At 51.2% G+C, this 57671-nt stretch carries 51 protein-coding genes and 1 pseudogene (1 of these 52 running past the window's edge); 35 read left to right on the plus strand and 17 right to left on the minus strand.

The genetic code is table 11. The features are described 5' to 3' along the window. The 9 genes and pseudogenes from BZG23_RS16500 to BZG23_RS12005 form a co-directional block, all read left to right on the plus strand. Positions 1–173: pseudogene (locus BZG23_RS16500) on the plus strand (ISAs1 family transposase); the annotation flags it as partial. A 22-nt stretch (positions 174–195) separates the two neighbouring features. After that, positions 196–1017 (plus strand): hypothetical protein, encoded by an 822-nt coding sequence (locus BZG23_RS11970; RefSeq protein WP_077607068.1) that lies wholly within the window; start codon positions 196–198, stop codon positions 1015–1017. A 221-nt stretch (positions 1018–1238) separates the two neighbouring features. Beyond that, positions 1239–1856 (plus strand): FMN-binding negative transcriptional regulator, encoded by a 618-nt coding sequence (locus BZG23_RS11975; protein WP_077607069.1) that lies wholly within the window; start codon positions 1239–1241, stop codon positions 1854–1856. Between the two features lie 126 nt (positions 1857–1982). Further along, positions 1983–2624, plus strand: coding sequence for a LysE family translocator (locus tag BZG23_RS11980; RefSeq protein ID WP_077577718.1), 642 nt, complete (start codon positions 1983–1985; stop codon positions 2622–2624). A gap of 119 nt (positions 2625–2743) precedes the next feature. Beyond that, on the plus strand, positions 2744–3232 hold the full coding sequence (locus BZG23_RS11985; RefSeq protein WP_077607070.1) for a GNAT family N-acetyltransferase: 489 nt from the start codon (positions 2744–2746) through the stop codon (positions 3230–3232). Positions 3233–3292: 60 nt separating this feature from the next. Next, complete coding sequence (locus BZG23_RS11990) at positions 3293–4108, plus strand: arylamine N-acetyltransferase family protein (RefSeq protein WP_077607071.1); 816 nt, start codon at positions 3293–3295, stop codon at positions 4106–4108. Positions 4109–4195: 87 nt separating this feature from the next. Next, positions 4196–4438: a type II toxin-antitoxin system Phd/YefM family antitoxin gene (locus BZG23_RS11995; protein WP_077577721.1), complete on the plus strand. Its 243-nt coding sequence runs from the start codon at positions 4196–4198 to the stop codon at positions 4436–4438. Beyond that, positions 4435–4698: a Txe/YoeB family addiction module toxin gene (locus tag BZG23_RS12000; protein ID WP_077607072.1), complete on the plus strand. Its 264-nt coding sequence runs from the start codon at positions 4435–4437 to the stop codon at positions 4696–4698. Before BZG23_RS11995 ends, BZG23_RS12000 begins: the two co-directional genes overlap by 4 nt. Before the next feature lie 224 nt (positions 4699–4922). After that, positions 4923–5450 (plus strand): hypothetical protein, encoded by a 528-nt coding sequence (locus BZG23_RS12005; RefSeq protein WP_077607073.1) that lies wholly within the window; start codon positions 4923–4925, stop codon positions 5448–5450. 141 nt (positions 5451–5591) lie between these two features. Here the strand turns inward: BZG23_RS12005 and BZG23_RS12010 are convergent, their stop codons facing one another. Then, positions 5592–6404, minus strand: coding sequence for a sulfite exporter TauE/SafE family protein (locus tag BZG23_RS12010; protein WP_077607074.1), 813 nt, complete (start codon positions 6402–6404; stop codon positions 5592–5594). A gap of 253 nt (positions 6405–6657) precedes the next feature. Here BZG23_RS12010 and BZG23_RS12015 point away from each other — a divergent pair, with 253 nt between their 5' ends. Next, on the plus strand, positions 6658–7320 hold the full coding sequence (locus BZG23_RS12015) for an AraC family transcriptional regulator (RefSeq protein WP_241837216.1): 663 nt from the start codon (positions 6658–6660) through the stop codon (positions 7318–7320). Beyond that, positions 7317–8339: an alpha/beta hydrolase family protein gene (locus BZG23_RS12020; protein ID WP_077607076.1), complete on the plus strand. Its 1023-nt coding sequence runs from the start codon at positions 7317–7319 to the stop codon at positions 8337–8339. Before BZG23_RS12015 ends, BZG23_RS12020 begins: the two co-directional genes overlap by 4 nt. A gap of 96 nt (positions 8340–8435) precedes the next feature. Here BZG23_RS12020 and BZG23_RS12025 read toward each other — a convergent pair whose 3' ends face one another. Continuing rightward, complete coding sequence (locus BZG23_RS12025) at positions 8436–8702, minus strand: GrxA family glutaredoxin (protein WP_077577726.1); 267 nt, start codon at positions 8700–8702, stop codon at positions 8436–8438. A 247-nt stretch (positions 8703–8949) separates the two neighbouring features. Between BZG23_RS12025 and nfsA the strand changes: the two genes are divergently transcribed. Both nfsA and BZG23_RS12035 read left to right on the plus strand, forming a co-directional pair. Continuing rightward, a complete protein-coding gene (nfsA, locus tag BZG23_RS12030) occupies positions 8950–9672 on the plus strand; it encodes an oxygen-insensitive NADPH nitroreductase (RefSeq protein WP_046073117.1) in 723 nt (240 codons plus the stop codon). Between the two features lie 254 nt (positions 9673–9926). Continuing rightward, positions 9927–10514, plus strand: a complete 588-nt coding sequence (locus BZG23_RS12035; RefSeq protein ID WP_046073118.1) for an acetate uptake transporter — start codon at positions 9927–9929, stop codon at positions 10512–10514. A 101-nt stretch (positions 10515–10615) separates the two neighbouring features. On the opposite strand, the gene BZG23_RS12040 is transcribed toward BZG23_RS12035, so the two are convergent. From BZG23_RS12040 to pabB, 4 genes are all read right to left on the minus strand, one after another. Then, positions 10616–11977, minus strand: coding sequence for an L-serine ammonia-lyase (locus tag BZG23_RS12040; RefSeq protein WP_046073119.1), 1362 nt, complete (start codon positions 11975–11977; stop codon positions 10616–10618). 243 nt (positions 11978–12220) lie between these two features. Next, positions 12221–13489, minus strand: a complete 1269-nt coding sequence (locus BZG23_RS12045; protein ID WP_046073120.1) for a serine/threonine transporter — start codon at positions 13487–13489, stop codon at positions 12221–12223. A 237-nt stretch (positions 13490–13726) separates the two neighbouring features. Then, the gene (locus tag BZG23_RS12050) at positions 13727–14491 is read right to left on the minus strand and encodes an NUDIX hydrolase (RefSeq protein WP_077607077.1); all 765 of its coding nucleotides are present in this window, start codon (positions 14489–14491) and stop codon (positions 13727–13729) included. Then, the gene (gene pabB, locus BZG23_RS12055) at positions 14488–15885 is read right to left on the minus strand and encodes an aminodeoxychorismate synthase component 1 (protein WP_077607107.1); all 1398 of its coding nucleotides are present in this window, start codon (positions 15883–15885) and stop codon (positions 14488–14490) included. The genes BZG23_RS12050 and pabB overlap by 4 nt, the downstream gene beginning before the upstream one ends. A 256-nt stretch (positions 15886–16141) precedes the next feature. On the opposite strand from pabB, the gene BZG23_RS12060 reads away from it, so the two are divergent. Continuing rightward, entirely contained in the window at positions 16142–17659 is a 1518-nt protein-coding gene (locus BZG23_RS12060) for a fumarate hydratase (RefSeq protein WP_046073795.1), read from the plus strand. A gap of 156 nt (positions 17660–17815) precedes the next feature. On the opposite strand, the gene BZG23_RS12065 is transcribed toward BZG23_RS12060, so the two are convergent. Together BZG23_RS12065 and BZG23_RS12070 are read right to left on the minus strand one after the other, a co-directional pair. Then, positions 17816–19447, minus strand: a complete 1632-nt coding sequence (locus tag BZG23_RS12065; protein WP_046073121.1) for an ABC transporter ATP-binding protein — start codon at positions 19445–19447, stop codon at positions 17816–17818. Positions 19448–19987: 540 nt separating this feature from the next. Continuing rightward, entirely contained in the window at positions 19988–21343 is a 1356-nt protein-coding gene (locus tag BZG23_RS12070) for a dihydroorotase (RefSeq protein WP_077577731.1), read from the minus strand. A gap of 203 nt (positions 21344–21546) precedes the next feature. Between BZG23_RS12070 and hinT the strand changes: the two genes are divergently transcribed. The 9 genes from hinT (at position 21547) to BZG23_RS12115 (ending at position 29774) form a co-directional block, all read left to right on the plus strand. After that, positions 21547–21897 carry a purine nucleoside phosphoramidase gene (gene hinT / locus BZG23_RS12075; protein WP_046073123.1) on the plus strand — a complete coding sequence of 117 codons (351 nt, stop codon included), beginning with the start codon at positions 21547–21549 and terminating at the stop codon, positions 21895–21897. A 28-nt stretch (positions 21898–21925) separates the two neighbouring features. After that, positions 21926–22303, plus strand: coding sequence for a DUF1425 domain-containing protein (locus BZG23_RS12080; RefSeq protein ID WP_077577732.1), 378 nt, complete (start codon positions 21926–21928; stop codon positions 22301–22303). Between the two features lie 59 nt (positions 22304–22362). Then, positions 22363–22983: a hypothetical protein gene (locus BZG23_RS12085; protein WP_046073125.1), complete on the plus strand. Its 621-nt coding sequence runs from the start codon at positions 22363–22365 to the stop codon at positions 22981–22983. Further along, entirely contained in the window at positions 22976–23839 is an 864-nt protein-coding gene (locus tag BZG23_RS12090) for a phosphotransferase (protein ID WP_198532160.1), read from the plus strand. Before BZG23_RS12085 ends, BZG23_RS12090 begins: the two co-directional genes overlap by 8 nt. Before the next feature lie 18 nt (positions 23840–23857). Beyond that, positions 23858–24703 carry a DUF6279 family lipoprotein gene (locus BZG23_RS12095; protein WP_077577734.1) on the plus strand — a complete coding sequence of 282 codons (846 nt, stop codon included), beginning with the start codon at positions 23858–23860 and terminating at the stop codon, positions 24701–24703. Positions 24704–24884: 181 nt separating this feature from the next. After that, a complete protein-coding gene (ycfP, locus tag BZG23_RS12100) occupies positions 24885–25427 on the plus strand; it encodes an alpha/beta hydrolase YcfP (protein WP_046073128.1) in 543 nt (180 codons plus the stop codon). 263 nt (positions 25428–25690) lie between these two features. Beyond that, complete coding sequence (locus BZG23_RS12105) at positions 25691–26980, plus strand: NAD(P)/FAD-dependent oxidoreductase (RefSeq protein ID WP_046073129.1); 1290 nt, start codon at positions 25691–25693, stop codon at positions 26978–26980. 179 nt (positions 26981–27159) lie between these two features. After that, positions 27160–28149, plus strand: coding sequence for a cytochrome-c peroxidase (locus tag BZG23_RS12110; protein WP_369795683.1), 990 nt, complete (start codon positions 27160–27162; stop codon positions 28147–28149). A gap of 236 nt (positions 28150–28385) precedes the next feature. Then, positions 28386–29774 (plus strand): DEAD/DEAH box helicase, encoded by a 1389-nt coding sequence (locus tag BZG23_RS12115; protein ID WP_077577735.1) that lies wholly within the window; start codon positions 28386–28388, stop codon positions 29772–29774. Between the two features lie 58 nt (positions 29775–29832). Here BZG23_RS12115 and BZG23_RS12120 read toward each other — a convergent pair whose 3' ends face one another. The 5 genes from BZG23_RS12120 to BZG23_RS12140 form a co-directional block, all read right to left on the minus strand. Then, positions 29833–30162, minus strand: a complete 330-nt coding sequence (locus BZG23_RS12120) for a hypothetical protein (protein ID WP_077577736.1) — start codon at positions 30160–30162, stop codon at positions 29833–29835. Positions 30163–30164: 2 nt separating this feature from the next. Further along, positions 30165–31106 carry a hypothetical protein gene (locus tag BZG23_RS12125; RefSeq protein WP_131825381.1) on the minus strand — a complete coding sequence of 314 codons (942 nt, stop codon included), beginning with the start codon at positions 31104–31106 and terminating at the stop codon, positions 30165–30167. Positions 31107–31318: 212 nt separating this feature from the next. Further along, positions 31319–32185 (minus strand): peptidoglycan binding protein CsiV, encoded by an 867-nt coding sequence (locus BZG23_RS12130; protein ID WP_077577738.1) that lies wholly within the window; start codon positions 32183–32185, stop codon positions 31319–31321. 28 nt (positions 32186–32213) lie between these two features. Further along, the gene (gene mfd / locus BZG23_RS12135) at positions 32214–35678 is read right to left on the minus strand and encodes a transcription-repair coupling factor (protein ID WP_046073135.1); all 3465 of its coding nucleotides are present in this window, start codon (positions 35676–35678) and stop codon (positions 32214–32216) included. 4 nt (positions 35679–35682) lie between these two features. Next, entirely contained in the window at positions 35683–36276 is a 594-nt protein-coding gene (locus tag BZG23_RS12140) for a hypothetical protein (RefSeq protein ID WP_077607080.1), read from the minus strand. Positions 36277–36470: 194 nt separating this feature from the next. Here BZG23_RS12140 and BZG23_RS12145 point away from each other — a divergent pair, with 194 nt between their 5' ends. Genes BZG23_RS12145 through lolE form a run of 3 tightly spaced genes read left to right on the plus strand, consistent with a single transcriptional unit; the run spans position 36471 to position 39575 of the window. Next, complete coding sequence (locus BZG23_RS12145) at positions 36471–37658, plus strand: lipoprotein-releasing ABC transporter permease subunit (RefSeq protein WP_077607081.1); 1188 nt, start codon at positions 36471–36473, stop codon at positions 37656–37658. Further along, positions 37651–38340 (plus strand): lipoprotein-releasing ABC transporter ATP-binding protein LolD, encoded by a 690-nt coding sequence (gene lolD, locus BZG23_RS12150; protein ID WP_046073138.1) that lies wholly within the window; start codon positions 37651–37653, stop codon positions 38338–38340. The genes BZG23_RS12145 and lolD overlap by 8 nt, the downstream gene beginning before the upstream one ends. Continuing rightward, on the plus strand, positions 38337–39575 hold the full coding sequence (lolE, locus tag BZG23_RS12155) for a lipoprotein-releasing ABC transporter permease subunit LolE (protein ID WP_046073139.1): 1239 nt from the start codon (positions 38337–38339) through the stop codon (positions 39573–39575). The genes lolD and lolE overlap by 4 nt, the downstream gene beginning before the upstream one ends. Positions 39576–39779: 204 nt before the next feature. Here the strand turns inward: lolE and BZG23_RS12160 are convergent, their stop codons facing one another. After that, positions 39780–40337 carry a DUF2062 domain-containing protein gene (locus tag BZG23_RS12160; RefSeq protein ID WP_046073140.1) on the minus strand — a complete coding sequence of 186 codons (558 nt, stop codon included), beginning with the start codon at positions 40335–40337 and terminating at the stop codon, positions 39780–39782. Positions 40338–40366: 29 nt separating this feature from the next. Here BZG23_RS12160 and BZG23_RS12165 point away from each other — a divergent pair, with 29 nt between their 5' ends. The 5 genes from BZG23_RS12165 to kdsB are packed head-to-tail and all read left to right on the plus strand — an operon-like array spanning position 40367 to position 46416. Next, positions 40367–42664, plus strand: a complete 2298-nt coding sequence (locus tag BZG23_RS12165; protein WP_077607082.1) for a DNA internalization-related competence protein ComEC/Rec2 — start codon at positions 40367–40369, stop codon at positions 42662–42664. Positions 42665–42707: 43 nt separating this feature from the next. Further along, positions 42708–44462, plus strand: a complete 1755-nt coding sequence (msbA, locus tag BZG23_RS12170) for a lipid A ABC transporter ATP-binding protein/permease MsbA (RefSeq protein ID WP_046073142.1) — start codon at positions 42708–42710, stop codon at positions 44460–44462. 2 nt (positions 44463–44464) lie between these two features. Then, positions 44465–45460: a tetraacyldisaccharide 4'-kinase gene (lpxK, locus tag BZG23_RS12175; protein ID WP_077607083.1), complete on the plus strand. Its 996-nt coding sequence runs from the start codon at positions 44465–44467 to the stop codon at positions 45458–45460. A 9-nt stretch (positions 45461–45469) separates the two neighbouring features. Next, positions 45470–45652 (plus strand): Trm112 family protein, encoded by a 183-nt coding sequence (locus BZG23_RS12180; protein ID WP_046073143.1) that lies wholly within the window; start codon positions 45470–45472, stop codon positions 45650–45652. Beyond that, positions 45649–46416 (plus strand): 3-deoxy-manno-octulosonate cytidylyltransferase, encoded by a 768-nt coding sequence (gene kdsB, locus BZG23_RS12185; RefSeq protein ID WP_077607084.1) that lies wholly within the window; start codon positions 45649–45651, stop codon positions 46414–46416. The genes BZG23_RS12180 and kdsB overlap by 4 nt, the downstream gene beginning before the upstream one ends. Positions 46417–46502: 86 nt before the next feature. On the opposite strand, the gene elyC is transcribed toward kdsB, so the two are convergent. Continuing rightward, the gene (elyC, locus tag BZG23_RS12190) at positions 46503–47276 is read right to left on the minus strand and encodes an envelope biogenesis factor ElyC (RefSeq protein ID WP_046073145.1); all 774 of its coding nucleotides are present in this window, start codon (positions 47274–47276) and stop codon (positions 46503–46505) included. A gap of 115 nt (positions 47277–47391) precedes the next feature. On the opposite strand from elyC, the gene cmoM reads away from it, so the two are divergent. From cmoM to mukB, 4 genes are read left to right on the plus strand one after another with little or no spacing between them, the layout of a single operon-like run. Beyond that, positions 47392–48201 carry a tRNA uridine 5-oxyacetic acid(34) methyltransferase CmoM gene (gene cmoM / locus BZG23_RS12195; protein ID WP_046073796.1) on the plus strand — a complete coding sequence of 270 codons (810 nt, stop codon included), beginning with the start codon at positions 47392–47394 and terminating at the stop codon, positions 48199–48201. Continuing rightward, positions 48198–49562: a chromosome partition protein MukF gene (mukF, locus tag BZG23_RS12200; protein WP_046073146.1), complete on the plus strand. Its 1365-nt coding sequence runs from the start codon at positions 48198–48200 to the stop codon at positions 49560–49562. Before cmoM ends, mukF begins: the two co-directional genes overlap by 4 nt. Further along, positions 49543–50274 carry a chromosome partition protein MukE gene (gene mukE / locus BZG23_RS12205; RefSeq protein ID WP_046073147.1) on the plus strand — a complete coding sequence of 244 codons (732 nt, stop codon included), beginning with the start codon at positions 49543–49545 and terminating at the stop codon, positions 50272–50274. The genes mukF and mukE overlap by 20 nt, the downstream gene beginning before the upstream one ends. Further along, positions 50271–54722 (plus strand): chromosome partition protein MukB, encoded by a 4452-nt coding sequence (gene mukB / locus BZG23_RS12210; RefSeq protein ID WP_077607085.1) that lies wholly within the window; start codon positions 50271–50273, stop codon positions 54720–54722. Before mukE ends, mukB begins: the two co-directional genes overlap by 4 nt. A gap of 55 nt (positions 54723–54777) precedes the next feature. Here the strand turns inward: mukB and BZG23_RS12215 are convergent, their stop codons facing one another. Together BZG23_RS12215 and BZG23_RS12220 are read right to left on the minus strand one after the other, a co-directional pair. Next, positions 54778–57093 carry a methyl-accepting chemotaxis protein gene (locus BZG23_RS12215; RefSeq protein ID WP_077607086.1) on the minus strand — a complete coding sequence of 772 codons (2316 nt, stop codon included), beginning with the start codon at positions 57091–57093 and terminating at the stop codon, positions 54778–54780. Between the two features lie 185 nt (positions 57094–57278). Then, positions 57279–57671, minus strand: partial view of a methyl-accepting chemotaxis protein gene (locus BZG23_RS12220; RefSeq protein ID WP_046073150.1) — the 3' end only. The gene runs 1923 nt beyond the window's last position; the window shows 393 of its 2316 coding nt (coding positions 1924–2316); the start codon falls outside the window, past its right edge; the stop codon is at positions 57279–57281.

Here is a 57671-nt window from a genome sequence, read left to right on the forward strand (position 1 = left end):
ATGTTTGCCGAATAAGAGTCGATGACCGAGCGGAAGTTTTTGCACGAATAAGGCAAATGGTTTTGAATTTATTAAAGCAAGAGAAGAGTTTCAAAGCTGGCATTCAACGCAAGCGAATGATGTGCGCGATGGACCAAGAGTACTTGGCGACCGTGTTAGGAAGCCTTTCTTGACGCGGATGTTCATGCGTTTTCCGTGGACTGGCTATTCGACCACACGACCCCGTACCGGTTTGTCGATGTATTTTACAGCATAGGTTTTTTGGGGATAAAAAGAAAAGAGCGAACACAATATAAAGAGTCTGGAAAAGATTCAAACGCAAAGCCTGCATTTGATAATAACACTATCTTTGAAGTACACCCTACATATCACGAAGCATTAAACTTGCGGTCTGTTCTTATTTCAGATCTCAAAGATGAGACTATGTTGAAAAATGAGGGAATATTAGAGGAAATTCCAGAAAGCCTTCAGCTAGATGATTATAAAATGACGCTCGAAGACTCGCTAAATCAATTAAAGAGGTTGCCTGTAGGAAGAGATGGCGCCAGAGAATTTGAAGAGATAGTCGGCAGCATCATAAGGCTTTGCTTTTTTAGGTCATTGACCAATGTCCATTCTTCAGAAAGGACTATCGATAATACAACTATTAGGGATTGGGTTGCGTCAAATCGAGCTACTGGTGGGTTCTGGGAGATGGTTAGAAATAAATATGGGGCCACTCAGATTGTATGGGAGTGCAAGAACTATGTGGATTTAAAAGCTGATGATTTTCATCAGATTCAATATTATTTGAATGATACCTTTGGACGGTTCGGAATAGTTGTCTTTAGGGGGGATGAGATAAAGTCATCATATCTAAGGCATGTCTCAAAGGTCGCCACAAGGAATCATGCCGGATTAATCATGATATTGACGCAGAAAGATTTAGAGGTGTTTTTGCGTCAAGCGATAAAAGGGGCATTCAAAGAAAGCCATATACATGATCGACATGATTTTTTTATACGCAAGATATCATAATAGACTTGATCCGTTTTACTGGACATGCATCGACGATCTGAGGAGGTCAGCATGCCAGTCTACAAAACGGTTAAAAAGACAGCGCAATAGTCACTAGACTTCAAGTTGAAAGTGGTTAGGTGATTGATGAGACACATCGCACAGGGAATCCGGTACGGTGCCTGAAAGTTTAAAACATGTTCGCACTCGTGAATAAAGCTGACTGATACTAGAAGGAGCATATGCACATACCCAAGAATATGGAAATGACTGGCGAAGACGCAATTAAGGCGTTCATTTCCGATTATGGCTTTGGCCTTCTCGTTTCTAACGATTTGAATGCAACACACTTGCCGTTAATCTATGAAGCAGAGGAAGGGGCGTTAGGCTGTCTTTATGGGCACTTTGGCAAGGCGAATACACACTGGAAAGTAGCGGAAAACCAGCGTGTTATGGTTATCTTCAATGGACCGCATTCGTATATATCACCATCGTGGTATAAGACTAAACCCGCTGTGCCGACATGGAATTATGCGGCTGTGCATTGTTACGGTGTCTTAAAGCTTTTGAGTGACAAAGAAAACGAATGGGCAATGAAGCAGCTTGTGGCGAAGTATGAACCTGGTCTGCTTGATGCACCGGAAACGATGCCAAGCGATTATCAAGCGAAACTGCGTCAGTCAGTCGTGGGCTTTAAAATTGTTGTTGACGACATTCATGCAAAGGAAAAGTTAGGTCAACATCGAAAATCGGACGATCAAACAGGCGTGTTCGCCGCACTCAGTGACAGCACGCATCCAAATGATATTGCCTTGGCGGCGTATATGAAAAAACGTAACCTTGGTACAGGTAATAAGTAACACCTACCACTCGTGGTGTATTAGCAGCTAGCCGTCAAAGACTCAGGAATATGAGTACGACAGCTTCTCTAAAATCTAAAACAAGAAAAACTACTTCAAACACAACATCGATAATAAGGAGCAAGGATGACTGATGTTTTATCACTCGTTTCAATAGGGTTCGCATTTTTTGTTGTTGCGGTCTCCCCGGGGCCGGCGAACATCTCCAACGCAACCATCGCCATGAGTAAGGGCCGAAAAGTCAGCCTTGTTTACGGTGCAGGGCTTTCCATTGGGCTGCTGTTTTGGGGCATTGTCGCCGCCAGTGGCTTGGGTGTGGTGCTACAAGGGTCGGTATATTTACTCATGCTGCTAAAAATCGTGGGTGGCGTTTATCTTCTATGGCTGGCTTACCTTTCTTTTAAATCATCCTTTAACGCCGCCGCGACGGTCTCCACAAACGATAACCAAGAAGTGGGATACCGAAAGTGGTTTGTTCGTGGCGTGGTTTTAAATTCCTCCAATCCTAAAACCGTGGTGGCATGGATGGCGGCTTTGTCGGTTGGGATGGGCTCAAGCAGCGATGGACTATTTCTTGTCGCTGCGGTGCTGACTTGTATGCTGGTCGGCTTTTTGGTGAATGGGATGTACTCTCTGTTGTTTTCAATCAACGGCGTGATGAACGTCTACCAAAAGGTGGCGCATTGGGTTGAGCGCGTCGTATCTGGGATCTTTGCACTGGCAGGATTAGGGTTGCTACGTTCCGCCTTTAGCCGCAATCCTGCGTGAGTCGTGACACACAAGGCGCTAGAGTAACGTGTTATTGCTAGGTGCGCGGGACTCAGCCCTTTGATAAAGAAAATTGTCGCGCTATTACTGACGTAATCATGAGTACGGAACCTCAATAAATGACACTCAGAGCCTTCACTCAATCTGACTATGAGCGATTGATAAACTGGATCGAATCAGATGAATTAAACTACCAATGGGGTGGCCCAACCTTCGATTTTCCATTAAACGCGCACCAGATAAGCCAGCATTGCGCACAACCCGACGTGTGGCCTTTTATGTTTTCTGTCTCGGGGGAGAGCGCGGGATACGCAGAGTTGGTCAAAACCAGTGAGGATCACTTTCGTATTTGTCGTGTTTTTATCGCTAAGCCGTTTCGCGGCCAAGGCATCGCCAATCAAATGCTCTGCCAGCTTATCCAATTGGCCACGTCAGAATATCGTGCTGACGCGTTATCGCTCGCGGTGTTTGAGCACAACACCGCGGCTAAACGGTGCTATGAGTCATTGGGGTTTGTGGTCACCTCTCGAGAAAGCGGTATGCGTTCATTTCGCGGTGAGTCATGGGTAYTGCTACGTATGGAAAAGTCGCTCTTATCATCCGATTAACGCTTTACCTCAACCTAACTTGAGGGGTTAATCTGGTGCCATTCACATAAGGAGTCGACGATGACATCAGCACCCATGATTGAAGAGTATTTACATCACCTCGCGTTGAGTAAGGCGAAGGGCGTGGCACTGGTCACTGAGCTTATTGAAAAGCACTTGGCGCGGTATGCGTTTTCTAGCCTTAATGTCTTGGCAGGGCAGTCGCTTTCTTTACAGGCCGATGCTTTGTTTGAACGGTTGGTGGTGAACCAACAAGGCGGCTATTGCTTTGAGCACAATAAAATTGCCTACCTTGCCCTTAAACATTTGGGGTTTGAGGTGCGCAGTGTGTTAGCGCGGGTGATGCTTAATGGTAAACCTACGAATCCCCGTACTCACCGAATGAATGTGCTTGACCTCGATGGCGAGACCTATCTGGTGGACGTTGGTTTTGGCAATAAAACCCCGCGCGGGTTACTCAATATCAACCAGAACACCTGCAATATCGGGCACGATACCTATCAAATCACGCGCAATGGCGATGTAGTGACGGTGGTATTACACGAGCCCGAGCAACCGCCATTAACACTGTACGAGGTTGAGCTTTATGGTGTGGTAGAATCCGACTTTGAAGTGGCGCATTTATATTCTCATCAGCACCCCGATGCGGTTTTCGTCAATAACCTTGTGGTGTCGTTGATCACCGCTTCACACCGCTATTTGATCCGTAATCAGCAGTTTTTGGTCTGGGATGCGGCAGGGCACCTTATTACCGATAAAAGCATCGATAGCGTCGAGGCATTAACTCAGCTGGTTCACGAGGTGTTTTTATTGCAACCGCCCAAAGCAGTGTTGGAAACCGTGTTTGCAAAGGTCGCGGCCAACGCGGCGGCTTGAGTGAGCGGATATTAACGAGTACGTTCGTCTTGACGTACGTACTCGATGTCGTACAATTGTTTAAAATTTAATCACCGGAGAGGCGCTATGACGGGGATCACTGCCACTGAAGCGCGTAGCAAATTGTATCGGCTCATTGATGAAACCGCCGAATCACATCAGCCCATTGTTATTGCGGGCAAACGTAACAAAGCGGTGCTGATTTCAGAAGAAGATTGGTCAGCGATTCAGGAAACACTCTATTTGCTTTCTGTACCAGGGATGCGTGAGTCAATTCGCGAAGGCATCGCCACGCCGACGGATGAATGCGATGAGGCGTTGGACTGGTGACATGGAAGTTGGTTTACACCAAACAAGCCCAGAAAGACGCCAAAAAGCTGGCCGCCAGTGGCCTCAAACCAAAAGCGCAAGAACTGTTAGCACTGATTGAAGACGATCCCTACCGTAAACCTCCTCCGTTTGAAAAGCTTGTCGGTGATCTCACTGGTGCCTATTCACGCCGTATTAATATTCAACATCGCTTGGTCTATCAAGTCCTCGAGGATGAACAAGTGGTGAAAGTGCTCAGGCTCTGGAGCCATTATGAATAGTGGCACTGTTTGCGATTGCTAATGCCTTGCCCCCGAGGCTAGAAGAATAAAGCCAGCACACAGCTGGCTTTTTTGTTGGGTTAGCAATTCGCACATCCAAGTCGATAAGAAAACAATATAGCCACTAACTCACTTTCCGTGTATGGGTTTGTATACATTCATCCTCGTGATGCGTATGATCTAAGCTTTCGCTTTTTAGTCAAAAATCTTGTTGGAATTTTTAAATGGATAATAAAAGTGAGTTTTATCTGTCGTGCGCGAATTGTGGTGATGCCATCCACTTGACTCATGACCACGTATCGACATTGAAAAATGGTAGTGCTATTGCGTGTGAGTGCGGGGTCCTTTTACATGCTGATGATGAAAAATTTGATCAAGCAAAAGCAGTCATAAACGAGCGACAAAAAGCCAAATACCTCATTTGGTCTGGGGCAGCTATGGCGGCGTTATTAGCATTTGTATATCGAGCACCTGCGCTGTGGATATTGATAACAATGGGAGCAGGGTTTTTAGTTCGAAATCTTGGACATGGTGAGGTCTTTGAAATAAAAACTCAGCTCGCGCCACTGAATGCGGCACCTAGTGTAACGTTTTCGACCTTTGAGGAGTTCAAAGCAAGTAACCCAAAACTCAAAGTTGGCTTTAATAAAGCGTTTAATAAATGTTGTATTTGTGAAAGTTTTACCAAGCAAACAATCAACGAGTTTCCTGTTTGTGGCGTTTGCAGTAGTACCGTCCACGCTCGCTCGTAGCAATTAAAAGTTTCCGTTTTTCAAAACACCTCCGGCGTTTTGCCAGAGGTATGATACTAATAACTAACGTCTGTTGGATAGTCGATATTGGGGGTAGACCTCGGCCAAGACTATTATTGGTGAGGTTGTCTATATCTTAAACTAGCCGCCCTGCAAAACATGCATGAGCATTTTGATGCTGAGCAAGAGGGATAACACGCCCAATGTCTTTTTCAGTTTATCGGCGGGCAAGCGTGCGGCACAGGCTACACCCAGTGGTGCTGAGAAGTAACTGGCGAGCGAGAACAGCACCACCGCGGGAAGGTAAATATAGCCAAATGTGAGTTGCTCTGGTGTAGTGTTTTCCCAGCCGTTGAGCAAATACCCCAAGGTGCCCGTAATGGCGAGTGGAAACCCAATCGCTGCCGAGGTGCCAACCGCGTTTTTTACTGCTAAGTTTTGGCCAATTAAATACGGGACGATCATGCCGGCGCCGCTGACTGAGACGAGGGCAGAAATGGTACCAATCAGTGTACCGACCGCGACATTGCCTGCCGGTTTGTGTGGCGTTAAGTTGGCTTGTGGGCGTTTGGGTTGGAACATTTTGTAAGCCACATAAAGCATAAACAGACTAAAAAAGAGAGCGAGCGCCACACCGTTGACGGCCGCGGCTATGGTGGTGGCGATAAAGGTGCCGGCCATCACACCTATCGCCATATTAAAGGCAAGCGATGTATTGACGTGGCCTTTGGCATAATGGGCACGCATACTACTGAAGGTGGTGAACACCATCGCGGCCATTGAGCTCCCGAGCGCCATATGGACGACGTGTTGGTCGCCAATCCCTTGCGCGGCAAATAATAAGGTAAAGGCTGGCACCGTTAACCCACCTCCTCCCACACCCACTAAACCGGCAATAAAGCCAACACCGACCCCTAATAACGCGTAATAAATGGCGAATGTTACGTCGATCATCGACCGTTCCTTTCTTTTGCTAACCACAAGACTTCACTGTAGGGTGTTATTGTATTGGCATGTTAATGCGCTTTGGCCTAATAATAATGAAATATGGCCAAGTAGGGAGAGCGGTATGGGCGTTTGGGAGACAAGTGAGAGAGCGTCAGGCGCGGCGCTGATCACCTGTTCGTGGTCACGTGAGGCAGATACTGGTAAAAGAGACACAAAGCGGTATCACTGGCACAGGCACCATAGAGGGCAGCTTTTATGTGTGCAATCGGGGCTGGTGCAGATAAAAACGGCTGAGGGCACATGGGTGTTGCCACCGTCTCGCGCTGGCTGGATCCCTCCCAACGCGAAACATAGCGTGCTTTTTTGTAATGCGGTGAGCGGCTATTCGGTGTTACTTTTACCTGCCTTATGCCAGTCGTTGCCGAATCGACCCCAAGTGGTCGGGTTGAATCAAATGCTGGAGTCGATGGTGATACGAAGCACTGGATGGGATCAAGCGCAGCTCACTGCGGAGAACCGACGCATTGCTGATGTGATCATTGATGAAATCCGCACCGCAGAGGCTGAAGCGCTTTATCTACCCATGCCAATTGATCCGCGATTAGTGCGTGTTGCCGAGGCGATTTTACGTCACCCAGATAGCAAAAATACTGCGGAGCAGTGGGCTGAAGTGGGGGCATTGTCAGCCCGAACACTGCGACGTTTAATGCCGGCCGAAACCGGCCTGACTTTTGTGCAATGGCGAAACCAAGCGCAGTTGAATCACGCATTAGCACTATTGGCGCAAGGTGAACGGGTGGGCGATGTGGCCTTTGCGTTAGGCTACGCGACCCCAAGTAATTTTATCGCCATGTTTAAAAAGGCAATGGGGCATCCCCCGGCCTATTATTTTTCTGGCTCACAGCGTAAGGACGTGCGATGAACATAAAACGATGGTTGACGGTAATGGTTGGGTTGGCATTGTCCTTCACTGTGAGTGCCAAGGAATTTACAACCAGTGGTTTGGCTTCACAGACGGTGTTTAACCCCGAGCGTGAATCGACGATCGAGGTAGATATTTGGTATCCCACCACATTGGATTCAGCCAGTTTTGAGTTCGGCAAAAACAAAGTATTTGTGGGGACGAAAACCAACCGGAATGCGCCGGTTGCGTCGGGCAAACACCCTGTTGTGCTATTGGCACATGGCGGCATGCGTGCAGCGCCCTTCCACGCGGGGTGGGTGGCGTCCGGTTTGGCCAAAGCGGGATTTATGGTGGTGGTGCCGCAGCAACTTGGGTTTTCGGCCGCGAATGTTGCGTCGGCACCAAGCGAGTTGTGGTTGCGGCCGAGCGATCTATCAATCAGTTTGACGCATCTTATGAATACCTCGCCGTTTGAGCAGGCTATCGATACTGACCATGTGTATGGGGTTGGTTTTTTCTTGGGCGGCACGTCCATGCTGTCACTGGCGGGGGCGAAGTTTGATCCGGCGCTTTACAAGCAATCTTGCACACAGGAAGGAGTGAATATTGATTGTCAGTGGCTCCAGAAAAACCAGGTGGATTTGAGCAAGGTGTCTGAGTCCATGCTTAGTCGTACCAATCACGATGATCGTGTCAAAGCCATTGTGGCGATTAATCCTGAATTAACCAAAACATTGGATGCACAGAGCCTTGGTGACATCAAGGTGCCCGTGAAATTGATGGATATTCGTGGCCGTCATGCTGCGCTGCCGGAACTGGAGGTAGCTGAGTCTATTGCCGCGATTCCGAATATGATGCTAATGACAACGTCGCATACCACCATTTTTAGTGCCTTTAGTCGGTGTACGGCAAAAGGTGTGCAGATATTATCGTTGGAAGGGGAAGGTCATCTTTGCCAAACGTCAGAGCAACAATCCCGAGAAGAGGCGCACAGGCTGATTATGAACGCGATTACCCGCTTTATTGATCACCAATGACGGGCTGATTGGTGCATATGTGCAAGGTCGTCACGAACACAGAACACAAAAAAACCAGCCAATGAGCTGGTTTTTATAAATCGGTCACTCGGCAGATTAGTCTTGGAAAAGGCCGAGGTTTTCTTTGGCGTAGGCTTCAAATTCGGTAAAGCCGCCAACGTGCTCTTGGTCAACAAAGATTTGTGGCACGGTTTCAACTGGCTTGCCGACGGTTTTTTCTAGGTCGGCTTTGCTGATACCTTCTGCGTGGATATCAACATAACGGTAGTTGAAATCGTCACGGTTTGTTTTTAGCTCTTCCGCGAGGTCTTTAGCGCGAACACAGAATGGGCAGCCGGGGCGACCAAAAATCACGACGAACATATTCATCTCCTTTAGCGTTAATGTCCTTACTATGCCTGATGGGCGCGCGTTAGAAAAGATGAATTTCCCTCTCGCACCAATAGGAAAAACCGATGATAAGCGTCAAGGCATGCCAGTGCGTGGGGTCACGTGCTTGTGGGGTGAGTGGGACATAAAGCGCCAGAGCAGGATGATTGCTTCCATGTGTATAAAGGTGTAAAACCATCAAGTCCCGCTTTTACGGCTCAACGTCAAATAAGGAAGCACAATGAATCCAACGATTGAGACACTTCTTTCTCACCGCTCTATTCGCAAATTTACTCAAGATGCCATTTCTCCCGAGCAATTAACCCAGATTATTGATGCGGCGCGCGCGGTATCCAGCTCAAGCTTCTTACAGTGCACCAGCATTATTCGTGTGACGGACAAAGAAAAACGACGCTTATTGGCAGAATATGCAGGCAACCAAGCGTATGTGGCCGATTGTGCGGAGTTTTTGGTGTGGTGTGCGGACTTCCATCGTCACGAGCAAATCAACCCTAATGCCAAATTGGGCTTTACCGAGCAGACGCTTATCGGTGCGATTGATGGCGCGATTATGGCGCAAAATGCGATGGTGGCAGCAGAATCGATGGGCCTTGGTGGCGTGTATATCGGCGGTTTACGCAATCAGCCGGAAAAGGTGGCCGAGTTGTTGGCGATGCCGAATCACGTGATGCCTTTGTTTGGTATGTGCTTGGGTGTGCCGGCGCAAGACCCAGAAACCAAGCCTAAATTACCTGCACAGCTTTTGGTGCACGAAAACAGCTATCAAGCCATCGATGAGGCGGCGCTAAGCGACTATGACAACCAAGTGCGCGAGTATTATCAAACGCGCACGGGCGGCAATAAAGACATGAGTTGGAGCGAGCAGATCTCCGCCACGCTAGAAAAAGAAGCGCGTCCGTTTATGAAAGATTTTCTGCACAGTAAAGGGTTTAGCACCCGTTAAGAGAGCGCCTAAACGTGATGGATAAAAAAGCAGCGTTTTGCTGCTTTTTTATTATTTATCGCCTCAGTTTGTCCAGTTTGCTATCTGATTTGATGGATTTATTGTCTAATCCTGCCTCTAGGCGCTAAAACCTATTTACATCTGTCCTGTAAACCGTAATATTGCCGCGTTTTTGCGCGTGATAATCACTTTTATCTGACACTATCCGCGCTCATTTTCAACATTAAATTGTTTTTATACGAAGTAGGGCTCTGATGGAAAACAAACTGGCAAATCCTGCCCCTTTGGGGTTGATGGGTTTCGGAATGACCACGGTATTATTGAACATTCATAATGCGGGTTTTTTCCCTATCGATAGCATGATCTTGGCGATGGGCATTTTTTATGGTGGCTTGGCGCAAGTGATTGTCGGCATCATGGAATTCAAAAAGGGCAATACCTTTGGTACCACGGCATTTACCTCTTATGGCCTGTTTTGGCTGACGCTAGTAGGGCTAATCGTCATGCCAGAAATGGGGATTGCTCAACCGAGCCCAGCGGGCTTTATGGGTTGGTACTTGGTGATGTGGGGTGTGTTTACCGGCTTTATGTACATCGGTTCACGCCGTTACTGCCTGGCTAAGCAGTTTGTCTTTGCTAGCTTGACTGTACTTTTCTTCTTGCTGGCAGCGCGCGATTTTACCGGTAGTGCACTGATTGGCACCATTGCAGGCTTTGAGGGCATTGTGTGTGGCTTGAGTGCGATTTACTTCGCGATGGCGCAGGTGCTTAACGAAGAGTACGGCCGTACTGTGTTGCCCGTTGGTGAGCAAAAAGCAACGCTAGCGCCGCAAACGGCGTAAACGTCTGATACTAAACGCCTGGTACATTGTTGAGATCTAAAAAAGCTCGGCCATCAGAGGCCGAGCTTTTTTTATCCGCGATTAAGCCTGACAGTGAAGGATTAACACATCACTTTCACGGCCAACCCACCTTGTGAGGTTTCGCGGTATTTGGCGTTCATGTCTTTGCCGGTTTCCATCATGGTTTCAATCACTTTATCCAGTGATACACGCGGCTCGGACGAACGCTGAAGTGCCATGCGTGAGGCATTAATGGATTTCACCGCGGCAATGCCGTTGCGCTCAATGCAAGGCACCTGTACTTGCCCGGCAACCGGGTCACAAGTGAGGCCTAAGTTGTGCTCCATAGCGATTTCGGCCGCCATACAAACTTGGTGCGGGCTACCGCCCATCAGCTCAGCGAGGCCAGCGGCGGCCATAGAGCAGGCGACGCCCACTTCGCCTTGGCAACCGACTTCGGCACCTGAGATAGAGGCGTTTTGCTTGTACAAACCACCAATCGCGCCGGAGGCGGCAAAAAACCGGGTGTAGATTGACTTATCAACCGGCTCGATAAATTTGTCGTAGTAGGCCAGCACCGCGGGAATAATGCCACATGCGCCATTGGTGGGCGCGGTCACCACGCGGCCACCGGCAGCGTTTTCTTCGTTAACGGCAAAGGCAAACATGTTCACCCAATCGACCACGGCCATGGGATCAATGTTATATTTTTCGCTGGTTTTTAATTGGTGACGCAAGGCGGCAGCACGGCGCGGCACACGCAGCGGGCCAGGTAACACGCCTTCGTTTTCCATCCCGCGCGCCATACACGCCTGCATGGTTTTCCAAATGTCAGCGAAGTAGGTATCAATCTCGTCCTGGCTGTGCATGCTGCGCATGTTGGCCATCACCAAGCCGCTGATCGAAAAACCGGTTTCTTGGGTGAGTGCCAGTAGGCCGTCAGCGCTATTGAAGTCGTAAGGGACTTGCACCGCTTGCATGGCAGGCTGACCAAATTCGGCTTCTTCAACAATAAAGCCACCGCCAATCGAGTAATAGGTTTTACTCAGTACACACTCATCGCCTTGCCAGGCATGGATTTGCATGCCGTTCTCGTGCAGTGAGAGGTTAGAGGTATGAAAGTTCATCCCTCCATCACGCGGGAAGGCGACGGCGTGCTGTTGCTCACCCAGTGGCAATTGCTCTGTCTCTTCTACCCGCTTAATAAAGCTGGGAATCGAATCGATATCAACGGTTTCAGGGCTGTTGCCTGCTAAGCCCATAATCGTGGCGATGTCGGTGTGATGGCCTTTACCGGTGAGTGACAATGAGCCGTATACGTCAACCGTGACGCGATCGACGTCGGTTAAACGCTGACTGGCGGTTAGCTCATCAACAAAGCACTTGCCCGCTTTCATTGGGCCAACCGTATGAGAACTGGATGGGCCAACGCCAATCTTAAAAATGTCAAAAACACTGATCATGTGTCTACCTCAGTCAATGCCCTAAGGGCAATGGATTTAGTGTTTACGCCATCCGTCCATGGTATTGACTGTGATGGCAAGCGCATGCTCGCCATAATGAAAAGGAGCAGCCTTCACTGCTCCTTGTTATCCGCAAACATCGATGGATGCGGTGGGCATAGAGCCCAACGCAGCAGTCCTATAGCGCCTGCTGCGCGCGCTGTGTTCGATTAAGCAAAACGGCTGATTCAGAATCGTTAGTGATTAAGAGATCATGCTGTACGTAATCGCGGAAATTGCCACCAGCCCCATAATCAGAACAAAGGCGTTGCTGATTGTACCTGAATATTTCTGCATTGCTGGCACGTTTTTCACGGCATACATTGGCATAATAAACAGGATGGTGGCAATGATTGGGCCGCCAAGTGATTCAATCATCCCCAAAATGCTTGGATTTAGGGTGGCGACTAACCAAATGGTCAGGATCATGAATACCACGGTGAACACGTCGATTTTTTTGCGATCAACGGGTTTACCCATGCTGCGCAGCGCTTTGGTGGCAATTCCGTTCAGGCCTTCACGTGCGCCTAGGTAGTGACCAAAGAACGAGGACACAATCGCGACAAAGGCCACCAATGGACCCAAGAAGGAAATGAACGGGCTTTCATGCTTGTTGGCCAAATAAGAAAGGATTGCGATGTTTTCCGCTTTTGCCGCTGCCAAATCCGCTGGCGTGAGGGACAGCACGCAAGAGAAGACAAACAGCATCACGAAACCGACCAACATGGCGGCCGAGCGCATCAGGATCTGACCAGACTTGTATTCCGCTTCGTCGCCATGGTCACGACGCTGTGCCAATGAGAAAGACGAAATGGCCGGGCTGTGGTTAAACGCAAAAACCAGTACCGGAATCGAAATCCAAAGGGTAATGGCAAAGTCACCGGCAGACGGGACTTGCGATAGCGCCGCGGTGTTCCACTCTGGGATCAGGTAGATGGACATAAAGACCAAAATACCAACCAGCGGATAGACCAAAAACTGAGTGACACGCAGCATCATTTTTTCGCCCAGTAGCATCACCGACATCATGCCGAGAATAAGCGCTAGCGAGAGGATCGCACGTGGTGGCGACGCCATGCCAAGCTGGTTGACCAAGAAGGAGTCGACGGTGTTGGTGATCCCGACGCCGTAGATCAACACAATCGGATAGATTGCAAAGAAGTACAGCAAGGTAATCAGTTTGCCCGCGCCAACACCAAAGTGCTCTTCAACCACTTCGGTAATGTCGCTGCCTGCATTTTTAGAAGATAAAACAAAACGAGAGAGGCCGCGGTGGGCAAAGAAGGTCATTGGGCCAACAAGCAAGGTCATGACCACGAGAGGCCAAAAGCCGCTCATGCCTGCGTTGATCGGAAGGAAAAGAATACCCGCGCCAACCGCGGTGCCAAAAAGGGAAAGCGCCCAGGTTGTATCTTGTTTGGTCCAGCGCGGGCGCGACGTTGCACTGGTACCAGTCGTCGAGGTTGTTTGCATAACAATACTACTCACATTGTAGGGAACAGGAATCAGGGAAGGCGAATTCTGGCGATTTCCACAGAGAAAACCAAGAGCTAGATCGCTATATGAAAAGCAGTGCGCAGACTATTGCATCAAAATGTGATGACTATCAATAACGGAGAGCGGATTGCGCTTCTATATAGGCATGGATGTATAGATATTTGTTGGATAAATATGCATCAAAGTGCGTCTAAGTCCCTATTGACCACATGGTTATGAGCGGGTTGACGAGTGGTTACCCGAGGGTGAAAACAATGTTAGCTGGCTGATTAATGCGCGAAGTAATTGCGCAGTGGCACCCCAAACCAGTCTGTCTTGGTGATAAAACGCACACACAGGGTGCCACTGGCCATACAGTAGGAAAGACTGTTCGCGAATATGCCCGGGACGGCAAAGGGTATCTAACGGTACTTCAAAGCAGGCAGCGACTTCATTGTCATCAAGATAAGGTTGGTAATCCGGTGCTACCCACGCGAGGACGGGATGAATGTAGTAGCCGGTGACGGTGGGAAGCGGGCACAGGTGGCCAATAATCGCGTCAGGGGCAACGCGAATCCCGGTTTCTTCCCACATTTCCCGCGTGGCGGTGTCGGTATTATCTTTATCGGATGGCTCTCGCTTGCCGCCAGGGAAACTGACTTGGCCAGGATGATGTTTTAGGTGACTCGCGCGCTGGGTTAACACCAGTTGAATCCCGTTTTCACGTGGCACTAAGCCAATTAATACCGCGGCAGGTTGAAAATCGGCACCTCCCAATATCCTGGGTGAGAGGCGAACGCGGTTTAAAATGCGACTGTCGTGGCGCGCCAGCGGGGTTAACGAAAAAGCCCGGGTGACATCCGCGGGCGATAAGGGGTGGCCTGGCGCGTCACTGATGGGTTGAGGATGAGTCGAGGACGCAGACCAAGAGGCGGCTTTCGCGCGTAACGTACAGCGGATAGGCGTGAAATAAGCATGCTCTTCGGCGATTAGCGTCATCGTGACTCCGTTAAATCAGTTAAAGGGGCTGCCAAGCTGTCATCGTCTGCCAGCACGGGGAGAATGTGGCTGACTTTGTCGAGCGTCTCTTGGTACTCGGCATCTGCCTTGCTATCAGCAACCAAGCCACCGCCCGCCCACACGTGCAGTTGACCTTGATGACCGACCAGGGTGCGAATGGTAATACTTGAATCCATGCGACCACAGCGGCTTAGGTAGGCAAAACTGCCGCAATAAATATGGCGACGGTGTGGCTCAAGTTCTTCAATAATTTCCATTGCGCGTACTTTGGGTGCCCCGGTAATCGAGCCACCGGGAAACGCCGCGCGAAGCAGATCGAGGCCAGTTTTGTCTTCGGGGAGCCTACCTGTGACCGTACTCACCATATGGTGCACGGCAGGAAAGCTCTCTATATCAAAGAGTTTAGGCACAGAAACCGAACCTGGCGAGGCAACTCGGCCAATATCGTTCCTGAGCAAATCGACAATCATCAAGTTTTCAGCACGATCTTTTTCTGCCGATTTCAGTGCCTGAGCGCTGTCTGCATCTTGTTGCGGATCGGTATAGCGAGGGCGCGTGCCCTTGATAGGTTTGGTTTCAATCTGTTGGTTGTGTAGCGAGAGAAAGCGCTCGGGCGAGACCGATAAGATGGCGCTGTCTGCTAAGCGGATAAAGCCAGAGAAGGGGGCACCATTGCGGGTGGCCAGTTTACGATAGGCGTGCCATTCATCCCCTTGATAGTGGGCGGAAAAGCGTTGAGCTAAGTTGATTTGGTAGCAATCACCGGCATGTAAATAGGCTTGCACTTGGGTAAATTTTTGCTGGTATTGCGCCTCGGTCATGTTCGCGCGCCAGCGTTCGGTGAGTGCAAACGATGGACGGGACGGTGCAACCTGGTGAGTGAGCCATTGCCAACGCTGATCGCTGTCAGGGGCAATCACCACTGCTTGATGCTGGTGATGATCAATCACCACTGCCCAGTCGTAGAGGCCAACCGCCATGTCAGGGACATTGAGCTCGTCTTTAGCCCGCGTGGGTAGGGTTTCGACACAGCGCCCTAAGTCATAACCAAAATATCCAAGGGCACCGCCGGCAAACGGCCAGGGGGCGATTTCAGAAACCGCCGGTAACAGCTGTGCTTGTAATTGTGCGACCCAGTGAAAGGGATCGTGATCATCAGTGGTGGTGTGCCCATCGGGATAACGTGTGGTCACTTGGTTGTGGCGCGCGGTCACCGTGGCGATGGGATCGGCGACCAGGATATCGAAGCGACTATCGGGATGCGTCCGTGTGGCCGAGTGGAGCAACATTGCCCAGGGCTGATGAGCTATCTTATCAAACAGGGTCAACGCAAGATCCGGGGCGTAGTCGATTGGCGTGGTAGTGAGCTTCATGGCGTTTTGTGGTTGCATTCTTCTTTTTGTGATCACGGTTAAGACGCCGTGTGGCGCGCAGATAGCGCTAAGCGTATCATAGCTAGGCCTTTTCCGGCACGAGCAACAATAAAAGACGAGGCGAGGTTGTTGTCAACCATCGACTTCTCTCATCACAGAGCAGTAAAACTGCCTAGCCAAACGATAATAACGAGGGGAAGGCCTCCCCAACACTGGATACCCGCTTTGGGTCCTGCAAATGACACCAGAGGCAATGATGACCACTATTAAACAGCAAGACGTGATCGAAAGTGTTGCAGATGCCCTGCAATATATCTCTTACTACCACCCTCTTGATTTTGTTCAAGCCCTTGAAAAAGCCTACAACAAGGAGCAAAGCCAAGCGGCGAAAGATGCCATCGCACAGATTTTGATTAACTCGCGAATGTCGGCCGAGGGCAAGCGCCCGATTTGCCAAGACACGGGTATTGTCACCTGTTTTGTCAAAGTAGGGATGGCCGTGCAGTGGGACCGCCACGATATGACGGTGCAGCAAATGGTGGATGAAGGGGTGCGACGTGCGTACACCAATCCTGACAACCCGTTGCGTGCCTCTGTGGTGGCTGATCCGGCAGGTAAACGCCAAAACACCCGTGATAACAGCCCTGCGGTGGTGCACATTGACATGGTGCCAGGCGACACCGTGGATATTCAAATCGCCGCGAAGGGCGGAGGCTCTGAAAACAAAACCAAAATGGTGATGCTCAACCCATCGGATGATGTTGCCGAGTGGGTAGAAAAAACGTTGCCTGCAATGGGCGCGGGTTGGTGTCCACCGGGCATGCTGGGTATCGGCATTGGCGGCACGGCAGAAAAAGCCGCGGTGTTAGCCAAAGAGTCACTGATGGAGCACATTGACATTCAAGCGCTTATCGAACGTGGTCCAAGCAATGCCGATGAAGCGCTGCGCCTCGATATTTTCAATCGTGTGAACAAGCTGGGCATCGGAGCCCAAGGGCTGGGCGGTTTAACCACGGTGGTGGATGTAAAAGTGAAAACGGCTCCGACCCATGCGGCGTCTAAACCTGTGTGCTTAATCCCGAACTGTGCTGCCACACGTCATGTTCACTTTACACTTGATGGTACCGGGCCTGCCGAGTTGGCACCACCAAAATTGGAAGAGTGGCCGCAAGTCACTTGGGAAGTCGGCGAGAATGTACGTCGTGTCAACCTGGATACGGTCACCAAAGAAGACGTGCAAAGCTGGCAAACCGGTGAAACCGTGCTTTTATCAGGCAAGATTCTGACTGGACGCGACGCCGCACACAAACGCTTGCAAGAAATGCTGCGCAATGGCGAAGGCCTTCCCGAAGGCGTCGACTTTAACGGTCGCTTTATCTATTACGTGGGTCCTGTTGATGCGGTAGGCGATGAAGTGGTTGGCCCTGCAGGCCCTACCACGTCGACCCGTATGGATAAGTTTACCGATATGATGCTCGCCGAAACCGGCTTGATGGGCATGATTGGTAAAGCCGAGCGTGGCCCGGCGGCGGTCGAGTCAATCAAAAACCACAAAGCCGTGTACTTGATGGCGGTTGGCGGCGCGGCCTATTTGGTTTCAAAAGCGATTAAGCACGCACGTGTGGTGGCGTTTGAAGATTTGGGGATGGAAGCCATCTACGAATTTGATGTCGAAGACATGCCGGTCACGGTGGCCGTCGACGCGCAAGGACAAAATGCGCATCAGATTGGCCCAGACACCTGGAAGGTGAAGATAGCCGAAATGGATGACTAATCCGTTAATGGTGCCTGTTTGGCTTAACGCCTGCTTGCGTTAACAAGAAGGCGTTGAGTCGGGCAGCGTATAAGTGGATAGAAACCATAAAAAAATGCGCCAAATTGGCGCATTTTTTGTTTAACGATGTTGCCCGTTTGGGCATCACTGCGTGGGCTAGGCCACTTCCTCTTCTGCAAGGTCGAACGAGGCAGCAATCAGGTTACGCGTGTACTCGTTTTGTGGGTGATGGAAGATTTCCTCTGGTGTACCGGCTTCCATGACTTTCCCTTTTTGCATCACCATCACGCGATCGGATAGGGCACGAACCACACTCAAATCGTGGCTGATGAACAGATAACCGATGTTATGGCGTTTTTGGATATCTTTCAGCAAGTCGATGACCGTCAGCTGTACGGAGCGGTCCAGTGCCGAAGTTGGCTCATCCAGCAAGATAAACGCAGGGTTCAAAATCAACGCACGTGCTATCGCGATACGCTGACGCTGACCGCCGGAGAACTCGTGCGGATAACGGTTGATCGCTGAGGTATCTAGACGTACCTCATACAGTGCATCTTTCACCCGCTCGAGACGTTCTTTTTTGCTCAACTCGGGGAAATGCGTGCGCAAGCCTTCGGCAACAATTTCACCGACTGTCATGCGTGGCGACAAAGAGCCAAATGGGTCTTGGAACACCATCTGCATATCGCGGCAAAGCGCTTTGTTCTCGCTGTTTTTGATCCCGTGAATATCTTGGCCTTTAAAACAAACGCGACCTTCAGCGACGGGTAACAGGCGCATAATGGCGCGGCCTAGGGTCGATTTCCCTGAGCCAGACTCACCGACAATGCCCAATGTCTCACCGCGTCGCAGTGATAAGCTGATATCACTGACCGCCTCGAAATAGCGTTTGTTGCCACCAAAGAAGTCTGCCCCCAAGAAGTACTTGATGGTGACGTTATCCACGGTCAGCAAGTTTTCTGCATCGTCCTGCGGGGCTTCTTTGCGGCCACGCGGCACGGCGTCGATCAGCATCTTGGTGTAATCTTTTTGTGGATTTTCGAACAGGGCTTGGGTGTCATTGGTCTCGACCACTTCACCCTTGCACATGACCACCACACGATCGGCCAGGTGTTTCACCACGCCGAGGTCGTGCGAGATAAACATGATGGCCATGCCCATTTTTTGCTGGAGCTCGCCAATCAGATTAAGCACTTCCGCTTGCACCGTGACGTCAAGGGCGGTGGTTGGCTCGTCGGCAATCAACAAATCCGGTTCGTTAACCAGTGCCATGGCAATCATGATGCGCTGAAGCTGACCGCCAGAAAACTCGTGCGGATACTTCTCTAGCGCGCTGGTAGGGTTAGGCAAGTGAACCAGGTTTAACAAGTCGATGATGCGCTGTTTTGCCTTCTCAGCTGTGGTGCGATGGTGACACTGAATCGCTTCGGTTAACTGCTCGCCAACACGCATGTAAGGGTTAAGCGAAGTCATCGGCTCTTGGAAGATCATGGCGACACGATCGCCGCGCATCTTCTGAATTTGCTTGGTGGACAGCGTCAAGACATTGGTGTCATTAAAGGTCACTTTAGAGGCCGGCTTAACTAATGCGTTATTGGGGAGCAGCCCCATCACGGCGCTACTAGAAACCGATTTTCCTGACCCTGATTCACCAACGATTGCCACGGTTTCACCGGGCATGATGTCAAAACTAACATTTTTAACGGCATCGACCATGCCGTCGTTGGTCGTAAATGACACACTCAGGTTTTCGACACTGAGAAGTGGCTTAGAAGCAGATGAAGACATCATCACCTCACTGGTTGATTATTCGACGTCACGAGTTCACCGATAGCCATAGACGCTGAATGCGCTCAGTATCGTTGGCACGGCAGATACTCGATGATTTGGATGGTCGCCTGCGATTTATGCGCAAACGCCCGTCATTCGTGTTGGGTTGGTCATTGTTGGCCGGAGCCACAATGCACGCCCTGATGCGGATATCAGCCAGCTGGAGCGTTTCATCAAAGGCCAAAACAGGCATGATGAACAGCTTGCGCCAGTGGAAGAGGTAGGATACGAGTGTCGCGATAACCGAAAGACGCTTAAGGTTACCTCTCCTTGCGAACACAGCTTTTCAACATCATCCGGTGTTGAAACCAAGCAGCGTGAATATCCATATATCACCCACACAATATACGATTCGGATATAAAAGCAAATCGTTATTGCGCGCAAGGTTTGTGATGCCAGAGTTTGACCTGTCAGACAAAAACACCCTTGTTGACGCGTTATACAGTGAAATATCTGTCTTGTGCGCGCGACACATAGTCGCGCGCCTATGCAATGACTTACTGACGGTCGAACTCAAGGCGCGTTGAATAGCGTTCGTCGCTGTGTTGACCGTGCTCAAAGGCAATTTGGCCATTGACGATAGTCATATCAATGCTAGAGCCGAAAGTGTGGCCGTCAAACGGTGACCATTGGCATTGGTAGAAGAGGTTATCTTGACCAACCGTCTGGGTTTGGTTGAGATCCACCAGCACTAAATCGGCCCAATATCCTTCACGGATAAAGCCACGATCTTTCACCTGATAGCGAACTGCAGGGGCGTGTGCCACTTTTTGCACCACCAAAGGCAAATCGAAGATACCACGATGATAAAACTCTAAGGCCACTTGTAACGCATGTTGCACAAGAGGCAGGCCAGCCGGCGCGTTGAAGTAGCTGTTTTGCTTTTCTTCAAACGTATGGGGGGCATGATCGGTGGCAATCACATCAATCACGCCGTCTTTGACCGCTTGAATCAGTGCCTGCTGATGGTGAGCTTCTTTGATCGCTGGGTTACATTTGATCAACGTGCCTTTGGTCGCGTAATCATCTCGGTTGAAAAACAGGTGATGGACACAGGCTTCAGCAGTGATCTGCTTTTGCTGCAGGGCTTCGAGCGTTTTGGCTGGCTCAAACTGATACAGCTCATCTTCGGTGGTCAAGTGCAGCACATGCAAACGGGTGCCGTGCTTTTTAGCGAGGTTAACCGCCAGCTGGGATGATTTAAGGCACGCTTCTTTAGAGCGAATGTGCGCGTGGGCATCAATCGGCACGTCTTCACCATATTTCTCGCGATAGATGCTCTCGAGTTCGCTGATCATGGGAGTGTCTTCGCAGTGAGTGGCGATGAGCGTGGGACAATCAGCGAAAATGGCGTTGAGTGTCTCTGGATCATTCACCAGCATATTGCCGGTGGAGGCGCCCATAAACACTTTTACCCCGCAGGCGCTATTGGGGTCTAAACGACGAATTTCGTCAATATTGTCGTTGGTCGCGCCGAGGTAAAATGCGTAGTTAGCATGGCTGGATTGCGCGGCGCGTTGRTATTTTTCTTCCAGCGCCTCTAGCGTCGTGGTGGGTGGGTTGACGTTAGGCATTTCCATGTAGGTGGTAATGCCTCCCGCGACCGCCGCTTTGGATTCGGTGGCGATGGTGCCTTTCTTCGGAAAACCGGGTTCGCGAAAGTGCACTTGGTCGTCAATCATCCCTGGCAGAAGGTGCTTGCCAGTGGCATCAATCACGCGGCAATCGGCCGCGGCGGGCGCGCTGATATCTTGGGCGATTTGGCTGATTCGGCCATTTTCAACCAGGACATCCGTTTCAACAATCTGTCCTTCGTTGACAACGGAGACATTCTTAAATAATAGGGTGGTCATGCTGTGATCCTTACATGTCAAGGCATTGTCGCTATGGTAACGCAATCGATTACTTGATTCAGCCCCTGATTGTTTGGGGAGATTAACCAAGTTTTAACCGGATGTTGACGCAATTGTTGTACATTAGCACCGTCAGCGTATTGCCCTTCAAGTAGGGCTGCCGCATACTTGGCGCGGTAAACAACAATAAAAGGGAGTGAACCATGGCGGAAGAAACAATTTTTAGCAAAATCATTCGTAAAGAAATCCCCGCGGATGTTTTGTATCAGGATGAACTCGTGACCGCCTTTCGCGATATCAACCCGCGTGCCCCTGTGCATATCTTAGTCGTGCCCAATAAGTTGATTCCGACCACTAACGATGTGGATACCGATGATGAGCTTGCGCTGGGACGTATGATTACGGTGGCGAAAAAATTAGCCGCTGACGAAGGGATTGCCGAAGACGGTTACCGCTTGATCATGAATTGTAATCAGCATGGTGGGCAAGAGGTTTACCACATTCACATGCATCTAGTGGGTGGCCGGGCGTTGGGGCCAATGGTGGTTGGCTAGTCGAGACAAGCGTTAAGAGGGTAAGAGTATGGGTAAATGGTTGTGTTTACTGGCAACCCTGAGCCTGTTGGCTGGATGTGCCACCGGCAAGCCATCTCTTTCGATCACGCCAGGACAATCTGTGGTTTATTCGGATAATACACTGGCGCAGGTACTCGACGTTAAACGGCGGGCGTGTGCCGGTGCGAAGACCACGCGACAAACCTGTTTAACGCTTATTAATCGTAGCCAGCACTCCCAGTGGATGCGTTACCGCTTTTATTGGTACGACAAACAAGGGCTGCAAGTGGAGGCCTCGCCGTCTGAGTGGCAGCGTATTTCGTTGCCTGCGAAGGCCTCTAAACGTATTAATACTCGGGTGCCGACCGCGAGCGCGACCCAGTACCGCATGGTGATTGTCCACTAGCGTGCCTCCTTACGTCGAGATCAACAGCCAGGCTCATACTTATCCTTGAGGAAATAACAATGGCACTTGTCCGCTTTGCTTCTTTACCCATGCCGTCGGCGGGGCGACAGTATTCACTGCGACAGCGTTCGCTGCGACAGCCTTCACTACTTACCACTCTGCTCATGGCGTTTTTCTTACTGACCATGATTGGCTGTGCGCCACGCACACAACCGGTTTATCAACCGGGTGCGCAGAGCCCATCGACAACGACTCCCTCTCGTCGGCCTCATCCGAGCTTGGATCAGGCAATGCACGCGGCAGTAAGTGGACTACTTGACAGCCAGCCGTTGCAATCGTCACCCGTCACCCTGGTGCAGCCCATTCAAAACCTGAGTAACCACTACTTTCCGACACAAACTTATTCCGAGCAGCTTAAAGCGGGGTTAGTCACTGCTGGCCGCATTACGCCAGTGCCTGAGGCGAGAGTGCAAGCGGTGCGTCAGTCACTTGGGCTGGCGCAAAATCAAGCATTGGTCGACCCGTCTACCATTGTTCAATATGGTCGAATGCTGGGGGCTGAGTACCAGCTGAGTGGCAAAATAACAGCGGGGAGCCCCTATCATCTGCGCTTGCAACTGATGGACTTACACTCTGGTGTGATTGCGTGGCAAGGGGTTGAGACGTTTGTCAGTGAATGATTGGTCTCCGGCACTCGACGCGCCAATTAACACGGCACTGAGCCGCTTTTACGCCAAGCCGACAGAGATAATCCACACTGAGCCACTGGCCGCCGGTTTGACCAATCGTTGTTGGCGCGTTACCGATTCACAAGGTGGACAGAGTGTATGGCGCCCTAATAGCCAAGCCGTCAGGGCGTTTGACATCGATCGGGCGCGCGAAGCAAACGCACAATCCTTGGCCGCCAATCATGGGTTGGCACCTCAGCCGATTGCGCTGTTGGCCGAAGGCTTACTGGTGCCCTGGGTGCCAGGTCAGCCGCTTGATCAATGTAACGATGATCACGCAGCGATCTTAATCGACCTGTTGGTTTGTATACACCAATTACCGGTTGAAATTGAAACCGCCTCGGTTGATGCACAATGCCAGCATTACGAGCGGCAGCTATCAGCCGCCAACGTGCATCGTCTAGCGGATATTAAAGCCTGGGCAATCGCGCAGCGACCTGCCGAAGAGGGCGATATTCCGGTGCTGTGTCACATGGATCTGGGCGCTTACAACGTTGTGATGACGCCCCATCGTGGCGCTGTCGTGCTTGATTGGGAATATGCACGTACGGCCGATGCGCACCTTGATATTGCGCTGTTTTGTCGTGCCAATGCCCTACAGCCTGATGCGGTGATTGAAACCTATTGTGCGCAGCAACAGATAAAAGCGACGGAGGCGGTGCGCAGGCGCGTCTTGGCGTGGTTGCCGTTTGCCGACTATTTGGCGCTATGCTGGTATGAGGTAGGTGCGAACTTGTATCGGCTACCGGCCTATAAAGAGGCGGCTAATCAGCTATTTGAACAGCTGGCGGCACAAAGGCGAGGCTAATTGAACACGGAGGAAGGGATGGTCAAACAAGGTTGTCGAACAGGGTGGTTAGTTGGCTGTTTGCTATTGCTGGTGGGCTGTACCACAGAGCTGGCCTATAACACCTTGCCGTTTTGGATTCATTACTACATTGACGATATTGTCAATTTGCGCCCCGAACAGTCCCGCCAAGTTAAAGCCGATCTCGATAAGATTCAACAATGGCACCGCACTCACGAATTACCGGCTATTGCTGAGCGCTTAGGACTGATCGCCACACAAAGTACCGAGCGGCAAACGATGGCGCAATTACGCGCGCATCAAGACGCGGTGAAAGAGAGAATTCGCGCGACATTACAGGCTTTTGTGCCCGCCACCGCACGTTTACTTGATAGTTTTGACGATGAGCAAGCGCAAGCACTGACGCAGTGGATGGAAGAGGAAATTGAACAAGCCACTCAGCGCCGCGCCAAGCGTTCTGAGGACGAGCAATTTGCCTATCAACGGGATGACTTGGAAGAAGATACCGAAGAGTGGGTGGGTGATACCGACCGCCATCAGCAGCCGCTCTTCACCGAAATGGCGCAATACCAACAAGCGGCGATGCCGACATTCCGTCAAGTACGTGAACGGTTAGTCAGCCGCCTGTTTAACATTATCAATAACAGACAATCGATTGATACCGAAGCGGCGTTGTCGCAATGGGTGAATGATGTGGTGGCGTGGCGAGCCGGGCCAGAGACGGAAACCGAGATGGCAATCTATCGTTCTCGGCGGCTGGATTGGCTGCTGCGCCTGGATCGCAGCCTGGATGACGAACAACGCAACCGCTTAGTGGAAAGTCTTAATGAGTGGCAAACGCGCCTTAGTGACATGAGCCGTTGAGCCTTGACTAGCGCAATGTCTGCTGGAGCGGGTCGCGTTATCTTATTATCGGGACGAGGTGTGACATCGTGGCGGGTCAAATACCCTGATTATTTCTAGGGTGATCTTGCTCATTTTTCTGTCCGGAGGGCTATGCTATTGATAAGGGTCACAGCTTTGCGACAACCAAGGATGGCTTTACATGATCATATATCTTCACGGTTTCGATGCCACGAGCCCAGGCAACCATGAAAAGGTGCTGCAGCTTCAATTTGTCGATGACGATGTGCGCACCATCAACTACAGCACCATGCACCCCAAGCACGATATGCAACACCTGCTGAAACAAGTTCAGACGCAAATTGAAGCAAGCAGTGATCCAGCCCCTTTGATTTGCGGCGTGGGGCTTGGTGCTTATTGGTCTGAGCGCATTGGCTTTCTGTGTGGCATTAAGCAGGTGATCATTAACCCCAACCTTCATCCTTATGAAAACATGCAGGGCAAAATCGACCGTCCGGAAGAGTATGAAGACATTGCCACGAAATGCGTTACCGATTTTCGCCAACGTAATCAGCAGCGCGCGTTGGTCATTTTGTCGCGAGAAGATGATGTGTTAGACAGTCAACGTAGCTACCATCTGCTGTCTCCGTTTTATCCCGTACGTTGGGATGAAAAACAAAGCCACAAATTTAAAAATCTCTCCGCCCACCTACAAGCCATTGCCGAGTTTAAACAATCGGCCTAATGCCATGCTCGTAACCACAGTGTTGCGAGCATTTGGTGTAATTTTCCTACATGTAATCCATTAATTAAGCGCAGACAAGGCTCGAAGTAATTGTCGTTTTACGGCAAAATAGAGCCTTGCGTTGACGAACAATCCAATAAAAAAGAACGCAGAATACGCAACAGATGTTGTTAGTTACTGACAAAATGCCAATGAGTGCCAGTTTTAGCCAGTCGCCGATGGGCGGCTAGCGTGTATTTTTTTAGTTAGGTAAGGATGTAGAAGTGACCAAAATTATCGTTGTCGGTGGCGGTGCAGGCGGGCTTGAGCTTGCAACCAAGCTGGGCCGCACGTTAGGCCGCAAGCGCCGAGCAGAGATTACCTTGGTGGATAAAAATAGCAGCCACCTTTGGAAGCCGTTGTTACACGAAGTCGCGACAGGGTCGATGGACGAAGGCGTCGATGCGCTTAGTTACCGTGCGCATGCTAAAAACCATGGTTTTGACTTTCAAATGGGCACGCTGTGGGACATTGATCGTGACCAGAAAGTGATCACGCTAGCGCCCATGTATGATGAAAACAACGAACTGTTGATGCCTGAGCGTGAGTTGGATTACGACATCTTGGTGATGGCGATTGGCTCAACGTCGAATGATTTCAATACGCCAGGGGTACGGGACAATTGCATTTTCCTTGATAACCCTAAGCAGGCGCATCGTTTCCGTCGTGAAATGAACAACGAATTCATGCGATTGCACGCCAAACACGGCCAAGGCAGTGTCGATATCGCCATTGTCGGGGCCGGTGCCACCGGGGTGGAGCTGTCTGCCGAACTACACAACGCGATTAAAGAACTACGGAACTATGGCTTCCGTGATTTAGATAACTCGAAACTGAACGTGACCTTGGTTGAAGCCGGTGAGCGGATATTACCCGCATTGCCGCCACGCATTTCCAGTGCCGCACATCAAGAATTATTAAAGTTAGGTGTGAAGGTGAAAACCAATACCTTTGTCACCAAGGCCGATGAAGAAGGGCTAGAAACCAAAGAAGGCGAGCGCATCCATGCTGATATTATGGTGTGGGCCGCTGGCATTAAAGCGCCTGACTTTTTGAAAGAGATCGCCGGTTTAGAAACAAACCGTATCAACCAGTTAGAAGTGAAAAACACCCTGCAGACTACCCGTGATGACGATATTTTTGTGATCGGTGACTGTGCGGCGTGCACGCAAGAAGACGGCAGCAAAGTACCGCCGCGTGCACAATCTGCGCATCAGATGGCCAGTCGCTGTTTTAGTAACATTGTGGCGAAGTTGAATGGGCGTGAACTGAAGCCGTATGTGTTTAAAGATCACGGTTCGTTAGTCTCACTCAGCCGCTTTTCTACCGTGGGTAGCTTGATGGGTAACCTGACCAAAGGCTCGATGATGATTGAGGGCCGGATTGCTCGCATGGTTTATATTTCCCTATACCGGATGCACCAAATTGCGTTGCACGGTTATGTCAAAACCGGTTTGATGATGCTGGTTGGGCGGATTAACCGCGTGTTGCGTCCGAGTCTAAAGTTGCACTAAACGTTGCGCCTGAATCAGGCACCGCGAAATCAAACGATAAGACCGGGGCATGCCTCGGTCTTTTTGATCGTAGTCAATAAAGGTAGACATTATACTCGCACAAGTCTTGATGGGTGACTATTTTACATTAGTGGTGACTAAATAAAAAAATATCATCAGGAGGAGCAATGCGTTCAATCATTAAGACGGTTATTGTCGCTACCGGACTTATAGCGAGTCAGGTTGCATCAGCATTACCCCGCAACGAACCCGTCTCGCCGATTACCCCGCCAGAAGAGATCCATATCGGAAAAGCCGAGCTTGGTAAGAAACTGTTTTTTGATCCACGGCTATCTAAGTCTGGCTTCATTTCGTGTAATTCCTGCCATAACCTCAGCATGGGTGGCAGTGATAACCTAAAAACGTCGATTGGTCATAATTGGCAACAAGGCCCGATTAATTCGCCTACCGTTTTGAACTCTAGCTTGTCTATTGCTCAATTTTGGGACGGTCGCGCGTCTGATTTGCAAGAGCAGGCCGGCGGGCCGATCGCGAATCCAGGAGAGATGGCGTCGAACCATGTGCTCGCCATCGATGTTCTGCAGTCCATTCCGCAATATGTGCGTGAATTCAATCAAGTGTTTGGTGTCACGGAGATCACGATTGAGCACGTGACGGATGCTATTGCCGAGTTTGAGCGTACCTTGGTCACGCCCAACTCTCCTTTCGATCAGTGGTTAATGGGGGATGATTCTGCGATTAGTGATTATGAGTTGGCGGGTTATCGTCTGTTTGTCGAGTCAGGGTGCGTGGCATGCCATAACGGCAGTGCGTTAGGTGGTACCTCGTTCCAGAAAATGGGCTTGCTTGAACCTTATCAAACTGAGAATCCCGTCGAAGGGCGTATTGCGGTGACGGGTAAAGACGCGGATCGCTTTATGTTCAAGGTGCCGACGCTACGTAATGTGGAATTAACCTATCCGTATTTCCATGACGGTGAAGCGCAAACGTTAACAGAGGCGGTCGACATTATGGGACGTCTGCAATTAGGTCGTAAGTTTACCGATGATGAAAATGCGAAGATTGTGGCATTCTTGCTCACATTGACTGGCGATCAGCCGAGCTTTGACTTGCCGACACTTCCGCCTTCCAACGCTGATACCCCAGTGCCTCAGCCGTTTGACGATTAAGTGATGTTGCCAGCTCGTGCCGGTTAGCACTGGAATGAGCTGGCATTTTGCATGATAGTGGTTGCCGCCTGACATGAAAGGCGTCACAATAGCCCCGCAATCAAGATTATTGATATCACTTCTAGAGCAACCCTCCTGACGCCGAGTTTTTCTCATACCACGATATTGATATTCATGACCCTAAGTGATGGGCCATGCGGCCTGTGACGACATTTTTAATTTATTGAGATCAATTGATGAGTTTCTCCTCTTTAGGACTATCTGCACCATTATTAAAAGCCGTAGAAGAGCAAGGCTATACCACACCCTCACCGATTCAGGAAAAAGCGATTCCAGCGGTGATTGAAGGGCAAGACGTGATGGCGGCCGCGCAAACCGGGACGGGCAAAACCGCAGGCTTTACTTTGCCTATTTTAGAGCGTTTACAAGCAGGTAAACGCGCGCGACCTAACCACGTTCGCACCCTGATTCTGACCCCAACCCGTGAGCTTGCCGCCCAAGTGCATAAAAATGTTGAGCAGTACAGCCAGCATACATCGCTGAGCTCTATGGTGGTATTTGGCGGGGTGAAGATAAACCCGCAGATGATGAAGCTTCGCAAAGGCGCTGATGTGCTGGTGGCGACGCCAGGGCGTTTATTGGATCTGTATCAGCAAAATGCGGTGCGTTTTTCTCAGCTGGAAGTGCTGGTGCTGGATGAAGCTGATCGCATGCTAGACATGGGGTTTATTCGTGATATTCGTAAGATCTTGGGACTGTTGCCAGCCAAGCGTCAAAACTTGCTGTTCTCTGCCACTTTCTCGGCTGACATCCGCCAGCTAGCGAAAGAGCTGGTGAATAATCCGGTTGAGATCTCGGTGAGCCCTGCGAACCAAACCGCGACAGGGGTGGAGCAGTGCATTTATCCGGTTGATAAAAAGAAAAAGCCCGCGATGCTGCTTTCTTTGATTGCTGACAATAACTGGCAACAGGTGCTGGTGTTTAGCAAAACCAAGCACGGCGCCAACCGCTTGTCGCGTTATCTGGATGAGTACGGCGTAAGTGCCGCCGCCATTCATGGTAACAAGAGCCAAGGCGCGCGCACCAAAGCACTTGAACAATTCAAAACCGGTGACGTGCGAGTGTTGGTGGCAACGGATATCGCAGCGCGTGGTATTGATATTGCCCAATTGCCACAAGTGGTGAACTTCGATTTACCTCATGTGGCGGAAGATTATGTTCACCGTATTGGTCGCACCGGTCGCGCGGGGGCGGTAGGCAATGCCGTGTCTTTGGTGTGCGCTGATGAAGCCAAAGATTTGTTTGCCATTGAACGCTTGATTAAACAGGTTCTCCCGCGCCATAGCTTGGCGGACTTTCCGGTGGCGAATCCAGTGCCAGAGTCTAAACTCGACACGCGTCCGATCAAGCCCAAGAAGCCGAAAAAGAATAAACCGCGTCAGGATGGTCAACGCTCTGGTGACAATGCACGTGGCCACAAGCCGGTAGGGAAAAATCGTCGCCATACCGACAAACCAAGCGGCGGTAAGCCAGGGGCGGGTAATACGTCGCGAGCGCGCGGTGAGGCCAATTCGGCTAACAAACCCCGTCGTGCGCGACCAACGGGTACGAAAAACAGCGCATAATGCGGTACCTGTTTGCGGAAGATTAATGAGAAAACCGGCTGTTGGCCGGTTTTTTGTTTTAGATTACCTTAGCCAACTGCGCCAATACCTTATCAATGGCGTTACCGATTTTTGCCACGTGCTCTATGGTCTCTTCTGCCTCATCAATCACCTTTTGTGCTTGGCGTGCATGGGTGATAAGGCGATCCAACTCGTGCGCATCCTGCTCAAACTGGTCGCTATGCAAGGCAATCATGCTGGTATGATAGTGATAAAGTTGCTCGCCTAGCTGTTCTCTTTTTCGTTGCAATGGTTCCAGTTGTGGCCCAATCAATGTTTGACTCAAAAACCGGTCGAGGCTGTCGTAATTCGATTTCAGTAGGTGATAGCTTGTTTCGTTGGGGCTCATGGTCACTCCTCTAGCTGCTGTTGAAAGTCGTTAAGCGCATCAAGGTGGTGCTTGGTGGTCTCAATCGCACGGCGGGCGCTTTGCACAGAGGCGTTATTATCTAGACGGAGTGAATCAATGATTGCGTTATGCATGGCCACATAGTCCGATAAGGTACGATCTAAGCGTGCAAAGTAGGCATTCAGTCCCAGTAGCTTTTGTTTGGTGTGATAAGCATGGCGGTAGGCTTTAAGCCGCTGATCATAAGACGTATGGAAGGTGATGCAGCGAGTCTCGCGACGTTGCTGGCAGCGATTCGGGTTGTTTAGCAGTTGCATACGAATCGATAGGGCTTGATCTAAAGCGACCCGGGTTGCCATTTGCCAATGGGGGAGGTCTTGACGAAGACGCGCAATAGTTTGCTGTATCACGGGTTGTCCTGCGTCCATTACGGCCAGCAATTGTCGATGACGCGTTGTATCGCTCATTGCGCGGCCGAGTGCATTGATACCGGTCGAGACAATCGCGATATCAGCGTCTTCCACCGACTTAATGTCGTGAACAAAAGGATTGTCGCGAAGAGAGCTCAGGGTGTCATGTAGTTGCTCAGATGCCTGGTCGATTCGCGCATTGTGATCCTCGGTGGCGAGTGCGGAGAGAAGCTGGCTGTAGCGGACGAGATCGGCGAGGGCTTGTTGTTGTCCGGTATCGGCAATTGGTGTGATCTTGAGTTTGGAAGCCGGAAGCCCATCGCGCACTGCACGCGATAGAACCGCGTCAACACGCGCCTGTTTCGCGCTAACGTAGACAGATTCAACGGTGTGATGCACCTTGATGGACTGTTGCGCATAGTCTTTGACCAGTTGCTGAGAGGGTTGGGACGTGCAGCCAGCTAAGGTAAGAAGCGCAACCAAAGTGACTGTATTGCGGTATTGAACGAGAGCAGGCGGGAAACACATATTCATAGGCCAAATCACCGATAAATGAGACTTAATCAATGAGTGTGGCTGCCGGGCGGCGATTATAAATAGCAATAAAGGCTTTTTAATTGAATGTGGCATCAATAGCCACAATTGATGAAATTGATATCTTTATCTTTTACATGAAAGTGACGAATAGAAAAGCGCCTTGTCATCGTGAGTGATGACAAGGCGTGAGCGGATATCTGGTGAGCAGGCTAGTTCGCTTTGCGTACTTGAATAATCATTCCCATCATGGGGTTATCCAAATAGTGAATTTCGCCACTGCGCATCCGTCGTTTGTGCGTGAACGCGTAAGGCTGCAAAAAGCGCTCGATGTGGTACTGCTTCTTCACCTTTTCTAGGCCCGCGACTTGTACGTTATTCGTGTTTGATGAGGCCCCTTGCTGCGCATCTGTGGTTTGCAGTGGCATATTGACCACGTCTTCCACCAGTGCGCGCCGCTCGCTTGGCTCTCGTAGCACCATGTCGGCCTCGACGAACAAGTAATGCTGGACGTAGACGCGCAGTGTGCCATCTAGCTCATAGAGGGGCTGGCGAGGGGGCGCGGTTTCAAGCGCCTGCTCGTCCCACGCTTGTTCGCTATCTGACGCTGTATTGCTTGACGGGGTGGCTTGCGCTGTCACTGGCGTACCGTCTGGATTAAAACGGTCGCGATAGTCTTTTCCGGCACTGACACGCAGCAAAGGCAGGGCAGCGCGGCCACTGTCATCTTGACGCCATGCAACATGCACCATGGGCGTAAAGCCCGCATGGTTAGACAGTTTGTTGTAGGCATTTGTCAGCTGCCATTGACTACGAGGTAGTGGGGTCAGTCCTGCATTTTGTAGTGCGCTGTTGTTCGTCACTGGCGTTGCACGACGTACCGATCCCATATCGGTTTGTGCTGGCCAGCTTTCCTCCACGCTAGCAGGGTCTTGGTTGCGCTTAAACACAATCAATTCGACATCATAAAGTCGCTTAGCTAAAACCGGTTGGCTAAGTGAGATCAGTAGCAACGCCCAAAGGCTCTGCTTGGTATAGCGTGCTAGCCAGCCTGGTGGGTGACATGAATGATTTTTCACAGGTTACTCCGTTTTCTTTGGCAAGCCATTATGCGACCAGTTGGTGACTTGCAAATTGAGTCAACAGCTCATCAATAAAGTTCATCCGCTCCCGTCGATCGGTGAGACTTTCGATAAACTTAATTTTAGTTGGCCCGTCAAATTTATACTTGTCTGGCCGCGATTGTAACAGCCCGACCAAGAATCCGGGATCAATTTGCGCATCCTCATGAAACTCGACCATGCCGCCACGATCACTGGCTTCGATCTTTTTCACCCCTAATGCCGCGGCGCGTATCTTGAGCTGCTGGATATGAAGAAGGTTTTTGGTGGCGTCAGGCAGCAGACCAAAGCGGTCTATCAGCTCAACTTGCAGCTCATTAATATCATCGTTGGACTTAGCGCTGGCAATGCGTTTATACATCGATAAACGCATATTGATATCGGGAATATAATCATCCGGTAACAGCGCAGGCAAACGCAGCTCAATGTCTGTTTGTTCATTCAGCAATACATCTAAGCTCGGCTCTTTACCTTCTTTTAGTGCCTCGACGGCCTGCTCAAGCATATCCATGTACAGGGTGAAACCGACCGATTGGATTTGACCACTTTGCTCGTCACCGAGTAGCTCACCGGCGCCGCGTATTTCTAGATCTTGGGTCGCGAGGGTAAAGCCAGCGCCAAGGTCTTCGAGCGAGGCAATGGCGTCCAGTCGTTTCACCGCATCTTTGGTCATCCGTTTTGGATGGGGGGTCAGCAGATACGCATAGGCTTGGTGGTGCGAGCGACCGACACGGCCACGCAGTTGGTGGAGTTGTGCGAGGCCAAAGTGATCGGCGCGATCAATAATAATGGTGTTGGCTGAGGGAATATCGATACCGGTTTCGATAATGGTGGTACATACCAGCACGTTGTATCGTTGATGGTAGAAATCGCTCATGATCTTTTCTAGCTCACGTTCGCGCATTTGGCCATGGGCCACAGTCACGCGCGCTTCTGGGATCATTTCACTGATTTCATTCGCCGTTTTTTCTATGGTCTCGATATCATTGTGTAAAAAGTATACCTGGCCACCGCGCATAATCTCACGCAGCAATGACTCTTTAATTAGGGTATCTTCGCGTTCACGGACAAAGGTTTTCACCGCGAGGCGGCGTGACGGTGGGGTGGCGATAATCGAGAGATCGCGCATGCCACTCATCGCCATATTCAGTGTTCTGGGGATCGGCGTGGCGGTTAATGTGAGAATATCCACGTTGGCTCGCATCGCCTTAATTTTCTCTTTCTGGCGAACCCCAAACCGGTGCTCCTCATCAACAATCAATAAACCGAGGTCGCGTAGCTTCACATCCGATTGCAGTAACTTATGGGTGCCAATCAGAATATCGACCTTACCCGCTTCACAATCGGCCAAAATTGCTTTTTGCTCTTTTGCAGACTTAAAGCGTGACAACACCTCCACCCGGACGGGAAGATTAGCAAAGCGGTCGCGGAAATTCTCGAAATGCTGTTGAGCCAGCAGAGTGGTGGGGACTAACACGGCAACTTGCTTGCTGTTATTGACCGCTAAGAAGGCGGCACGCATAGCCACTTCAGTTTTACCAAAGCCGACATCGCCACATACCAAGCGATCCATGGCAATGGGGCGACACATATCGGAAAGCACCGCGTTGATCGCTTGTGATTGATCACTGGTTTCTTCAAACGGGAAAGTCGCCCGGAAAGCGCGATAGGCGTCTTTGTCATGGCTAAACGCAAAGCCAGGCTTGGTCTCTCGTTTGGCATACACATCGAGTAGCTCAGCGGCGACATCACGCACTTTCTCTGCGGCGCGGCGGCGTGCTTTCTCCCAGGCTTCTCCGCCAAGCTTATGTACGGGAGCGGCATCTTCTGCGCCGCCAGAATAGCGACTAATCAGGTGTAAGGCGCCAACCGGAACATATAACTTGGCGCCTTGCTGGTATTCGAGCGTCATGTACTCGGTTTTGAGCCCGCCCGCTTCCAGAGTTTGTAAGCCTTGGTAGCGTCCAATACCATGCTCGAGATGGACAACGGGCTGGCCGGGTTTTAGCTCCGCCAAGCTTCTGATCACCGCATCGCTGCTGACACTTTGCTTGCGTTTATCGCGCCGGCGCTGCTGCACCGCGCGCTCACCAAACATGTCGCTTTCACAAATTAGGGCAAATTGTCGGGTGTTATCAATAAAGCCTTGGTCAACCGGACCGATGATTAAGCCAAATCGACCGGGTTGCGACAAAGCTTCTTGCAAGCCGTCGGCCACCATGGGACGAATTTTGGCTTGGGCGAGAAGATCCAGCAGGGCCTCGCGTCGTCCTTCCGATTCGACTGAGAAAACCAGGGTGCCGCTAAATTGCTCACTAAATTGGCGTAGCGCCGCGAGGGGCTCCTTGGCTTGGTGATTGACCGTCAACGTTGGCAGCGGCGCAATGTCGAGGTTTTCTCGCCCCGCTTTTTCTGTGACGCTGTCACTTTCCAGCTTTAAGCGAGGGTACTGCTTTAAGGTGGTGTGTAAGCGCTCTTTACTGAGCCACAACGCCTCGGGGGGTAACAGTGGGCGAAGCGGGTCGACGCGTCGTTGATCATAGCGGGTTGCCACGTCCGCTTGGAAATGGTCAATCGCACTGTCAATATCCCCGACCGATAAAACCAAGGTGTTGTTCGGTAAGTAATCGAACAAGGTTTCGGTGTGTTCAAAAAACAGTGGCAGCCAGTATTCAATCCCAGCCGGCCAGGTTTTCTTACTCACTTGTTGGTAAATAGATTCTGGCTCTCGGCGCGCCTCAAAATGCTCGCGAAAACGGCCTCGGAAATATTCCACCGCCGCGTCATCGGTGGGGAATTCATGCGCGGGTAATAGCTGGATCTGTTCTAGCTCACCCGTGGAGCGTTGGTTTTCTGGATCAAATTGGCGAATGGTATCGACTTCATCATCGAAAAAATCGATCCTATAAGGTTCGTCACTGCCCATTGGGAACAAGTCGAGAATCGAGCCTCTGCTCGCAAACTCGCCATGCTCCATCACTTGGTCAACGTGGCGGTAGCCGGCGTCTGTCAGCTGATCACGCAATTTCTCAAGCGATAAGATATCGCCTTTTTTCACCATTAAGGCATGTTGATGGAGAAAATGTCTCGGCGTCACGCGCTGTAATGCGGTGCTCGCGGGCGCAATGAGTACCCCGTCTTGTTGATGAGGAAGCTGATACAGACAAGACAAACGCGCGGAGATAATATCCTGATGGGGAGAAAAACTGTCGTAAGGCAAGGTTTCCCAATCAGGCAGGAGGTCACAGTTACCCTGGGTAAATTGACGAATGGCGGGCTGCAAACGCACCGCAGTCTGGTTGTCGGGCACCAAAAGGAACACCGGACCGGCGTGTTGCTGGGTGAGCGTCGCAATGGCTAGCGGTAACGCAGCCCCTGATAAATTGCCAAGATGTTTGACGTCGCCTGGCCCTGAGGGCAGGGTAAAAGCATAGAGCGGTTGTTGGGTCATGAGTTTAACTGCTTGATTGTTTTCGGTTTCGTGCACGCTTTTTTAAGAGTTTTTGTTGATGATGTAACGCAGCACGAATGAGCGTGTCGCGGTCTTCTTCCAATAAACGCGTGTACTGAATTTGGATCACATAGTCAGGGTTTTCTTGATCGCTGTCGGTGTGAGGCTCGCATCTCGTCACGACGCCGTAGCAATAGATGGCCGTTGGCGGATAATCGAGAAACAACTTCACGCGCGCGTGCACGCCTTTTTTAATTGGCGAATGGCTATGATAAGAAAAACTGCTCGCCCCAAATGCGTGTGTCACAAAGCGATGGTCGGGCTGATCTTCGTGGCTGAGCATATAGCCCATCATCAGTGTCATTTTTTCGTTTTGCGCCTGCAGCACCCGGAATAACGCAGAGGCATCCTCCGGATCGATCGCTTTAAGATCTTTTTCTACGTCGCTATCGAGCTGGCCGCATTGACTCGCCAGGCGAAAAGGTGCCGGGATTTCGGCGGTAAAAGCCTGCGCATCTGGCTGGGCTTGATTGTCAGCAAGAGGCTCAACATTAATGCGAATCGCCGCTCGCACAGAAAAATATTCGTCTTGGCTCATCACTGTGCCTTAGATTGCAGTTGTATTAATGATTATCACGCACCCTTGGCAAGAGGTAAAGATCAGTCGCAGTTTCTGGGGGCGGTGAGGCGTTAATTGGGGTGACAATGGTGCCTTTCGTAAAAGGTCGGCTTGGCGTCCCCCCATTGGACAGGTATGCTTGCAGCGAATCAAAACAATAAGCTAGGTGCGCTATGTTTCAACCCTTGTCGGTGTTTATTGGCTTGCGATACTTACGCGGCCGCTCAGCCGACCGTTTTGGACGCTTCGTCTCCTCGATGTCGACGGCAGGCATTGCCATTGGCGTGATGGCGTTGATCACCGTCTCGTCGGTGATGAATGGCTTTGAAGCTCAGCTGAAAGGCCGAATTCTCGGCGTGTTGCCTCACGCGATTATTGCCAACGGGCAAGCAAACCCAGATCAAACCGCGATTGAGCGTTGGCCTCACGTGATTGATACGGCGCCGGTACAAACCACGGATGCCGTGATTCAAAGCCGCAAAGGCTTAAGCGCCGGCTTGTTAGAGGGCATCGACCCCAGTGCACATGAGCCTTTGGCTTCCCACCTATTGCAAGGTGAACTGTCGGCACTGGCAGCCGGGCGCTATCAAGTGATCATTGGGCGTAGCATGGCCGCTGAGTTACAACTTCGCGTCGGGGATGCTGTCCGCGTGATGGTAACCAGTGCCAGTCGTTTTACACCGATAGGTCGGATCCCCGCACAGCGCTTATTTACGGTGGCGGGTATCTTCCATACAGGGACGGATGTCGACGGGCAATTAATGCTGGCTAACATCGACGATGTGGCGAGACTCAGTGGGGTATCACCGTCTCAAGCCAACGATTTACGCCTGTTTTTAGATGATCCATTTGCCATTACCCAATTAAAGGCACACGCCGATCCCGATACGTGGACGGATTGGCGTGTTTGGCGCGGCGAGCTGTTTCAAGCGGTAAAAATGGAAAAGAACATGATGAGCTTGATGCTCAGCCTGATTGTGATTGTCGCCGCGTTTAACATTATTTCCGCGCTGATCATGGTGGTCATGGAGAAACAATCTGAGGTCGCGATTTTAAAAACTCTTGGGATGCAAGATAAAGACATTGTTGCTGTCTTTATTGCCCAAGGCAGTTTGAGTGGTGTGCTGGGCGCCGCGGTAGGTGGCGTGCTCGGTGTGCTCCTATCGGCATACATCAATGAAATCATGTCTATTTTTGGTGTGAGTCTGCTGGGTAACGGCCTAGCGTTACCTGTGGTTATTAATCCTTTTCATGTGGCGATGGTATTAGGCTTAGCGGTCGTGCTAAGTGTGCTAGCCACGCTATTTCCTGCGTTTAAAGCGGCATCTGTTCACCCTGCTGAGGCACTGCGTTATGAGTAAATCTTTGTTGTCCTGTCACCGCGTCAGTAAAACGTATCAAGAGGGCGGACAGCCGACCTGTGTGTTAAACGATGTTTCCTTGACCATTGCCCCGGGAGAGCTGGTGGCGATAGTAGGCTCCTCTGGCTCGGGGAAAAGTACATTATTACACACCTTGGGGACGCTCGATTTGCCCTCGGAAGGTGATGTGTGGATTGAGGGTGAGGCGGTCAATGCGATGACGGCCAAGCAGCAAGCAAAGCTGCGCAATCAAACGCTTGGGTTTGTGTATCAATTTCACCATTTGCTCGCCGATTTCACCGCGCTGGAAAATGTGATGATGCCGCTTTTGATCAACAAAATGAGCCACAGCGCCGCGTCTGAACGTGCGACGGCCATGCTCAACGCGGTAGGGGTCGGACACCGGCTCAGCCATCGCCCGGCAGAGCTATCAGGTGGCGAACGGCAGCGTGTGGCCATTGCACGTGCATTAGTCAATGAACCCAAGTTGGTACTGGCCGATGAGCCGACCGGCAACTTGGATCATACCACTGCGCTCGAAATCTACGATTTGATGCGCCAGTTAAATGCCCAACATGGCACGGCCTTTTTAGTGGTAACCCATGACGGTGAGCTGGCAGCAAAATTGGATCGTCAACTGACCATGCAAGACGGTCAGTTGCTGGGGCAGGAGGGAGCATGAAGCCTTTATCGTTGGCCATCGGTCGTCGTTTTAGTCGCGCCAGACAACGCAATCGCTTGGTCTCTTTTATTTCCTTATCGTCAGTGATTGGGATTGCGGTGGGGGTGATGGTGATCATTGTGGGTCTGTCTGCGATGAACGGCTTTGAGCGCGAACTGAATCAACGTGTGCTGTCTGTGGTACCGCATGCACAAGTGTTTGGTGTCAATGGCCCTATCGATAACTGGCAACAGGTCAAACGTCAGACTGAGCAGCATCCCAATGTCGAGGCTGCGGCTCCCTATGTTGAGATGACGGTGTTGATGGAGCATGGCTCTGCGCTGCAACCTGCGCAAATTCGCGCTGTCGATCCGGATGATGAGCAAACCGTGAGTCGCATTGGTGATTATATTGAAGGTGGCTGGGAGAGCTTGCCAGCTGGGCAGTCGCAGATTGTGTTGGGACAAGGCGTGGCGGCGAAGTTGGGCGTCAGTCAAGGAGATTGGTTAACGGTCATGGTTCCCGCGACGGATAGCCAACTTGCATTGCGCGCCCCGAAGCGAGTGAGAATGCAAGTGGCTGGACTGTTGCGTCTCGGTGGACAAATCGACCATTCATTGGCCCTGATGCGACTTCAGGACGCGCAAACTATTATGCAAATAGGACAGTCAGTGACCGGTGTGTCTCTAAAGGTGTCTCCGGTGTTGCAGGCCCGTCAGATTGTGCATGAAGTCGGCCAAACGCTAACCACCTATGTGTATCTAAAAGACTGGACGAGTGAGTTCGGTTATTTATATCGGGATATTCAGTTGGTGCGAACCATCATGTATTTGGTGATGGTGTTAGTGATCGGTGTGGCCTGTTTTAATGTGGTTTCAACCTTGATGATGTCGGTAAAAGACCGAGCTGCTGACATTGCTATTTTGCGCACCATGGGGGCGGACGATAGACTGATCCGCCGCATCTTTATTTGGTATGGGCTCTTTTCTGGTGCCTTAGGCAGTGTGTTGGGCAGTCTATTGGGGGTCACCCTCGCCACTCACCTCACGGCGATATTGTCTCAGGTCGAACAGTGGCTCGGGCATCGCTTTTTATCAGGGGATGTGTACTTTATTAATTTCTTACCCAGTGAGCTGCATGCCGCCGATGTCATACTGGTGAGTACCACGGCCATACTGCTTAGTTTGCTTGCCGCTTGGTATCCAGCCCGAAGAGCCTGTCAGCTCGAGCCTGCCGCGGTGTTGAGTGCCAAATAGTGGCGATATCGCTTGGTATGCTTTGGTCACTGATACGCTTTATTTTATAAAAACCAAGAGCCCGACAATGGGCTCTTTTTGATCTGCCTCGTTGAACCCTGCAGGGACTATCAAGTGTATACGCGGCGCTGACGCCTGCCTCGCACTTCTGCCTGACGGCGTTTGGACGCGTTTGATGCCTCGCGTAGATTAAATCAGGACGATTTAAGAGGGCTTGTTTGGGTTAGGCAACACTTCTTTAATTTTCTTAGGCAAGCGTAACTTACGTTTTTCCCAGCTTCTGACCACAGAATAGCGCCAGATGCCACGTACGGTGAAATAGCCGATGACAGCCATCACCAGTCCGCTGGTGGCGCAGCCTAATAAAAACGGTGGGCCGATGTGGCTCATTTGCTCCGCCAAGTAATGCCACGATAGTTCAAAGTGGAACGGGTATGGGGGACTGTTCATCATCCAGGTGCCGAGCTTATAAGCAAGATAAAAAAGCACCGGCATGGTGATGGGGTTGCTTACCCATACTAACGCGACGGCAAGCGGCAGGTTGACCCCAAACAGAATCGCTAGGCCGGCAGCCATGATCATTTGGCTTGGTAGGGGGACAAATGCCATAAACAAGCCGACGGCAAAGGCACCGGAAGCCGACCGGCGGTTAAGGCACCATAAGTTGGGGTCATGCAACAGGCTACCAAACACCCTGAGTGCCTTATTGTCGCGCAATGTTTCACGCTTGGGCATATAGCGTTGGAAAAACTTCTTAGGCATACCTGTTTACATTACCTGGAAATTACGCAATGACGCTGACCTTTACATTGACTGCCGCACTGGCCGTGCTGTCGCTACCTTGGTGGCCAATATTACCGCCAATTTGGGTCTGTATCATGACAGTGATCGTCTTCTTTGTTGGGTGGAAAAGACGTTGGTGGTGGCTTGCTGGAAGCGCGTTAGGACTCACTTGGGCTGTATTGTCCGCAAACTTGTATCAAGCCGACGTGATCCACGTCATTTCACACCAAGAGGATACTACAATCAGTGGGACAGTGGGCACCCTTTTCAGCGCAAAAAAGGGGGCGCAAGCGATTATTTTTGACGCCGATAAAATTAATCACACAAGATTGCCGCCTTTTCGCTCAGCCCGAGTGCGTGTTTATTGGCAATCTCCCCCGTATCCTAAGCAAGGCGAGCGCTGGCAATTGGTGGTAACGTTTAAGCCGCCTTATGGGCGATTAAACGAGGCAGGTTTTGATGCTGAAAAATATTATGTTGCACGGCGAGTACATGCCAAAGCTCGGCTAAAAGAAGCGACGCAATTGACTGAGCAAGTGAGTTGGCGTCAACAACTACTCGATACGCTTAGTCCCGCTTTATCAACACTGTCCTATGGGCCGCATTTATTGGCATTGAGCCTTGGCGAGCGAGGGTGGTTAACCCCAGCGCACTGGGACACGCTGACGCACAGTGGTTTGGCGCATTTGATGGCTATTTCAGGGTTGCATATTGGTTTGGCCTACGGAATAGGGTGGCAAATCGGCCGTTGGGCGCGCGTCTTTCTACCAGAACGACGCCTGTTTTTATGGTTGCCTTTGTACGTTGCAGTTTGGGTGGCGTCGCTCTATGCGGCATTAGCCGGGTTTGCACTGCCCACTCAACGCGCGCTCATTGCCTTGATGCTGGTGTCGATCAGTAAACGCTTGGGAGCGCGGATTTCTCCGCTGAATCTGTTGCAGTTAACCTTATTATTGGTATTGCTCCGCGACCCTTTCGCCGGTTTCTCAATGAGTTTTTGGCTCTCATTTGCCGCCGTGGGGGCCTTATGCATGGCGCATTACACGCTTGCTCACACCACCGAGGGTCGAAAACAAACACGGTCTTGGCTTCGCCCTATCAAGCAGCTTATCGGTATACAGTTGATTCTATTGGTAGGAATGCTTCCTTTGCAGCTAGGGTTATTTGCAGGGATCAGCGCCGCTGCCACGCCCATTAACCTCGTGGCGGTGCCTTGGGTGGGTATGGTGACCGTACCGCTGGTCTTTGTCGGCCTGCTGAGTGAGAGTTTATCGCTTTCCCGTGTCGCAGATTGGGTGTGGGACGGGGCAAATGCCAGCCTTCAACCGGTGATGGCACTGGCCGATCAGGCGGCGGACACCTGGTTACCCGCCCCAGTCGCTTCGGCAGGCTGGGCAATATCGGCGATGGTACTCGCTTGGGGACTCTACGGGTGGCATTGGCATCGTTTAAAGGCAGTGATGTTGGTCCTTGCCGCAGCCGTGGTAGCTTGGCGAGATCCCAAACCGGTCAACTGGCAAATTGATGTGTTGGACGTCGGGCATGGGTTGGCGGTATTGATCAGTAAGAATAACCGCGCGGTGCTCTATGACACTGGCAACCGCTGGCAGGTGGGTGGCATTGCTCAGGCGGTTATCGCGCCGATTCTGACACATCGGCAAATTAGACAGTTAGATGGCCTCATTCTCAGTCATGGCGACAGTGATCATGATGGTGGCGCGACGTTTATGTCTGATACCTATTCACCACAGTGGCGCCGCGCCAGTGAGCGGCGCGTTGGGTATCAAGCCTGTGTGGCCGGCGAGCGTTGGCGCTGGCAAGGACTCACCTTTTCGGTACTCTGGCCTCCGGCACAAAAGCGGCGTGCTGATAATGATGATTCCTGTGTGATCCGAGTGTCTGGCGATGGGCGTAGCGTGTTGCTCACTGGCGATATAGAAGCCAGTGGGGAGGCTGATTTGTTGGCGTCTCTGACCGACAAAAAGGCACTTGATAGTGACATCATTTTGGTGCCCCACCATGGTAGTGCGTCTTCGTCTTCCTCCGCGTTTATTCGCGCCGTTGATCCCGTTTGGGGCGTGGCGTCAACCGGGCTCCTTAATCCATGGCAGCTTCCGTCACCAGAGGTGAAATTGGCCTATCAAAACGCCGGTATCACCTGGCTTGATACGGCGGCGAATGGCCAAGTGCGTTGGCAGAGTGTCGGCTCTGGTTGGCAGTTAACACGTTGGCGGCAGGATCGCAGCGATTATTGGTATCGTCAGATGTTTAAACGTCGGCCAGTATATTTGGACGCGGACTTGTAAAAGAGTAGAATGCCCGTCTGTTTAACACATCTAAACGATTTTAATGAGCGAATATCAAGATAAAACGACCTGGCAGACGTTTAAGCAGCTGTGGCCCTACATTGCCAACTATAAAGTAGGGCTCATTGTTGCCATTATCGCCTTGGTGATTAATGCCGCCAGTGACACCCTGATGCTCTCAATGCTGAAGCCGTTGCTTGATCAAGGCTTTACCTATGATGATGTCAAAGGCGATTTCCTCAAATGGATGCCTGTCTATTTGGTCGCACTCATGGTGATACGTGGCTTGTCGAGCTTTGTGTCCGCTTATTGCTTATCTTGGGTGTCGGGTCATGTGGTGATGACCATGCGCCGCCGGATGTTCAATCACTTTATGAAAATGCCCGTCAGCTTTTTTGACCAAGAGTCGTCCGGGGCACTGCTTTCTCGGATTACGTATGACTCAGAACAAGTGGCGTCAGCGACCAGTAGCGCGTTGGTCAGTTTGGTGCGCGAAGGGGCATCCATCATCGGTTTGATGGCGTTGATGTTTTGGTCAAGCTGGCAGCTCTCCGCCATTCTTCTGGTGATTGCGCCGGTGGTCGCGATTTCTATCCGCATCGTCTCTAAGCGCTTCCGTCGCATTTCTTCCAATATGCAAGATGCAATGGGGTCGGTGACTAGCTCCGCCGAGCAAATGCTCAAAGGGCACAAAGTGGTGCTTAGTTACGGTGGGCAAGACGTTGAAAAGACACGTTTTGAGAAAGTCAGTAACCGTATGCGTCAGCAGACCATGAAGCTGGTGTCCGCACAAGCGATTGCCAACCCAGTGATCCAGTTGATTGCGTCAATGGCATTGGTGGTGGTGTTGATTTTGGCCAACACAGAGGCGATTCGCTCTGAGCTAACTGCAGGTACCTTTGCGGTGGTGTTTGGTGCCATGTTTGGTCTGATGCGCCCACTTAAATCCTTGACCAACGTGACCTCTCAGTTCCAACGCGGGATGGCGGCTTGCCACAGTTTATTTAATCTGATGGAGCTGGAGACCGAAAAAGACACCGGGACACACGCGGTGGAGCAAGTGAGTGGCGACATTAAGGTTGAGGATGTGGTCTTCACCTATCCCACTCGAGATGCGCCGGCCCTCAACCATGTGAGCTTTGAATTGCCAGCAGGGCAGACGCTAGCCTTGGTTGGGCGTTCAGGGTCAGGAAAAAGCACCATTGCTAACCTGTTAACCCGTTTTTATGAACTAGACAGTGGTGTGATTACGCTCGATGGCGTACCGATTGAGGATTATACCCTAGGTAATTTGCGTCAGCATGTCGCGGTGGTGTCGCAAAACGTTCATCTGTTTAATGACACGGTCGCGAATAACATCGCGTATGCCGCAGAAGACAAGTATAGCCGTGAGCAAGTCGAGCACGCCGCGAAACTTGCCTATGCCGATGATTTTATCCGCGGGCTCGATCATGGCTATGACACCATGATTGGTGAAAACGGCGTCAGCCTGTCTGGCGGACAGCGCCAACGTTTAGCCATCGCGCGTGCCTTGCTACGTAATGCGCCCGTCTTGATCCTGGATGAGGCAACGTCGGCACTGGATACAGAGTCGGAGCGCGCTATCCAGGCGGCGCTGGATGAATTGCAAAAAAATCGTACGGTGTTGGTGATCGCCCATCGCCTGTCGACCATTGAAGATGCTGATCAAATTTTGGTTGTGGATGAAGGTGAGATTGTCGAGCGAGGCAGTCATCAAGCGCTTCTTGAACGTGAGGGGGCCTATGCGCAGCTTCACCGTATTCAGTTTGGTGACTGAGCATGCTAGAGCAACTGTGGTTTGGTCATCAACGCCCGCTATGGTCGGTATTATTAAGACCGTTTAGTGCGTTGTTTGGCATGATAGCGCGCCATCGTCGGCGTCAATATCTGCGCGGCAAAACACAGCGCTATTCGGCGCCAGTGCCGGTTATCGTGGTGGGGAACATCATGATTGGCGGCAATGGCAAAACCCCGTTTGTGATTTGGTTGGTGGAACAACTAAAAGCGCATGGTTACCGTCCAGGGGTGGTGTCACGCGGGTATGGCGGTAAATCTGAGCACTATCCACTCTTACTCAGCCAAACCACGCCACCGCGCACGGCGGGGGATGAGCCGGTTTTGATAGCACGTCGCACTCAAGTTCCTGTCTGTGTCGACCCCAACCGCAGCGAGGCGGTTAAACGTATCCTGCAAGAAGGTGTCGATATTGTGATCACAGATGATGGTCTCCAGCACTACCAGCTTGAAAGAGACATAGAGATCGTGATCATTGATGGCCAGCGCCGGTTTGGTAACGGTCATTATCTACCGTTGGGGCCGTTGCGCGAATCACTCGATAGGCTTGAGAGCGTCGATATGTTGGTCACTAACGGTGGGACACCACAAGGGCAAGAGTGGGGGATGCATCTGGTGCCTGGCTTGGCCGTTAATCTACGTACGGGACAACGCTGTCAAGCCTCAATGCTACCGCAAGTGGTGGCAGTCGCCGGGATTGGCCATCCACCACGCTTTTTTAATACCTTGCAGCAAATGGGCGTGACACCCGTTCACAGTCAAGGAATTAATGATCATCAAACCCTCAACGCCGACGAGCTGGACAGGTTGAGCAAGAAGGGGCAACATTTGCTGATGACAGAAAAAGATGCGGTAAAATACCAAGGGATCGCACAAGATAACTGGTGGTATTTACCGGTAGAGGCACGGCTGCCTGACGAGGTAGCTCAGGCCGTATTCACCAAGATAGAACGTTTGCAAACAAACGCGAATAAAAAATAAAGGAACGCTATGGATCACCGCCTGCTTGAAATTGTGGCCTGCCCATCATGCCAGGGCAAACTCTATTATCAACGCGATAACAATGAGTTAGTTTGTAAGTTTGATCGTGTTGCCTATCCGATCATTGATGGTATTCCCGTGCTGCTTGAATCAGAAGCTCGCGATATGTCATTGGAAGAGGTCCAGGGATGAGCCCGTTTTATGTGGTGATCCCGGCGCGATTTGGTTCGAGCCGCTTGCCGGGTAAACCGTTGGCTGATATTGCTGGCAAGCCGATGATCCAACACGTTTATGAGCGCGCCCAAGCGGCCGGTGCCAGTCAGGTGATTGTTGCAACGGACGATCAACGTATTGAATCGGCGGTACGGGCGTTTGGCGGCGAGGTGTGTTTAACACGTGCCGACCATGAGTCTGGCACTGAGCGCTTAGCGGAAGTGGTCGAACGTTATAACTTTGCCGATGACGATATCATCGTCAATGTGCAAGGCGATGAACCGCTGATCCCCTCTGCGGTAATTGGTCAAGTGGCGGAGAACCTCAGCCAAAATGACCAGGCACCGATGGCTACCTTGGCGGTTGCGATTGATGACAAAGACCAAGTGTTTAACCCCAACGTGGTCAAGGTAGTGACGGATCATAAAGGGTTTGCCTTGTACTTCAGTCGCGCCACCATCCCTTGGGATCGCACCCATTTCGAGGCTGACTCTCCCGACATCCCACAAGCATTGTTGCGGCACATTGGTATTTATGGCTATCGAGCGGGATTTATTAGCCGTTACATTCACTGGACACCGAGTCCGTTGGAGAAGATTGAATCGTTAGAGCAGCTGCGCGTATTGTGGCATGGCGAGAAAATCCATGTGGCGGTTGCCACACAGACGCCCCCACATGGCGTCGATACCCAAGCAGACTTAGAGGCAGTGCGTGCTTATTTAGCCGTAGATAGCAACGCATAGGCGCGGTTTTACGTCTACTGCGAATGGTAATAACAAAGCCGCGAATCAATCGCGGCTTTTTTGGTGGGTGATGTGCTGTGGGGACCTTAATTGGCCGGCTGAGCGATAAAATCACGGAGACGTTGCCACGCTTGTCCCAATCGCTCGTGCCAATAGCGTTCGAACTGCTCGAGGTATTGCGCACGTGGGCCGTATTTTATCCATGGCTGCTTAATTTGCTTTTGCGCCATGAAGTTAGTGGGAGCCGGGATGGGATCGAGTCCAGCGCTTTGAAACTCGTAGACGGCACGATCCATATGTGCCGCGGATGTGACGAGCACTAGGTTACTACTGCCAACCACCGATGCGGCTTGGTAGGCTTCCTCCCATGTATCCTTGGCGGTTTCAAGCAACAGGATACTGTTTTTATTGACACCCAACGCCATTGCGACGCGTGCCAACATACGCGCATGGCTGACTTCATAACCATGGTCATAGCCCGACAAAATTAGTTTGGAGGTGGGGTACATTCGGTGAATACGGATGCCTTCTGCGAGGCGCATTAACGCCGCACGAGAAAGCTCTGAGGTTGGGGGTATGGCGTCATCTACGACATGACTGTTGCCCAGTACCATTACAAAGTCTACCGGCTTTTCCGTGGGGAGAAACGCGGTGTATTGACGCTCAAGTGGACGAAGGAGTCCAGAGGCGACCGGTTGAAACGAAGTGAGAAAAATCCCAGCAAACGCAACGAAGATAACAAAAGATGCCAGCCTTTTACGCTGAGAGAACCAAAGCAGGCATAGCCCGAAAAGACCCAACAATAACAGCGCGGGCAAGGGCATTATCAAGGTTGAGATAAGTTTTTTTAATTCAAACATGCAATGTCGCCCGAAATATAGTCAAACGAGGCACAAATAATGCCATAAACCTTTATTAACGTAAGGCTTGTGACAGAATATGCCTTTCTACCACTCAATGATAACGAATGCCATTGTGACTGAGGATAAAAATTTCGACGACATTGCCCACAAATTTGTTAAAAACATTTATGGATCGGGCAAAGGCGAAATCCGCCAGGCGGTCGTTTGGCAGGACATCGAGCAGATCCTGCACTGTTTTCCGCCTGAGCAGACCCTGCATATTTTAGATGCCGGCGGTGGGGTTGCCCCTATGTCTCGGCACTTGGCGGCGCGCGGTCACAGGGTCACTTTATGTGATCTTTCTTCGCAAATGCTCGACTTAGCCCGTCAGGAGATTGAACAACAGGGCTTACTTGCGCAGTATCAGCTGGTTCATTCGTCGGTGCAGACGATTGGCGACCATTTGAGCGATCCGCCGGATGTGATTTTATTTCATGCGGTACTGGAGTGGACCGCGGAGCCGGAGCAGGTATTGAAAGACTTGCTTAAGCAACTGCGCCCGGGGGGGATCGCATCGGTGATGTTCTATAACCAAACCGGGTTGCTCTTTAAGAACCTCGTGTGCGGTAACCTCACGCATGTTGAGGAAGGTATGCCGCATCGTAAGCGGTTTAAGCTTCAGCCACCTAAAGGCTTGCAACCAGAGAGCGTGTATCGATGGATGCAAGACAGTGACATTATCCTCAAAGGTAAAACAGGCGTACGCACCTTTCACGATTACATGCGTGATACCAATATTGGTGATTTTACCTTTGAGCAGGTCATGGCGTTGGAGCAACAGCTTTGCCGCCAAGAGCCATTTGTGTCTCTGGGGCGATATATCCATGTATGGGGACAGCACAGTGCCCCAAGCAATCAAGATAAAAACAAGGACAACGGATGAGTGATCAGGCTCAGTCTTCCCAGTCGTGGACAGACGACGCTCAGACAGTACCTGAGTTGGTTAGTTGGGTAAAACAAAGTGACTTAGGGTTAAACCTGCCGCCAGAGCGCTTGGCATTCTTGCTGGCAATGGCGGTGATGAGTCAAGAGCGGTTGGAGGACGAACTGAGCGAGCATGAGCTCGTGGATGTCTTTCGACTGGTCAGTGAGCAGTTTGTTAGCGGTGAAGGTGCCACGCTTGGCAATGTTGCTTTTCGCGCCAACAATGCGATCAACGAAATGGTGCAAGCGCGGTTGCTAAGCCGGTTTACCAGTGAAATGACCGATGGTGATAGCATTTACCGCCTCACGCCATTGGCGCTAGGTATTGCGGACTATTACGCCCGTCATCGTGAATACTCAACGCTAAAGCTGTCGGTACAACTGTCTATGGTGGCTGACGAAATCGCTAAGGCGCGCCGTGCGGCGGAAGAAGATGGGGATGCGACCTTTTGGCGTCATAACGTCTATGGTGTGTTGAAGTACTCGGTCGCCGAGATTTTTGACCGCATCGATCTTAATCAGCGCGTGATGGATGAGCAGCAACAACAGGTAAAAGAAGATATTGCTGCGCTCCTCACCCAGGACTGGCAAGCCGCAATCGCTAACTGTGAATACTTGCTCAACGAAACCTCGAGTACTTTGCAAGAGTTACAAGAAACGTTGCAGGCCGCGGGGGATGAGCTTCAGAGTCAGCTGCTTGAGATTCAAGAAGTGGTGCGGGGGCGTGATGATCTTGAGTTCGTCGATCGCATGGTATACAGCTTGCAAATGAAGCTGGATCGTATCGTGAACTGGGGACAGCAAGCGATCGACCTATGGATAGGTTACGACCGCCATGTGCATAAATTTATTCGCACCGCGATTGATATGGATAAAAACCGTGCATTCAGCCAGCGTTTACGTCAGTCGGTATCGGACTACTTTGACGCGCCATGGTTTTTAACGTATGCCGATGCTGAGCGACTGCGTGATACGCGAGATGAAGCCTTGGTGTTACGTGACGATGAAGTCACCGGAGAGATGCCAGAAGAGGTGGCGTTCGAACAATTAAGTGTGGTTGACGATGGCCTTTCACAGAAAGTGTCACAGATGCTCAACCGCCATCGAGAAACCGGACAAGCGATCGACTTAGGTCGTGTCCTGAAAGATTACTTAGCCGAGCACCCACAAGCTCGCCATTTTGATCTCGCGCGCTTAGTGATTAACCAAGCGGTCCGCATGGGCTACTCCCAATCTGATCTTAACGCGATTCAGCCTGATTGGCAGGCGATTAACGACTTCGGAGCTAAGGTACAAGCGAATGTCATCGATAAATACTGAACAGCCAATGCCAGAAGGGCTGGCYAAAGCCATTGCTAACCCTTTGTTCCCGGCGTTGGACAGTGCACTGCGTGCTGGCCGCCATATTGCCAGCGACGATCTGGATAACCACGCCTTGCTGATGGAATTTGAGCAAGAGCTGAATATTTTTTACCAGCGTTATAACGCTGAATTGGTCCGCGCGCCAGAGGGCTTTTTCTATCTTCGTCCTCGCTCAACCAGTTTAATTAGGCGTAGCGTGCTATCTGAACTGGATATGCTGGTTGGCAAAGTCCTTTGTTTTCTGTACTTAAGCCCAGAGCGCTTGGCCCAAGAGGGGATCTTTACCACCCAAGAGCTTTTTGATGAGCTATTAGCGTTGGCTGACGAGAAGAAACTGATGAAGTTGGTCACGCATCGCGCAACAGGCTCAGATCTTGACCGTGAGAAGCTTTTCGACAAAGTGAAAACCTCGCTGCGACGTTTGCGTCGTCTCGGGATGATCTTACCCATCGGTGAGGGAAGTAAATTCCGTGTCAGTGAAGCAACGTTCCGTTTTGGTGCTGATGTACGAAGCGGTGACGATCCACAAGAAGCCCAATTGCGTCTGATTCGTGACGGGGAAGCCGTGGTGCATAGCCAAGCGCACATTCAATCAAGCTTGCTCGATGAGCACTCGGATGAAGACGCAGACAATGCCGATACAGAGACAACAGAGGAGCCGACAGTATGAGCCAGCGCGGTAAGTATCACTCACTCACCATGGTGAACTGGAACGGCTTTTTTGCACGAACCTTTGATATTGACTCCCTCGTCACCACCTTATCAGGCGGGAACGGCGCGGGTAAGTCGACCACCATGGCGGCGTTTATCACCTCGCTGATCCCTGACCAAACCCTGTTGCATTTCCGTAACACCACAGAGGCAGGCAGCTCAAGTGCTTCTCGTGATAAGGGGTTGCACGGTAAATTACAGCCAGGTGCCTGCTATGCCGCCTTGGATGTAGTGAATTCACGCCAACAGCGGGTGCTGTTTGGTGTGCGTCTTCAACAAGTGGCAGGGCGTGATAAGAAGGTGGATATCAAGCCGTTCGTTTTACAAGGCTTGCCTTCTTCTGTGGCCCCAACCGATGTGTTGGTCGAGACCTTAAATAACGGTCAAGCGCGTGTACGCCAGCTGAACGAGGTAAAAGAGGCGGCGAGCGCCTATGAAACCGCGCACTTTAAAGCCTTTAACTCGGTCACCGACTATCACGCGCAAATGTTTGAATTTGGCGTGCTACCGAAAAAGCTGCGCACCCAGCAAGATAGAGGCAAGTTTTATCGATTAATTGAAGCGTCACTCTACGGCGGCATTTCTAGCGCAATCACCAAGTCGTTGCGCGAGTATTTGTTGCCACAAAATGGTGGTGTGAAAAAAGCCTTCCAAGATATGGAAGTGGCGCTGAAAGAAAACCGTATGACGCTTGAGGCAATTAAGCTGACGCAGCGCGATCGTGACTTGTTTAAGCATTTGATCACGGAAGCGACCCATTATGTGGCCTCGGACTACATGCGTCATGCCAATGAGCGCCGAAGCAAGCTGGAACAAGCGCTGTCGTTGCGGGCGGAGCTGAACGCCGCACAACAGACATTGCAGCAAAAGCAGCAGCATGCGGAAACCATGCGCGCAGAATTAGCCGAGCTGGAAGCCGGGCAAGATCATCTCGAGCAAGATCACCAAGCGGCGGCCGATCATCTGCAGTTGGTGCAATCGGCGATGCGTCAACAAGAAAAAATTGAGCGTTATGAGGAAGATTTGCTCGAGTTGTCGGAGCGACTTGAAGAGCAAATCATGGTGGTGGAAGAGGCCACAGAGCAGCTTGCTGACGCCGAATTGCGTGCGGCGCAGAGTGAAGAGGAAGTGGATAGTCTGAAGACTCAGCTTGCCGACTACCAACAAGCGCTCAACACGCAACAAACGCGCTCCCTGCAGTACCAACAAGCCGTTAATGCCTTGGAGACGGCCCGTCGCCTCACTGACGATGAGATCCTCAGTGCAGACGAGGCCACGACACGCTTACACGCGTTGAAAGCGCAAGAGTCAGAACAAACGGATCGGGTTTTGTCTCTCAAACACAAACGCGATCTTGCTTCGGCCACGGCCAATCAGTTTGAACAGGGCTTGCGTCTTTTGCACCGTCTTGATCCATCCGTGCACCGTGCTGAGGCTGGCAAGGCCGCCAAGCGTTGGGTTGAACAGGGTAGAGAGCGTCGTTATCTGGCCGATAGCCTGACGCAGCGCCAGTATGAACAGCGCGAATTGAGCCAACGGGCTGAGCAGTATCAGCACGCGAGCCAGTTAGTGTCGGAGTATCAGACGTTAACGGGCGAAACGCTGGCTAACAGTGAAGCGGTCGAGCAAGCCGTGGCGCTGCAGCAAGCGCGACGTGAGGCGCTGCAAGAGGAAAAAGACACCCAAGCCGAGCAACTGCGTGAGCTCGCGCGGACACAGGACGCGGTGGACGCACAAATCCACGATCTTGAGCTCAAAGCACCGACTTGGTTTGCGGCCAATGACGCCTTGACCAAACTGGAAAGCCAAACTGAAAAAAGCTTGGTGGACAGTCAAGCGGTCATGGAGGCGATGCATGCGACGCATGAGGCGGTACGCACGCGTACGCAGCACCAAGATCAGCTGGGCAAACAAAAAGCAGACATTGAACAAGCGATTGAGCAATTGGCGCAGCCTGGTGGCAGCGACGATGCACAATTGCAAGGTCTCGCCGATACCCTTGGTGGCACCTTACTCTCTGAAATTTATGATGATATCACCCTAGATGACGCCCCTTACTTCAGCGCACTCTATGGCCCGGCGCGGCATGCCATCGTGGTGCCCGATCTCAAAGGCGTAAAGGATAAGCTCACGGATTTGGACGCTTGCCCTGATGACTTATACATCATTGAGGGGGATGCCGATGCGTTTGATGATAGCGTGTTTGATGCACAAGAGCTGTCGGGTGCCGTGTGTGTACATCTAAACGATCGGCAAATGCGTTATTCCCGCTTCCCGGCCACGCCACTGTTTGGTCGTGCTGCGCGTGAGCACCGCCTTGAGCAGCTACGTGAACAACGGGAGGCCTTGGTTGAAGAGCACGCCAAAGCGTCCTTTGATGTACAAAAGTGGCAACGCCTGTCACACGCATTTAGCCAATTTATTGCCGAGCATCTCACGGTGGCGTTTGAGCCCGATCCTGAGCAGGCGATCGCCGCTTGCCGCGAAAAACGCGCACAGACTCAGCGAGCGATAAACGATGCCAAGCAAGTGTTGGCACAACACGAGGCGGAGGTGGCGCGTTGTCAGCAAGCGCTACAAATCCTCGATAAGCTTCGCTACTGTGCCGAGGCGCTCACAGAGGATAATCTTGAGGCACGCTTGCAAGCAGCGGTTGAGCGCGTAGAGGCCGCCAAAGAAGCACAAGGCTTTATCCAGCAACATGGAGAAACCTTAGCGGCATTGGAAACCAGCCTGGCAACACTCGACAGTGACCCTGAGCAATTTGATAAGCTGGAGCAAGCCTACCAAGAGGCGGATAACGCCTTGCAGGCGATTAAGCAGCAAGTGTTTGCTGTTGCCGATTTAGCGGAGCGTCGTCCGCATTTTGCCTATCAAGATGCGTCAGATATGCTGACGCAAAGCAGTGAGCTTAACGAACAGCTTAAAGCCAAACTGAAAGATGCCGAGCAGGTGCGCCAACGTGAACGTGAATCGCTCAAGCAAATTCAGTCGCAGACGAGTCAATATCACCAGGTGCTTGCCTCACTCAAAAGTGCCCATCAGTCTAAGCAAGAGACGCTGAACGAGTTTAAGCGAGAGCTCGGTGAGTTAGGTGTGCAAGCGGATGAAGACGCCTTAATGCGCGCACAAAGCCGCCGTGATGCCTTGTACGAGCAAATGCATCAGGCCCGGCAGCGTCACAGTGAACTCTCGCGTGGGATTACGTCACTGGACATGGAAACCAAGTCGCTCACCAAGGAATTGCGTAAACTGCTCAAGCAGTACCAAGCGCTTCGTCAGTTTGTGGTCAACGCCAAAGCGGGTTGGTGCAGTGTCCTGCGTATTGCGCGCGACAACGGGGTGGAAAAACAACTGCATCGTCGAGAAATGGCATACATGTCAGCTGACGAGCTTCGCTCTTTGTCGGATAAATCCTTGGGGGCATTGCGCCTTGCGGTCGCTGACAATGAAACCTTGCGTGATGCCTTGCGTGCGTCGGAGGATGTCGGACGGCCTGAGCGTAAAGTCTTATTCTATGTGGCTGTGTATCAGCATTTGCGCGAGCGTATCCGTCACGACATTATTCGCACCGATGATCCGGTCGAAGCGATTGAGGAAATGGAAGTCGAGCTGGCAAGGCTCACTGAAGAGCTCACGCAGCGTGAACAACGTCTGGCGATCAGCTCCGAGTCGGTAGCCAACATTATTCGCAAGACCATTCAGCGCGAGCAAAACCGGATCCGTATGCTCAACCAAGGGCTACAGAGCGTGGGCTTTGGTCAAGTGCAAGGTGTGCGCCTCAATGTGTCTATCCGTGAAACCCATGCACAGTTGCTGATGGGCTTGGCTGAACATGCTGACCAGCACCAAGATTTATTCGGCAATCCAAATCTCACGTTTTCAGAAGCGATGGCCAAGTTGTTCCAACGTTTGAACCCGCATATTGAAATGGGACAACGTGCCCCGCAGACACTGGGCGAAGAGCTATTGGACTACCGTAACTATCTGGACTTGGGCATTGAAGTCAACCGTGGAACGGATGGTTGGCTGAAAGCGGAATCCGGCGCGTTGTCGACCGGTGAAGCGATTGGTACCGGCCAAGCAATCTTGCTGATGGTGATCCAAAGCTGGGAAGAGGAGTCACGCCGACTGCGTGGCAAAGATGTGATCCCATGTCGCTTACTTTTCCTTGATGAGGCGGCCCGTCTGGATGCCAAATCGATCTCGACCTTGTTTGAGTTGTGTCATCGTTTAGATATGCAGCTGTTGATTGCGGCACCAGAAAACATCAGCCCAGAGCAAGGCACGACGTATAAACTGGTCCGTAAAATCTTCAATGATCGCGAGCACGTCCATGTTGTGGGCTTGCGCGGGTTTGGTGAAGAGAAGCGTCGGGAGCTAGAGCGTGAGCCGGTGATGGAATAATCGTCAGACAAGGTGAAAACGAAGGGGTCGGCCTTGAGGCCGACCCCTTTGAGTTTTAGTCGGTTTTAAAGTGACTGATCCGCGCTTCCAGGGTACGGGCATGCTCACGTAAGTGGTTGACGGTTTGTTCAGTGTTGCGCGTACGCTCTGAAACATGGTCGGCCGATTGTGCCATCGTGTTGACATTTTGGCTGATTTCATCGGTCACCTGCGTTTGCTGGTTGGCTGCGGTGGCAATTTGCATGTTCATCTCGTTGATTTGCTCAATCATGGTTTTGATTTGCCCCAGCTTGTCGTTGTTTTCGTGACAATGCTCAACGCTTTGGGTCACCGCGTCATTGGCTTGGGTCATCCCATCGGCGGCACCGCGCGTCTCCTGTTGCAAGCCGTCGACCTTGGCACGAATTTCTTCAGTGGACGACTGGGTGCGTGTGGCTAAAGAGCGTACCTCGTCGGCGACCACCGCAAATCCGCGTCCTTGTTCACCAGCACGGGCCGCTTCAATCGCCGCATTAAGCGCTAACAAATTGGTTTGCTCGGCAATTTCTTGAATCACATCCAACACCGACCCAATGGACTCACTCTCGTGTGATAGCTTCTCCATCGAGCGGGTGGCTTTGTCCATATGATCTTTGAGTGTTTGCATTTGGCTGACCAAGGCTTCGCCTTTTTGGCTGCCTTCATTGGCGGTTTGGGTAATCGTGTCAGACGCTTCAGAGGCATTGCTCGCATGCTCTGATACTTCGCTGATGGAGGCGGCCATCTGTGTGGCAGCGGTAGCGACCTGGTTCGAGCTTTTGGCTTGCTCATCCACTTGCCCACGCACAGCCACTACGTCATCACTGATATCGTTGGCTGATGACAACAAGGTTTTTGACGCGTCGTGTGTTTTTTGAATCACGTCTCGGAAGCTTTGGAACATTTCATTGAGGCTGTCAGCCAACGTAGAGAGCTCATCTTTACTGGTATGGTGCAACGTGATCGTCAAATCTTTACTGTCTGCCACCTGTTTGATACTGGTGGCGAGTTTTAAGATAGGCGCGCCAATGCTTTTACCCAACCAATACGCTGCTAGTGCGGCGAGACTGCCTAGCAGCACTGCCGTAAACGCGGTCACAACGCCGATGTCTGTGCGTAATTTGGTAATGGCTGTAAAGACTTCATCGGTGTCTTGTTGACTGATCACCGCCCATGTCACCCCGTAGACGTCAATGGGCGAATAAGAAGACAGTACCTCAGTATTACGATAGCTCGTTTGCGTGACAAACCCTTGCTCTCCCCGTAACGCTCTTTTTACCGCAGGGTTATCGAGGGGTTGGTTACCAGCGGCGGAGTTTTGATAATCAATGCGGTGAATGGTATCGGCATTAAGCCCTTGGCTTTCTAGTGCACTGAGGTAGGCGTCTTTATCGTCACTCAACAGACGTGGCTGCGTGCGTAATAGGTTATCGGGACCAACTAATAATATTTCACCGCTGGTGCCCATCCCTGACTCTGCCCATTGACCATTATTACTAATGAGCTCACTGATACGATCGATCGGCATTTGAAATATCAACGCCCCGATCTGCTGAGCATTTTTATAAACTGGACTCGAGATAAATGAAGCTGGACTGTCGTAGGAGGGATAGTAAGGGCGAAAGTCTATAAAGCCCAGCTCACCCTGAGGCGCTTTGCGTACCGCTTTATAGGCATCAGCCAAGCCACTGGTTGAATACGGGCCGGTTAACAGGTTGGTCGCGTAATCCAGCTCTTTGTAAACGCTATAGACAATATTGCCCTGATTATCGACCAGGAAAATATCGTAGTAGCCGAAGGTCTTTAAATAATGCTGAAAGTTGGGATGAAAGACGCTGTGGATCTCACTGTAGACACTGCCGTCGTTGGCTTTCGCCATGGCATCTTTACTTCCTAATGGATGGGGGTTGTCGCTGATATACGCGTGTTGCAGCCGTTTAGCTACATCAGGTAACTGATTGTACCTTCCCATTACGTCGGTGGATGTATCGTTAATCTCTTGATAGGTCGCGCCGAATTGATTGCGATAATAACTGGCCAGTTGGCTCTCTTGGCTAGGGGAGTTGGCCGTGTCTGCGGCGATGGTTTTAAACGCTTGTGCCAATTGTGCCAGTGCATCTTCTGTCATGGTGGAGTCTGACAGCGTATTAATTTGATCACCAATGAACTTGAAGTAATTACTTATTTCTGACTTTTTCGACGCTTTCACCGCCGTTAGTTGCGATTTTACTTTATTATCAAGCGCTTGTGATGATAAGCCGATGGTTCTAAACGCTAAGATAGCCGCAATAGTTAAAACACAGGTTAATGATGCCGCAACGATTGCGAGCGTGATCTTATTACTGATTCTCATCGTGACACTCCTTCCTACCTCACGTTTTGAATCTAGTCACGGCGGATAAAAAGTGCGTAGAAAAGGGGATAAAATTTGAACAAATGGTGAGCGTGTGTCTAGCTAGTCAGTCGTAATGGGTGGTTTCTAGACAGACAGCGAGAAAAGCAGGGAGGTGCGATGACCTCCCTAGGTAGCGTGAGTATTTACTCAGTTTTGAAATGACCGATAGTATCAGCCAGACGTGCTGACCGTTGGCTTAAGCCGGTGACGGTTTCTGCGGTGTCATGCGTGCGTTGTGAGACGGTTTCAGCCGATTGCGCGATATCAGAGATGCTTTCGCTGATTTCTGTCGTCACTTGCGTTTGCTGCTGGGTGGCATTGGCAATGTGTGAGGTCATCTGATTGATTTCGGTGACCATGTTGGCAATATCAACCAGTGCGGCGTTATTTTGCTGACAATAATCCACACAAGCGTCGACGGTTTGGCTGGTGGTATCCATATCTGCCACCGCTGACTGCGTCTCTTGACGTAATGCGGCAATTTTATCGCGGATACTTTCGGTCGAGTCTTGGGTACGTGAGGCGAGGGTGCGTAC

Origin of the sequence: Salinivibrio sp. ML290 (genome assembly GCF_001995695.1) — a bacterium.
In the GTDB taxonomy this organism is placed as follows: Bacteria; Pseudomonadota; Gammaproteobacteria; order Enterobacterales; family Vibrionaceae; genus Salinivibrio; species Salinivibrio siamensis.

Excerpts from the sequence above, each read along its gene's own strand:
- BZG23_RS11995 (WP_077577721.1), top strand. The coding sequence starts at position 4,196 with ATGACGGGGATCACTGCCACTGAAGCGCGTAGCAAATTGTATCGGCTC.
- BZG23_RS11975 (WP_077607069.1), top strand. The coding sequence starts at position 1,239 with ATGCACATACCCAAGAATATGGAAATGACTGGCGAAGACGCAATTAAG.
- BZG23_RS11980 (WP_077577718.1), top strand. The coding sequence starts at position 1,983 with ATGACTGATGTTTTATCACTCGTTTCAATAGGGTTCGCATTTTTTGTT.
- BZG23_RS12080 (WP_077577732.1), top strand. The coding sequence starts at position 21,926 with ATGGGTAAATGGTTGTGTTTACTGGCAACCCTGAGCCTGTTGGCTGGA.
- mukF (WP_046073146.1), top strand. The coding sequence starts at position 48,198 with ATGAGTGATCAGGCTCAGTCTTCCCAGTCGTGGACAGACGACGCTCAG.
- BZG23_RS12160 (WP_046073140.1), bottom strand. The coding sequence starts at position 40,337 with ATGCCTAAGAAGTTTTTCCAACGCTATATGCCCAAGCGTGAAACATTG.
- BZG23_RS12040 (WP_046073119.1), bottom strand. The coding sequence starts at position 11,977 with ATGATCAGTGTTTTTGACATTTTTAAGATTGGCGTTGGCCCATCCAGT.
- BZG23_RS12165 (WP_077607082.1), top strand. The coding sequence starts at position 40,367 with ATGACGCTGACCTTTACATTGACTGCCGCACTGGCCGTGCTGTCGCTA.
- mfd (WP_046073135.1), bottom strand. The coding sequence starts at position 35,678 with ATGACCCAACAACCGCTCTATGCTTTTACCCTGCCCTCAGGGCCAGGC.
- msbA (WP_046073142.1), top strand. The coding sequence starts at position 42,708 with ATGAGCGAATATCAAGATAAAACGACCTGGCAGACGTTTAAGCAGCTG.
- mukB (WP_077607085.1), top strand. The coding sequence starts at position 50,271 with ATGAGCCAGCGCGGTAAGTATCACTCACTCACCATGGTGAACTGGAAC.
- lolE (WP_046073139.1), top strand. The coding sequence starts at position 38,337 with ATGAAGCCTTTATCGTTGGCCATCGGTCGTCGTTTTAGTCGCGCCAGA.
- BZG23_RS12005 (WP_077607073.1), top strand. The coding sequence starts at position 4,923 with ATGGATAATAAAAGTGAGTTTTATCTGTCGTGCGCGAATTGTGGTGAT.
- BZG23_RS12045 (WP_046073120.1), bottom strand. The coding sequence starts at position 13,489 with ATGCAAACAACCTCGACGACTGGTACCAGTGCAACGTCGCGCCCGCGC.
- BZG23_RS12050 (WP_077607077.1), bottom strand. The coding sequence starts at position 14,491 with ATGACGCTAATCGCCGAAGAGCATGCTTATTTCACGCCTATCCGCTGT.
- hinT (WP_046073123.1), top strand. The coding sequence starts at position 21,547 with ATGGCGGAAGAAACAATTTTTAGCAAAATCATTCGTAAAGAAATCCCC.
- lpxK (WP_077607083.1), top strand. The coding sequence starts at position 44,465 with ATGCTAGAGCAACTGTGGTTTGGTCATCAACGCCCGCTATGGTCGGTA.
- BZG23_RS11990 (WP_077607071.1), top strand. The coding sequence starts at position 3,293 with ATGACATCAGCACCCATGATTGAAGAGTATTTACATCACCTCGCGTTG.
- BZG23_RS12120 (WP_077577736.1), bottom strand. The coding sequence starts at position 30,162 with ATGAGCCCCAACGAAACAAGCTATCACCTACTGAAATCGAATTACGAC.
- BZG23_RS12145 (WP_077607081.1), top strand. The coding sequence starts at position 36,471 with ATGTTTCAACCCTTGTCGGTGTTTATTGGCTTGCGATACTTACGCGGC.
- BZG23_RS12010 (WP_077607074.1), bottom strand. The coding sequence starts at position 6,404 with ATGATCGACGTAACATTCGCCATTTATTACGCGTTATTAGGGGTCGGT.
- BZG23_RS12025 (WP_077577726.1), bottom strand. The coding sequence starts at position 8,702 with ATGTTCGTCGTGATTTTTGGTCGCCCCGGCTGCCCATTCTGTGTTCGC.
- BZG23_RS12060 (WP_046073795.1), top strand. The coding sequence starts at position 16,142 with ATGACCACTATTAAACAGCAAGACGTGATCGAAAGTGTTGCAGATGCC.
- lolD (WP_046073138.1), top strand. The coding sequence starts at position 37,651 with ATGAGTAAATCTTTGTTGTCCTGTCACCGCGTCAGTAAAACGTATCAA.
- BZG23_RS12115 (WP_077577735.1), top strand. The coding sequence starts at position 28,386 with ATGAGTTTCTCCTCTTTAGGACTATCTGCACCATTATTAAAAGCCGTA.
- ycfP (WP_046073128.1), top strand. The coding sequence starts at position 24,885 with ATGATCATATATCTTCACGGTTTCGATGCCACGAGCCCAGGCAACCAT.
- elyC (WP_046073145.1), bottom strand. The coding sequence starts at position 47,276 with ATGTTTGAATTAAAAAAACTTATCTCAACCTTGATAATGCCCTTGCCC.
- BZG23_RS12125 (WP_131825381.1), bottom strand. The coding sequence starts at position 31,106 with ATGAATATGTGTTTCCCGCCTGCTCTCGTTCAATACCGCAATACAGTC.
- kdsB (WP_077607084.1), top strand. The coding sequence starts at position 45,649 with ATGAGCCCGTTTTATGTGGTGATCCCGGCGCGATTTGGTTCGAGCCGC.
- BZG23_RS12180 (WP_046073143.1), top strand. The coding sequence starts at position 45,470 with ATGGATCACCGCCTGCTTGAAATTGTGGCCTGCCCATCATGCCAGGGC.
- BZG23_RS12065 (WP_046073121.1), bottom strand. The coding sequence starts at position 19,447 with ATGTCTTCATCTGCTTCTAAGCCACTTCTCAGTGTCGAAAACCTGAGT.
- BZG23_RS12085 (WP_046073125.1), top strand. The coding sequence starts at position 22,363 with ATGGCACTTGTCCGCTTTGCTTCTTTACCCATGCCGTCGGCGGGGCGA.
- BZG23_RS12140 (WP_077607080.1), bottom strand. The coding sequence starts at position 36,276 with ATGAGCCAAGACGAATATTTTTCTGTGCGAGCGGCGATTCGCATTAAT.
- BZG23_RS12020 (WP_077607076.1), top strand. The coding sequence starts at position 7,317 with ATGAACATAAAACGATGGTTGACGGTAATGGTTGGGTTGGCATTGTCC.
- BZG23_RS12035 (WP_046073118.1), top strand. The coding sequence starts at position 9,927 with ATGGAAAACAAACTGGCAAATCCTGCCCCTTTGGGGTTGATGGGTTTC.
- BZG23_RS12095 (WP_077577734.1), top strand. The coding sequence starts at position 23,858 with ATGGTCAAACAAGGTTGTCGAACAGGGTGGTTAGTTGGCTGTTTGCTA.
- BZG23_RS12215 (WP_077607086.1), bottom strand. The coding sequence starts at position 57,093 with ATGAGAATCAGTAATAAGATCACGCTCGCAATCGTTGCGGCATCATTA.
- nfsA (WP_046073117.1), top strand. The coding sequence starts at position 8,950 with ATGAATCCAACGATTGAGACACTTCTTTCTCACCGCTCTATTCGCAAA.
- pabB (WP_077607107.1), bottom strand. The coding sequence starts at position 15,885 with ATGAAGCTCACTACCACGCCAATCGACTACGCCCCGGATCTTGCGTTG.